Source organism: Enterobacter cloacae complex sp. P17RS, from assembly GCF_014895885.1.
Lineage (GTDB): Bacteria > Pseudomonadota > Gammaproteobacteria > Enterobacterales > Enterobacteriaceae > Enterobacter > Enterobacter bugandensis.
In genome coordinates this window covers 168,631-212,863 of record NZ_JADBQK010000007.1, presented here as the reverse complement: position 1 = coordinate 212,863, position 44,233 = coordinate 168,631, and the positions used below count along the sequence as shown (strand labels likewise).

At 57.8% G+C, this 44,233-nt stretch carries 39 protein-coding genes (1 of these 39 cut by a window edge); 13 read left to right on the top strand and 26 right to left on the bottom strand.

Annotated features, from left to right (window positions below):
• Window positions 1-125 precede the first annotated feature (125 nt).
• Genes paaK through paaA form a run of 11 tightly spaced genes read right to left on the bottom strand, consistent with a single transcriptional unit; the run spans window position 126 to window position 9,636 of the window.
• Entirely contained in the window at window positions 126-1,442 is a 1,317-nt protein-coding gene (gene paaK / locus IM265_RS08595) for a phenylacetate--CoA ligase PaaK (RefSeq protein ID WP_063942526.1), read from the bottom strand.
• Window positions 1,443-1,469: 27 nt separating this feature from the next.
• Window positions 1,470-2,675 (bottom strand): 3-oxoadipyl-CoA thiolase, encoded by a 1,206-nt coding sequence (gene pcaF, locus IM265_RS08590; RefSeq protein WP_047368479.1) that lies wholly within the window; start codon window positions 2,673-2,675, stop codon window positions 1,470-1,472.
• A complete protein-coding gene (gene paaI, locus IM265_RS08585) occupies window positions 2,675-3,097 on the bottom strand; it encodes a hydroxyphenylacetyl-CoA thioesterase PaaI (RefSeq protein ID WP_136343226.1) in 423 nt (140 codons plus the stop codon). The genes pcaF and paaI overlap by 1 nt, the downstream gene beginning before the upstream one ends.
• Window positions 3,087-4,511, bottom strand: a complete 1,425-nt coding sequence (gene paaH, locus IM265_RS08580; RefSeq protein WP_193031310.1) for a 3-hydroxyacyl-CoA dehydrogenase PaaH — start codon at window positions 4,509-4,511, stop codon at window positions 3,087-3,089. Before paaH ends, paaI begins: the two co-directional genes overlap by 11 nt.
• A 1-nt stretch (window position 4,512) precedes the next feature.
• Window positions 4,513-5,301, bottom strand: coding sequence for a 2-(1,2-epoxy-1,2-dihydrophenyl)acetyl-CoA isomerase PaaG (gene paaG, locus IM265_RS08575; protein WP_041910183.1), 789 nt, complete (start codon window positions 5,299-5,301; stop codon window positions 4,513-4,515).
• Window positions 5,301-6,068 (bottom strand): 2,3-dehydroadipyl-CoA hydratase PaaF, encoded by a 768-nt coding sequence (gene paaF / locus IM265_RS08570; RefSeq protein ID WP_182034633.1) that lies wholly within the window; start codon window positions 6,066-6,068, stop codon window positions 5,301-5,303. The genes paaG and paaF overlap by 1 nt, the downstream gene beginning before the upstream one ends.
• Entirely contained in the window at window positions 6,065-7,135 is a 1,071-nt protein-coding gene (gene paaE / locus IM265_RS08565; protein WP_182034631.1) for a 1,2-phenylacetyl-CoA epoxidase subunit PaaE, read from the bottom strand. The genes paaF and paaE overlap by 4 nt, the downstream gene beginning before the upstream one ends.
• Window positions 7,136-7,142: 7 nt before the next feature.
• Window positions 7,143-7,640 carry a 1,2-phenylacetyl-CoA epoxidase subunit PaaD gene (gene paaD / locus IM265_RS08560; protein ID WP_153655945.1) on the bottom strand — a complete coding sequence of 166 codons (498 nt, stop codon included), beginning with the start codon at window positions 7,638-7,640 and terminating at the stop codon, window positions 7,143-7,145.
• Between the two features lie 11 nt (window positions 7,641-7,651).
• Window positions 7,652-8,398 (bottom strand): 1,2-phenylacetyl-CoA epoxidase subunit PaaC, encoded by a 747-nt coding sequence (paaC, locus tag IM265_RS08555; protein WP_063942529.1) that lies wholly within the window; start codon window positions 8,396-8,398, stop codon window positions 7,652-7,654.
• A gap of 8 nt (window positions 8,399-8,406) precedes the next feature.
• On the bottom strand, window positions 8,407-8,694 hold the full coding sequence (gene paaB / locus IM265_RS08550) for a 1,2-phenylacetyl-CoA epoxidase subunit PaaB (RefSeq protein WP_003857353.1): 288 nt from the start codon (window positions 8,692-8,694) through the stop codon (window positions 8,407-8,409).
• Between the two features lie 12 nt (window positions 8,695-8,706).
• The gene (gene paaA, locus IM265_RS08545; RefSeq protein ID WP_028013027.1) at window positions 8,707-9,636 is read right to left on the bottom strand and encodes a 1,2-phenylacetyl-CoA epoxidase subunit PaaA; all 930 of its coding nucleotides are present in this window, start codon (window positions 9,634-9,636) and stop codon (window positions 8,707-8,709) included.
• A 284-nt stretch (window positions 9,637-9,920) separates the two neighbouring features.
• Here paaA and paaZ point away from each other — a divergent pair, with 284 nt between their 5' ends.
• The 3 genes from paaZ (at window position 9,921) to IM265_RS08530 (ending at window position 15,665) form a co-directional block, all read left to right on the top strand.
• A complete protein-coding gene (gene paaZ, locus IM265_RS08540) occupies window positions 9,921-11,963 on the top strand; it encodes a phenylacetic acid degradation bifunctional protein PaaZ (protein ID WP_193031308.1) in 2,043 nt (680 codons plus the stop codon).
• Between the two features lie 203 nt (window positions 11,964-12,166).
• On the top strand, window positions 12,167-14,440 hold the full coding sequence (gene tynA, locus IM265_RS08535) for a primary-amine oxidase (protein ID WP_193031306.1): 2,274 nt from the start codon (window positions 12,167-12,169) through the stop codon (window positions 14,438-14,440).
• Window positions 14,441-14,558: 118 nt separating this feature from the next.
• Window positions 14,559-15,665, top strand: coding sequence for a GGDEF domain-containing protein (locus IM265_RS08530; protein WP_028013023.1), 1,107 nt, complete (start codon window positions 14,559-14,561; stop codon window positions 15,663-15,665).
• 40 nt (window positions 15,666-15,705) lie between these two features.
• On the opposite strand, the gene IM265_RS08525 is transcribed toward IM265_RS08530, so the two are convergent.
• Window positions 15,706-17,205: an aldehyde dehydrogenase family protein gene (locus tag IM265_RS08525; RefSeq protein WP_193031304.1), complete on the bottom strand. Its 1,500-nt coding sequence runs from the start codon at window positions 17,203-17,205 to the stop codon at window positions 15,706-15,708.
• Between the two features lie 241 nt (window positions 17,206-17,446).
• On the opposite strand from IM265_RS08525, the gene feaR reads away from it, so the two are divergent.
• A complete protein-coding gene (feaR, locus tag IM265_RS08520; RefSeq protein WP_193031314.1) occupies window positions 17,447-18,355 on the top strand; it encodes a transcriptional regulator FeaR in 909 nt (302 codons plus the stop codon).
• Here feaR and IM265_RS08515 read toward each other — a convergent pair whose 3' ends face one another.
• From IM265_RS08515 to IM265_RS08505, 3 genes are read right to left on the bottom strand one after another with little or no spacing between them, the layout of a single operon-like run.
• Window positions 18,356-18,673, bottom strand: coding sequence for a YdbL family protein (locus IM265_RS08515; protein ID WP_028013020.1), 318 nt, complete (start codon window positions 18,671-18,673; stop codon window positions 18,356-18,358).
• 7 nt (window positions 18,674-18,680) lie between these two features.
• Window positions 18,681-18,866: a YnbE family lipoprotein gene (locus IM265_RS08510; RefSeq protein ID WP_028013019.1), complete on the bottom strand. Its 186-nt coding sequence runs from the start codon at window positions 18,864-18,866 to the stop codon at window positions 18,681-18,683.
• The gene (locus IM265_RS08505; RefSeq protein WP_193031302.1) at window positions 18,863-21,502 is read right to left on the bottom strand and encodes a YdbH family protein; all 2,640 of its coding nucleotides are present in this window, start codon (window positions 21,500-21,502) and stop codon (window positions 18,863-18,865) included. The genes IM265_RS08510 and IM265_RS08505 overlap by 4 nt, the downstream gene beginning before the upstream one ends.
• A 210-nt stretch (window positions 21,503-21,712) precedes the next feature.
• Here IM265_RS08505 and IM265_RS08500 point away from each other — a divergent pair, with 210 nt between their 5' ends.
• On the top strand, window positions 21,713-22,702 hold the full coding sequence (locus IM265_RS08500) for a 2-hydroxyacid dehydrogenase (RefSeq protein WP_028013015.1): 990 nt from the start codon (window positions 21,713-21,715) through the stop codon (window positions 22,700-22,702).
• 18 nt (window positions 22,703-22,720) lie between these two features.
• Here IM265_RS08500 and IM265_RS08495 read toward each other — a convergent pair whose 3' ends face one another.
• The 3 genes from IM265_RS08495 to dcp form a co-directional block, all read right to left on the bottom strand.
• The gene (locus IM265_RS08495) at window positions 22,721-23,926 is read right to left on the bottom strand and encodes an MFS transporter (protein WP_126346045.1); all 1,206 of its coding nucleotides are present in this window, start codon (window positions 23,924-23,926) and stop codon (window positions 22,721-22,723) included.
• Between the two features lie 426 nt (window positions 23,927-24,352).
• Entirely contained in the window at window positions 24,353-25,900 is a 1,548-nt protein-coding gene (locus IM265_RS08490) for a methyl-accepting chemotaxis protein (protein WP_063942539.1), read from the bottom strand.
• A gap of 409 nt (window positions 25,901-26,309) precedes the next feature.
• Window positions 26,310-28,343 carry a peptidyl-dipeptidase Dcp gene (gene dcp / locus IM265_RS08485; RefSeq protein WP_193031300.1) on the bottom strand — a complete coding sequence of 678 codons (2,034 nt, stop codon included), beginning with the start codon at window positions 28,341-28,343 and terminating at the stop codon, window positions 26,310-26,312.
• 142 nt (window positions 28,344-28,485) lie between these two features.
• Between dcp and ydfG the strand changes: the two genes are divergently transcribed.
• Window positions 28,486-29,232, top strand: coding sequence for a bifunctional NADP-dependent 3-hydroxy acid dehydrogenase/3-hydroxypropionate dehydrogenase YdfG (gene ydfG / locus IM265_RS08480; protein ID WP_028013011.1), 747 nt, complete (start codon window positions 28,486-28,488; stop codon window positions 29,230-29,232).
• A 91-nt stretch (window positions 29,233-29,323) separates the two neighbouring features.
• Window positions 29,324-30,010, top strand: coding sequence for a GntR family transcriptional regulator (locus IM265_RS08475; protein ID WP_028013010.1), 687 nt, complete (start codon window positions 29,324-29,326; stop codon window positions 30,008-30,010).
• Window positions 30,011-30,042: 32 nt separating this feature from the next.
• Here the strand turns inward: IM265_RS08475 and IM265_RS08470 are convergent, their stop codons facing one another.
• Entirely contained in the window at window positions 30,043-30,474 is a 432-nt protein-coding gene (locus tag IM265_RS08470; RefSeq protein WP_041910207.1) for a universal stress protein, read from the bottom strand.
• Between the two features lie 288 nt (window positions 30,475-30,762).
• On the opposite strand from IM265_RS08470, the gene ydfZ reads away from it, so the two are divergent.
• Entirely contained in the window at window positions 30,763-30,966 is a 204-nt protein-coding gene (gene ydfZ, locus IM265_RS08465; RefSeq protein WP_028013008.1) for a putative selenium delivery protein YdfZ, read from the top strand.
• Window positions 30,967-31,009: 43 nt separating this feature from the next.
• Here ydfZ and IM265_RS08460 read toward each other — a convergent pair whose 3' ends face one another.
• The 4 genes from IM265_RS08460 to manD all read right to left on the bottom strand — a co-directional run bounded on the left by IM265_RS08460 (window position 31,010) and on the right by manD (window position 36,383).
• Complete coding sequence (locus tag IM265_RS08460; protein ID WP_193031298.1) at window positions 31,010-32,473, bottom strand: mannitol dehydrogenase family protein; 1,464 nt, start codon at window positions 32,471-32,473, stop codon at window positions 31,010-31,012.
• Between the two features lie 221 nt (window positions 32,474-32,694).
• Window positions 32,695-34,062 (bottom strand): MFS transporter, encoded by a 1,368-nt coding sequence (locus IM265_RS08455; protein ID WP_028013006.1) that lies wholly within the window; start codon window positions 34,060-34,062, stop codon window positions 32,695-32,697.
• A gap of 72 nt (window positions 34,063-34,134) precedes the next feature.
• Window positions 34,135-35,154, bottom strand: a complete 1,020-nt coding sequence (locus IM265_RS08450) for a Zn-dependent oxidoreductase (protein WP_045631620.1) — start codon at window positions 35,152-35,154, stop codon at window positions 34,135-34,137.
• A 14-nt stretch (window positions 35,155-35,168) separates the two neighbouring features.
• Window positions 35,169-36,383: a D-mannonate dehydratase ManD gene (gene manD, locus IM265_RS08445; protein WP_193031296.1), complete on the bottom strand. Its 1,215-nt coding sequence runs from the start codon at window positions 36,381-36,383 to the stop codon at window positions 35,169-35,171.
• A 297-nt stretch (window positions 36,384-36,680) separates the two neighbouring features.
• On the opposite strand from manD, the gene IM265_RS08440 reads away from it, so the two are divergent.
• Window positions 36,681-37,019: a DUF1283 family protein gene (locus tag IM265_RS08440; protein ID WP_008502414.1), complete on the top strand. Its 339-nt coding sequence runs from the start codon at window positions 36,681-36,683 to the stop codon at window positions 37,017-37,019.
• Window positions 37,019-37,579, top strand: a complete 561-nt coding sequence (gene speG, locus IM265_RS08435; RefSeq protein ID WP_041910220.1) for a spermidine N1-acetyltransferase — start codon at window positions 37,019-37,021, stop codon at window positions 37,577-37,579. The genes IM265_RS08440 and speG overlap by 1 nt, the downstream gene beginning before the upstream one ends.
• 17 nt (window positions 37,580-37,596) lie before the next feature.
• On the opposite strand, the gene IM265_RS08430 is transcribed toward speG, so the two are convergent.
• The gene (locus IM265_RS08430) at window positions 37,597-38,343 is read right to left on the bottom strand and encodes a YnfC family lipoprotein (protein WP_226839367.1); all 747 of its coding nucleotides are present in this window, start codon (window positions 38,341-38,343) and stop codon (window positions 37,597-37,599) included.
• Between the two features lie 69 nt (window positions 38,344-38,412).
• Here IM265_RS08430 and IM265_RS08425 point away from each other — a divergent pair, with 69 nt between their 5' ends.
• The 3 genes from IM265_RS08425 to dmsD all read left to right on the top strand — a co-directional run bounded on the left by IM265_RS08425 (window position 38,413) and on the right by dmsD (window position 41,983).
• On the top strand, window positions 38,413-38,706 hold the full coding sequence (locus IM265_RS08425) for a DUF1161 domain-containing protein (protein ID WP_047368462.1): 294 nt from the start codon (window positions 38,413-38,415) through the stop codon (window positions 38,704-38,706).
• Window positions 38,707-38,837: 131 nt separating this feature from the next.
• The gene (gene ynfE, locus IM265_RS08420) at window positions 38,838-41,276 is read left to right on the top strand and encodes a selenate/tellurate reductase subunit YnfE (protein ID WP_063437307.1); all 2,439 of its coding nucleotides are present in this window, start codon (window positions 38,838-38,840) and stop codon (window positions 41,274-41,276) included.
• A gap of 92 nt (window positions 41,277-41,368) precedes the next feature.
• On the top strand, window positions 41,369-41,983 hold the full coding sequence (gene dmsD, locus IM265_RS08415; RefSeq protein ID WP_193031292.1) for a Tat proofreading chaperone DmsD: 615 nt from the start codon (window positions 41,369-41,371) through the stop codon (window positions 41,981-41,983).
• 35 nt (window positions 41,984-42,018) lie between these two features.
• Here dmsD and IM265_RS08410 read toward each other — a convergent pair whose 3' ends face one another.
• Both IM265_RS08410 and IM265_RS08405 read right to left on the bottom strand, forming a co-directional pair.
• Complete coding sequence (locus IM265_RS08410; RefSeq protein ID WP_193031290.1) at window positions 42,019-43,749, bottom strand: SulP family inorganic anion transporter; 1,731 nt, start codon at window positions 43,747-43,749, stop codon at window positions 42,019-42,021.
• A gap of 233 nt (window positions 43,750-43,982) precedes the next feature.
• Window positions 43,983-44,233 carry the final stretch of a MipA/OmpV family protein gene (locus IM265_RS08405; RefSeq protein ID WP_048999441.1) on the bottom strand. It continues 586 nt past the right edge of the window, so only the last 251 of its 837 coding nucleotides appear in the window; the start codon falls outside the window, past its right edge; its stop codon occupies window positions 43,983-43,985.

The following is a 44,233-nucleotide window of genomic DNA, read 5'->3' as shown; positions in this document are numbered from 1 at the left end:
GATCGACCTGAAGAAAAAGTCGATCACCATGGGTAAAGGATGTTAAAAAGTGTTCACCATGTCCCCGAACACCTGTCTACCATGTCCCCGGACTGTACACCCTAAAGGGGAGAGGGCCAGGTGTTTTAACCGTTCGCCGCCGCTTTACGCAGATCAAACACCCGGCAGGCTTTCCCCTCCGAGCGCGGGATGCTGCCGCAGTTCACAATCATCACGTCGGTGGAAATCCCGACCATCGACTTTATGCGGTGGCGCAGCTGGTGGCACACCTGACAACGCTGCTCGTGCGTCAGCGTTAAGCTGCTCTCTTTCAGCTCCACCTTCACGGAAAGTGAATCAAGATGCCCACGACGGTTCACCTCCAGCTGATAGTGCGGAGAAAGGTGTTCGAACTTCACGATCTCCTCTTCCAGCTGCGACGGGAAAACGTTGACGCCGCGGATGATCAGCATATCGTCGCTGCGGCCGCCGATCCGGTCCATGCGCCGCATGCTGCGCGCGGTTGCCGGCAGCAGACGCGTCAGGTCGCGGGTGCGGTAGCGGATCACCGGCAGCGCCTCTTTGGTCAGCGTGGTGAACAGCAGTTCGCCCTGCTGGCCGTCATCCAGCGGCGTGCCGTCGTTCGGGTTGACGATCTCCGGGTAGAAATGATCTTCCCAGATGGTTGGGCCGTCGGCGGTTTCGATACATTCCATCGCCACGCCAGGCCCCATCACCTCGGAGAGGCCATAAATATCCAGCGCCGTAATGCCTAAGCGTTTTTCGATTTCGCGACGCATGGCCTGCGTCCACGGCTCCGCGCCGAAAACGCCAACGCGCAGGGAGCAGGTGCTGGCGTCGCCGCCCATCTGGCGCTCCAGCTCCTCAATCAGGTTGAGACAGTAGGATGGCGTCACCATGATCATGTCCGGCTGGAAATCACGGATCAGCTGCGCCTGTTTCTCTGTCTGGCCGCCGGACATCGGGATCACCGTCGCCCCCAAACGCTCGGCACCGTAGTGCGCGCCCAGCCCGCCGGTAAACAGGCCATAGCCATAGGCCACGTGAATTTTGTCCTTCGCGCTGCCGCCCGCCGCGCGCAGGGAGCGGGCCACCAGGTTGGCCCAGTTGTCGATGTCACCCTGCGTGTAGCCGACAACGGTCGGTTTGCCGGTGGTGCCGGATGAAGCGTGAATACGCACCACCTGCTCCATCGGCACGGCAAAGGTATCAAACGGGTAGTTATCCCGCAGGTCCTGCTTGGTGGTGCACGGGAACTTACGGATATCCGCCAGCTCGTTGAAATCATCAGGGTGAACGCCCGCGGCGTCAAACTTGCGTTTGTACATCGGCACGTTGTTATAGGCGTGGTGCAGCGTCCATTTCAGACGCGCGGTCTGCAGCGCCTGCAGTTCGTCAAGGGAGGCCGTTTCAATCGGATCAAGCTTTGTTGTATTTGTCATTGTAGGGTACTCACATTGTTTTTATGCTCAAACACGCTCAAGGATCATGGCTATGCCCTGACCCACACCGATGCACATCGTACAAAGCGCGTAGCGCCCGCCGCGTCGGTGCAGTTCATTACTCGCGGCCAGCGCCAGTCTGGCGCCGCTCATCCCCAGCGGGTGACCAATCGCAATCGCGCCGCCGTTCGGGTTGACGTGCGCGGCATCATCCGGCAATCCCAACTGACGCAGCACGCCCAGCGCCTGCGCGGCGAAAGCTTCGTTGAGCTCGATCACGTCCATCTCGTTAATGCTGAGTCCGGCGCGCTCCAGCACCTTGCGCGTGGCCGGTACCGGGCCGAGTCCCATCAGACGTGGCTCCACGCCTGCCGTCGCCATCGCCACGATCCGCGTGCGCGGGACCAGCCCCTGCGCCAGCGCCATCTGCTCGCTGGCGACGATCAGCGCCGCTGCGCCGTCGTTGACCCCGGAGGCATTTCCCGCCGTGACCACCCCGTTCCTGCGGAACGGCGTTTTTAGCCCGGCAAGCTGCTCAAGCGTGGTGTCCGCGCGGGGATGTTCATCCTCGCTGAACTCGTTGACCGCCCCTTTTTTCCCCGGCACCTGCACCGACACAATCTCCTGCGCCAGAATGCCATTCTGCTGCGCCTGCGCGGTACGCTGCTGGCTGCGCAGCGCGAACGCGTCCTGATCGGCACGGCTGATATTTAACAATTCAGCTACATTCTCTGCCGTTTCCGGCATGCTGTCAGTTCCGAATTGCTGATGCATGAGCGGATTCACAAATCGCCAGCCGATGGTGGTATCAAAGATCTCCGCCTGTCGCTGGAACGCGGCGGTGGCTTTGCCCATCACAAACGGCGCGCGGGACATGGACTCCACGCCGCCCGCAATCAGCAGGTCGCCGTCGCCCGCCTTAATGGCGCGTGCGGCAAAACCAATCGCGTCCAGCCCCGACCCGCACAGGCGGTTAATGGTGGTTCCGGACACCGTCTGCGGCAGCCCGGCCAGCAGCGACGACATACGCGCCACGTTGCGATTATCTTCACCCGCCTGGTTCGCGCAGCCGAAGATCACGTCGTCAATCCGCTCCAGATCGAGCTGCGGATAGCGTGCCAGTAGCGCGCGCAGCGGCACAGCGCCGAGATCGTCAGTCCGAACGGCGGAAAGCGCCCCGCCGTAGCGCCCCACCGGGGTTCGAACGCCATCACAAATAAATGCGTCACGCATCAGGCCTCTCCTGTCACATTGCCGCCGATGCGGTGAGATTTTCCGCGAAAAAGGGCGACGGTTTTCTGTTGCTGGTTCTGAATTTCAATGTCGTACACGCCGGTCAGCCTGCCCTGATGCTTGACCCGCGCGGTGGCGGTAAGCGTGTCCCCGGCAAAGCCCGGACGCAGAAAGTCAATCGAACAGCCGGAGGCCACCGCCGCCAGCCCCTGACTGTTGCAGGCGTAGGCAAAGGCGGTGTCTGCCAGCGAAAACAGCTGTCCGCCGTGGCAGGTTTGGTGGCCGTTGAGCATCTGCGGGGTGATGGTCATGGACACCACCGCGTAGCCGTCGCCCATATCGACAATGTCCATCCCCATCGCCTGCGCGCAGGCGTCCCGTTCGTACATGGCGCGGGCGTTGTGCCAGGCGTTATGACTCATAGCTACTCTCCAGAAGCGCGCGCTGGCGCAGCAGGGAACAGGGGCGATAGCGTTCTTCGCCGTAATGACGCTGCAGGTTCTCCAGCAGCGTCAGCAGGCGCTGCCAGCCCAGGCGCTCGCCCCAGGCGATCGGCCCGCTCGGGTAATTCACGCCCAGGCGCATGGCGGTATCGATGTCCTTCTCGCTGGCGACCCCTTTTTGCAGAGCATCCAGCGCTTCGTTGGCAATCATCGCCACCGTGCGCCAGACCAGCAGGCCGGGATAATCGGCAATCTGCACCACCCGAAGCCCCTGCTGCTGCAGGAAGCGGATGGCCTTTTGCGTCGCCGTATGCGGGTTGCTGGCGGCTGCGGCGATGACCGCGACGTCGCGCTCGATGCGGTCCACCACCACCACCGGGCCGTTAAGCCGCAGCGCCAGGGCCTGCGCGGTTTCGCCCTGCGTTTCAATCAGGTACACATCATCAATTTCCGTGACACCGTCACGTCTTTTTTCCACGCGCATCGGGCTGTAGCTGTCGTTCACGGTATCAGCCCAGCGCACCCCGGGCCTGTCGCCCTGCCAGTCATAAACGCCCTTCCCGCTTTTTTTGCCCAGCCTGCCAGCCAGCACCAGCTCCTGCTGCACCAGCGAGGGCAGAAAACGACGCTCCTGCCAGAAGGCGTTAAATACCGAGCAGGTCACCGCGAAGTTAACGTCCTGACCAATCATGTCGGTCAGCTCCAGCGGCCCCATCGGGAAGCCGCCGCCTTCGCGCAGGGCGGCGTCAATCACTTCCGGCGCGGCCACCTGCTCTTCCAGCGCGCGCCAGGCCTCGGAATAGAACGGACGCGCGACGCGGTTGACAATGAACCCCGGCGTTGACTGGCAGCGCACGGGCTGCTTGCCCCAGTTCAGCGCCAGCTCGCACAGCGCGTCGGCCACTTCCGGGGAGGTCGCCAGCCCGCTGACCACCTCCACCAGCTTCATGACCGGCGCCGGGTTGAAGAAGTGCAGCCCGGCGACGCGCTCCGGATGGTGGATATCCGCAGCAATCGCCGTGACGGAGATCGAAGAGGTATTGCTTGTCAGCACCGTCTGCGGCGGGCAGATTTCCGCCAGCTGCGAAAACAGCGCCTTTTTAACCTCCAGCCGTTCCGAGGCCGCTTCAATCACCAGTTCGGCCGCGGAGAGCGCGTCGATATCCGTGACGGGAAGCAGCCTGGCGAGGATCTGGCTCCCGGCATCGGCGGAGAGTTTTCCGCGCGTCACCCGGGAGGCCAGACGCTGGCGGATCCCCTCGATAGCGCGGGATATCGCATCGCTGGAGATGTCGTAGAGCAGCACCTGATGCCCGTGGCTGGCTGCCACTTCTGCAATCCCCGCGCCCATCGTGCCGCTGCCAATCACGGCGACAGTCCGTATGTTGAGCATTTTATTTCCCCGTAAAGTTAGGCGCGCGCTTCGCGAGGAAAGCGCTGACGCCCTCGCGGTAGTCGTCGCTGCGACCGGCCAGACGCTGATAGTCGCGCTCCAGGTCAAGCTGCGCGTCGAGGGTGTTGGTTTCCGCAGCATTGATCGCCTGCTTGATCAGGCCCAGGCCGAAGGTCGGCTGCGAGGCAAAGTGCAGCGCCATCTGCTGCGCCGTGGCGGAGAGCTGGTCGTCGTCCACCACCTGCCAGATCATCCCCCACGCCTGCGCCTGCTCGGCGCTGAGTTTGTCCCCGAGCAGCGCCAGCCCCATGGCGCGGGCGCGTCCGGCCACGCGCGGCAGCAGCCACGTGCCGCCGCAGTCCGGCACCAGGCCGAGCTTGCTGAAGGCCATCACGAAGTTGGCCGACCGGGCGGCAATCACCATGTCACAGCCGAGCGCCAGCGTAGCTCCCGCGCCAGCCGCCACCCCGTTAACCGCGCAGATGACCGGCTTCGGCAGCTTTGCCAGGCGGCGCACCAGCGGGTTGTAGAAGGTTTCGACAGACATTCCCAGATCCGGCGCCGGGCCGTTGGGGTCGACGTTACGGTCGTTCAGATCCTGACCGGCGCAGAACCCGCGTCCTGCCCCGGTGATCAGCAGGCAGCGGATGGCGTCATCGCGCTCGGCCTGCTTCAGGCACTCGGCAAGCTGCTGGTGCATCACGTCGTTAAAGCTGTTCAGACGCTCCGGACGGTTCAGCGTAATGGTCATTACGCCCTGTTCTACGTGACTGAGAATAAATTCCACAATTAGCGTCCTTTAAAGTCGGGGGTGCGTTTTTGTAAGAAGGCGTCGATACCTTCCCGGCGGTCTTCGGTGGCGGAAAGCAGCGTAAACAGCTGGCGCTCCTGGGCCAGACCGGCCTGTAGCGGCACCTCCTGCGACTGGCGCAGCGCCTGCTTCGCCGCCTGCAGCGCCAGCGGAGAGTGGCGCGCCATCAGCGCCGCCTGCTTCAGGGCGTACTCCAGTGTCAGAGACGCCGGGAAGAGATCGCTCACCAGCCCGGCGCCCAGCGCCTGCTCTGCGGTAATGCTCTCGCCGGTCAGCACCATTTTGCTGGCCAGGGATTTACCGACGCTGCGGATCAGTCGCTGGGTGCCACCCGCGCCGGGCATGATGCCCAGCGTGATTTCCGGCAGGCCGAAACGGGCGTTATCGCCAGCAATGATCACGTCGCACAGCAGCGCCAGCTCGCAGCCTGCGCCCAGCGCGAAGCCGTTCACGGCGGCAATCAGCGGTTTGTTAAACGCGTTAATGCGCGCCCACAGCTGCGGACGGATATCGTTCAGTGTGGCGGGCAGGTCTTTCTCCGCCATTTCGTTGAGATCGGCCCCGGCGGCAAAGCAGCGCTCGCTGCCGTAAATCACGCAGACGGCGATGTCGGCATCCACGGCGGCAGCCTCAAGCTGTTCCGCAAGCTGCGCCAGCAGCGCATTGTTAAGGGCGTTGCGCGCCGACGGACGGTTCAGCGTCAACTGCAGCACGCGGCCATGACGGGTAACAATCAGCTCGCTCATGCCATCCCCTTCGCGTCAAAGTCGACAATCACGTCGGCGGTTAACGGCAGCGACTGACAGCTCAGTACGTACCCGGCGGCCAGCTCGTCCGGCTCCAGGCTGTAGTTGGTTGCCATGTCCACCTTGCCGCGCAGCACTTTGCATTTGCAGGTGGCGCACACGCCGCCCTTGCAGGCATACGGCAGATCCGCTCCCTGACGCAGGGCAGCATCAAGAATGCTTTCGTCGTCCGCCGTCAGGGTGATTTCACGGTCGCGCCCGTCCTGGCGCACGGTCACTTTTTGACCTTCCGCCTGCACGTGCACCGCGCGCTTAACGGTGATTCCGGAGGTGTTAAAGCGCTCAAGGTGAATGGATTTTTCCGGCATCCCCAGCGCTTTCAGCGTCGCTTCGGCGTCGTCCATCATCGCCGACGGGCCGCAGATAAAGGCCTCGTCATACTGGCGGAAGTTGATCAGGGTTTTCGCCAGCGCCTGCAGCTTTTCCCCGTCGATGCGGCCAAAGAGCAGGTCGCTGTCCAGCCGCTCCTGGCTGAAGATGGAGACCAGCTGCAGCCGCTGCGGGTATTTGTCCTTCAGGTCCGCCAGCGCCTGGCGGAACATCATGCTCTGGCTGCTGCGGTTGCCGTAGATCAGGGTGAAATGGCTGTTGGATTCGGTCGAAAGCGTGGCGGAGATAATCGCCAGCATCGGGGTGATCCCGGAGCCTGCGGCAATTGCCAGGTAGTGGCCTTCACGTTCAGGCTGCGGCTGGTAGCCAAACTGCCCTTGAGGAACCATCACCTCCAGCGCCATGCCCGCTTTGATCTCATCCCGGGCATAGCGGGAAAAGCGCCCACCGTCGATGGCTTTGACCGCCACGCTGATCTCACCCGGCGCGGTGCTGCGGCAGATGGAGTAGCAGCGGCGCAGCTCGTCTTCGCCCAGCGTCGTTTTCAGGGTCAGGTGCTGACCGGGGCGGAAGCGGTAGGCCTCCTGCAGCGCCTGCGGCACCGCGAAGGTGATGGTTACCGCGTCGCGGGTTTCGGGTTCCACTTTTGCCACTGTTAATGAATGAAACGTTGTCATGGCAGCCTCAAATACATTTGAAATAGTCGAAGGGTTCGCGGCAGGTATTGCAGCGGTAGAGCGCTTTGCAGGCCGTCGAGCCAAATTCACTGATAAGGGAGGTGTCGGTGCTGGCGCAGCGCGGGCAGCTCACCTCTGCCGGGGCGTGCGCGTGGCAGCTATGCCCCACCGGTGGGCTGATGCCATACGCCCGCAGGCGCTCGCGCGCGTCGGCGGTCATCCAGTCGGTGGTCCAGGCAGGTTCAAGCTGGAGCACGATGTGCACGGGAGTGAAACCATGCGCGGTCATCGCCTCGCGGATCGCCCCCAGCAGGTGTTCCGTTGCCGGGCAGCCCGAGTAGGTTGGCGTGAAGCCAATCACCCAGCCTTCCCCCTGCGCCTTCACGCTGCGCACCATGCCTAAATCGGTGATGGTTAACACCGGCACTTCCGGATCGGGGATCTGGCTTAACAGCGCCCAGATCTGCGGAATTTGCGCAGGCGCGATGTCGACGAGGCGTTGCATAGCGTTCTCCTTTACCACTGCTGACCGGGATACGCGCGCTGGAGATACTGCATTTCCGCCAGCATCGGACCCAGATGTTCGGTATGAAGCCCCTTCTTGCCCCCGGTGCGGTACGCCACCTCTGCGGGAACCTGCAGACAGGCTTCTTTCAGACCAGCAAACACTTCGCTTTCCCACGGCTGGCGCAGGGTTCGCGGATCCACCGCCACGCCGGCGTCAATCAGATCAAGCTCGACCTCATCGGCGTCAAACAGCTCCGCCGTAAACCGCCACAGGCTGTCGATGGCCTGCTGCATTTTTTGCGCGGAGGTTTCGGTCCCGTCGCCCAGCCGCACCAGCCAGCCGCGGCTGAAGCGCAGGTGGTAGCGCGCCTCTTTAATGGCTTTGGCGGCGATGGCAGCAAGCTGGCCGTCGCTGCTCTGAGTCAGGCGTTCGTACAGCGCCACGTTCCAGGCGTCCATCAGGTACTGGCGGGCAATCGTGTCGGCGAAGCTGCCGTTCGGCTGCTCCACCAGCAGGACGTTGCGGAACTGGCGCTCGTCGCGGCCAAACGCCAGCGTGTCTTCATCGCCCTGGCCTTCTAATTCCGCGGCATAGGTCAGGAAATTGCGCGCCTGCCCCAGCAGATCGAGGCCGATATTGGCGAGCGCGAGGTCGATTTCCAGCTCCGGCGCGTGGCCGCACCAGGCGCCGAGACGCTGGGAGAGCACCAGACCGTTGTCGCCCAGACGCAGGGCATAGGCAGTCACTGAGTTCATTCTTTGCCTCACATATGCTCGATGCCGTCAGGGATGGTGTAGAACGTCGGATGGCGGTAAACCTTGCTTTCCGCCGGGTCGAAGAACTCGCCGCTCTCTTCTGGCTGGGAGGCCACAATTTCACTCGCCTTCACCACCCAGATAGAACAGCCTTCGCTGCGGCGGGTGTAGGCATCACGGGCATTTTCCAGCGCCATGCGATCGTCGGCGGCATGCAGGCTGCCCACGTGACGGTGGGATAACCCTTGTTTGCTGCGTACGAACACTTCGTACAGCGGCCAGTAGACATTGCTCATGGTTATTTCCTCTTATGCGGCCTGACGGGTACGTTGTTTTTCGGCGTGCGCCAGCGCGGCTTCCCGCACCCACGCCCCGTCGTCCCAGGCTTTGCGTTTCGCGGCCAGACGTTCGTGGTTACAGATGCCACGCCCGTTAATGACCTCGTCAAACTCCTGCCAGTCGATCTCGCCGAAGCGGTAGTGTCCGCTCTCTTCATCGAAACGCAGGTCCGGATCCGGCACCGTCATGCCGAGCATCTCCACCTGCGGAACCGTGTTGTCGACAAAGCGCTGGCGCAGCTCGTCGTTGCCAAAGCGTTTGATTTTCCAGGCCAGGCTGCGGGCGCTGTTCGGCGAGTTGTCGTCGTTCGGCCCGAACATCATCAGCGCCGGCCACCAGAAGCGGTTGATGGCGTCCTGCAGCATCTGACGCTGGGCCTCACTGCCCTGCGCCAGCGCCATGCAGGCTTCAAAACCCTGACGCTGGTGGAAGCTCTCTTCTTTACAGATTTTCACCATCGCCCGTGCATACGGGCCGTAGGAGGTTCGGCACAGCGCCACCTGGTTGACGATGGCCGCGCCGTCCACCAGCCAGCCGATCACGCCGATATCGGCCCAGCTCAGGGTCGGATAGTTGAAGATGGAGGAGTATTTCATCTTGCCGTCGAGCATCTTCTGGTAGATGTCTTCCCGCGCGCAGCCCAGCGTTTCCGCCGCGCTGTAGAGGTAAAGCCCGTGTCCAGCTTCGTCCTGCACTTTCGCCAGCAGGATCGCTTTTCGGCGCAGCGTCGGCGCGCGGGCTATCCAGTTCCCTTCCGGGAGCATGCCGACAATTTCGGAGTGCGCGTGCTGACCAATCTGGCGGATCAGCGTTTTACGGTAGGCTTCCGGCATCCAGTCCTGAGGCTCAATCGCCGTCTCCTGCGCTATGCGCTGCTCAAACCGTTGTTCTTGCGTCACGTCATCACCTTTATGATTCGTTAGTTTGCAAATTAAAGAAAAATGTTGAATCACTTTGTTTTTAAAAGTTACACAAAGGTTAAATATAACCCCAAGAATTGTTTCCCGGTTTTGTGATGCTGCTCGCAAGGCTTTTACGCCAGGCCTTTTGCAAAGCGCCCTTACGCGACGCGATTCGTCCAGCCAGATCACAACGTTAACAATTCATTAAAAACACAGCTTGATTTTTATGATTCACGATCAAACTATTAATAGTGAAATCACGAAACATTTGGAGATAAGCGATGCAGCAGTTAGCCAGCTTCTTGTCCGGTACCTGGCAGTCTGGCCGGGGCCGCGAACGCGCGATTCATCACGCCATCAGCGGCGAAGCACTCTGGGAAGTGACCAGCGAAGGGCTGGACATGGCGGCCGCCCGTCGCTATGCCATTGAGCATGGGGGCGAGGCATTGCGCGCCATGACCTTTATTGAACGTGCCGCCATGCTGAAAGCGGTGGCGAAACACCTGCTCGGCGAAAAAGAGGCGTTTTATGCCCTGTCCGCCCAGACGGGCGCGACGAAGGCGGACAGCTGGGTCGATATTGAAGGCGGCATCGGCACCCTCTTCACATACGCCAGCCTGGGCAGCCGCGAGCTGCCGGACGACACGCTGTGGCCGGAAGATGAGCTCATCCCCCTGTCGAAAGAAGGCGGCTTTGCGGCACGCCACGTTCTGACCTCGAAATCCGGCGTGGCGGTACACATCAACGCCTTCAACTTCCCCTGCTGGGGAATGCTGGAAAAACTCGCGCCGACCTGGCTTGCCGGGATGCCCGCCATCATCAAGCCCGCCACCGCTACCGCGCAGGTGACGCAGGCGATGGTCAAATCCATCGTGGACAGCGGACTGGTGCCGGACGGCGCCATCAGCCTGATTTGCGGCGGCGCGGGCGATCTGCTCGACCAGCTCGACAGCCAGGACGTGGTGACCTTTACCGGCTCCTCCAGCACCGGGCAAAGCCTGCGCGTGCACCCGAATATTGTGGCGAATTCGATTCCGTTCACCATGGAAGCCGACTCCCTGAACTGCTGCGTGTTAGGTGAAGACGTCACGCCGGAGCAGCCGGAGTTTGCCCTGTTCATTCGGGAGGTGGTCCGCGAAATGACCGCCAAGGCCGGGCAGAAATGTACCGCCATTCGCCGGATTATCGTCCCGCAAAGCCAGGTTGATGCCGTCAGCCAGGCGCTGATTGCCCGTCTGGAAAAGGTGGTGATGGGCGACCCGGCGCAGGAAGGGGTGAAGATGGGGGCGCTGGTCAACGCTGAACAGCGCGCAGACGTGCAGGAGAAAGTGGATCGGCTGGTCGCCGCAGGCTGCCAGATCCGTCTGGGCGGCAAAGCGGATCTGCAGGCCGCGGGGGCGTTCTTCCCGCCGACCCTGCTGTTCTGCCCGCAGCCGGATGAAACCCCGGCGGTGCACGATACCGAAGCCTTCGGCCCGGTCGCCACGCTGATGCCGTATCGCAGTGCAGAGCACGCCATGCAGCTTGCCCGCGCGGGCGGCGGCAGCCTGGCGGGGACGCTTGTCACCGCAGACCTGAACATTGCCCGCCAGTTTATTGCCGGCGCGGCACGCGCCCACGGGCGAATTCAGATCCTTAACGAAGAATCATCAAAAGAATCTACCGGCCACGGCTCCCCGCTTCCTCAGCTAATGCACGGCGGCCCTGGCCGCGCGGGCGGCGGCGAAGAGCTGGGCGGCCTGCGCGCGGTGAAGCACTACCTGCAGCGCACCGCGATTCAAGGCAGCCCGACGATGCTGGCCGCCATCGGCAAGCAGTGGGTGCGTGGCGCAGCGGTGCAGGAAGATCGCGTCCATCCGTTCCGTAAATACTTTGAGGAACTGCAGCCGGGCGACAGCCTGCTGACGCCGCGCCGCACGCTGACGGAGGCGGACATCGTCAATTTTGCCTGCCTGAGCGGGGATCACTTTTATGCCCATATGGATAAGATCGGAGCGGCAGAGTCGATCTTTGGCGAGCGCGTGGTTCACGGCTACTTCCTGATCTCCGCCGCGGCGGGACTGTTCGTTGATGCAGGCGTCGGGCCGGTGATTGCCAACTACGGCATGGAAAACCTGCGCTTTATCGAGCCGGTCAAGCCGGGCGACACCATCCAGGTGCGTCTGACCTGCAAGCGCAAAACGCTGAAGAAACAGCGTACCGCCGAGGAAAAACCGACCGGCGTGGTGGAATGGGCGGTAGAGATTTTCAACCAGCACCAGCAGGCCGTGGCGCTCTACTCCATTCTGACGCTGGTGGCGCGCCAGCGTGGTGATTTCAGCTAACGTTCTCCCTCATCCTGACCCTCTCCCCAACGGGGAGAGGAGATTGCTCTGCACGACCTGTGATTTATCTCAGCGCCTTTTTTAACCTGGCAAGACCAACAAATAACCTGGCAGATGCAGGCAAACGCTTTTCTCAGGCGCCTGTCAGGATAAGGCTGTCACAACACAATAAACCCTAAAAACACAACAAGATGAGGTCTACGATGGGAAGCAATTCTTCTTTTTCTGCCCGTAGAACGGCGCTTGCTATGGCCGTTGCGCTCTGTTGCGCCTGGCAATCCCCTGCTTTCGCCCACGGCAGCGAGGCGCATATGGTCCCGATGGACAAAACACTGCAGGATTTTGGCGCGGACGTTCAGTGGGATGATTACGCACAGATGTTCACCATTGCGAAAGACGGCGCCTTCGTGAAGGTCAAACCGGGCGCAAAGACGGCCATCGTCAACGGTCACCCCCTCAAGCTTGAAGTGCCGGTAGTGATGAAGGACAAAAAAGCCTTTATCTCAGAGACCTTCATCAACGATGTTTTCCAGTCTGGTCTTGACCAGACCTTCCAGGTTGAAAAACGTCCTCACCCGCTAAACGCGCTGACGGCGGACGAAATTAAGCAGGCTGTCGGGGTTGTGAAAGCCTCTGCGGATTTTAAACCCAATACCCGCTTTACCCAGATCGCCCTTGCGCAACCAGAGAAAGCCAAAGTGTGGGACTTTGTGCTCAACGGTACGGCAGTGGACGCCCCTCGCCAGGCGAAGATCGTCATGCTCGACGGCAAGCACGTTATCGAAAGCGTAGTGGACCTGAAGGATAATAAAATCCTGCGCTGGGAGCCGGTGAAGGACGCGCACGGCATGGTGCTGCTGGATGATTTCACCGCGGTTCAGCAGATCATTAACGAGAGCCCGGAGTTTGCCGAGGTGCTTAAAAAACACGGCATCACCGACCCGAAAAAAGTGATCACCACGCCGCTTACCGTCGGCTACTTCGACGGTAAAGACGGCCTGAAGCAGGAAGACCGCCTGCTTAAGGTGGTGAGCTATCTGGACGTCGGCGACGGCAACTACTGGGCGCACCCGATCGAGAACCTCGTGGCCGTGGTCGATCTTGAGCAGAAAAAAATCCAGAAGATTGAAGAAGGTGCCGTTGTGCCGGTTCCGATGACTCCGCGCCCCTATGACGGCCGCGACCGTGTCGAGACGCCGAAAAAGCCGCTCGACATCATTGAGCCGGAAGGCAAGAACTACACCATTACCGGCGACATGGTGCACTGGCAGAACTGGGATTTCCACCTGAGCCTGGATTCCCGCGTCGGCCCGATGATTTCGACCGTCACTTACAACGACAACGGGAAAAAGCGTCAGGTGATGTATCAGGGATCGCTCGGCGGCATGATTGTCCCGTACGGCGATCCGGACGTGGGCTGGTACTTCAAGGCCTATCTCGACTCCGGCGACTACGGCATGGGCACCCTGACCTCGCCGCTGGTGCGCGGTAAAGACGTGCCGTCCAACGCCGTGATGCTCAACGAAACCATCCCAGACTACACCGGCACGCCGATGGAGATCCCGCGCGCGATCGCCATTTTCGAACGCTACGCGGGGCCAGAATATAAACATCAGGAGATGGGCAAGCCGAACGTCAGCGCCGAACGCCGCGAGCTGGTGGTGCGCTGGGTGAGTACCGTGGGCAACTACGATTACATCTTCGACTGGGTGTTCCACGAAAACGGCACCATCGGCATTGACGCCGGTGCGACGGGTATCGAAGCGGTGAAAGGCGTGCAGGCGAAAACCATGCATGACGCCACCGCCAAAGACGACACAAAGTACGGCACGCTGATCGATCATAATATCGTGGGCACCACGCACCAGCACATCTATAACTTCCGTCTTGATATGGACGTGGACGGCATCAACAACAAGCTGGTGGCGATGGACCCGGAAGTGAAGCCGAATACAGCCGGCGGCCCGCGCACCAGCACCATGCAGGTGAACCAGTATGACATTGATACCGAACAGCAGGCGGCGCAGAAGTTTGACCCGGGCACCATCCGACTGCTGAGCAACACCAGCAAGGAGAACCGCATGGGCAACCCGGTCTCGTACCAGATTATCCCTTACGCGGGCGGTACCCATCCGGTGGCGACCGGCGCGAAATTTGCCCCGGACGAGTGGATCTACCATCGTCTGAGCTTTATGGATAAACAGCTGTGGGTGACGCGTTACCACCCGGACGAGCTGTATCCGGAAGGGAAATTCCCTAACCGCTCCATCCACGACACGGGCCTCGGACAATACAGCAAGGATAACGAATCGCTGAACAACCAGGATGACGTGGTGTGGATGACCACCGGCACCACCCACGTCGCACGCGCGGAAGAGTGGCCGATCATGCCGACGGAATGGGTGCATACCCTGCTTAAACCGTGGAACTTCTTCGACGAGACGCCAACGCTCGGGAAGAAAAAAGACGAAAAATAACCATCCGCCGGGCAATTGCCCGGTTTTTTTTGCCCTGGCGTTTGAGGATCGTCCTGGCTTGCTTATAGTTACTGATATCTCACCTGCATGATTTTTCCCCCGGACGGGAAAGGGCTTTATGGAAAAAAGAAAAAAACCGACGCTGGAACGGGCAACCTGGCCGACGCGCCACGCCATGGTTATGCACGGGCTGGCGATGAACCTGCCCTGGCTGGCTTTCGTCAACATCAGCTTCGCCGTGATGATTCTGCTGCGCCATGTTCTGCTTAACGCCAGCGATCCCCTTTATCCCCACTTGCCGCATATGATGAAAATGGTCGACGCATCGATGCTCGGCATTATTATCCTCTCGGCTGCACTGATCCTTATGGGCTGGCGGCGCATCGCCGGTATCAGCGTAGTGCTGTGTATCTGTAGCGCTATCTGGTCGATATCATGCTTCTGGTTTATCACCGATTTACTGCTGCCCCACGTCTGGCCGCTGTGCGTTATTTTATTACTCGCTGGGTTAACGGCCCTCTACTTTTACCCTGTGGGGTTGCTCGCCTTCGTGCTCCCGCTCTGGATAACCCTGCCGATTGCAAGCTGGGTACTGAATGATGGCCTTAATCTTCACTTCGTTATCATCTGGAGCGTCTTTTCGCTGATCCTGATCTGCGGGCGATTCATCCTCTTAAGCTGGTTTGACGAGGCCTGGCGACGTAACCAGCAAAACCAGCTGCTGATCTCACGACTGGATGCGCTGGCGCATCAGGATCCGTTAACCACAACCGCCAACCGCCGGAAGATGGAAGTGGTGCTGGAGAACGCGGTTGAGCAGAAGAAACCGTTCTCGCTGATTATGCTGGATATTGACTATTTCAAACGCTACAACGACACCTACGGTCACCAGGCGGGTGACGACTGTCTGACGCGCGTGGCGCGGGTATTGAAGCAGTCAGTGCGAACGCCCGACGATGTGGTGTCACGCTACGGCGGCGAGGAGTTTGTGGTGATCCTGTTTAACTGCCCGGAAAATATCGCGGAAAAAGTTGCGGTACGCATTCAGGACGGCCTGCGCGCGGAGTCGATACCGCACAGCGCGTCATCCGTCAGCGATCGTGTCACCGTGAGTATGGGGATTGCGGGCATGGTCGAGGGGCTTGCGGGTACCGAGATTATTGCCCGCGCCGATGCGGCGCTGTACCGGGCGAAAGAGGCCGGGCGGGATCGGTGGTCGCTGTAAATAAAGCCGGGTGGCGGCTACGCCTTACCCGGCTTGTTTTTTAATACCGCACGCAAACCGACTTGGTTTCGCACCAGCCGTCCAGCCAGTCCGGGCCAAAATCACGTCCTGTACCGGACTGCTTCATCCCACCGAACGGCAGGTTGGCGTCAATCAGCGTATGGCTGTTCACCCACACGGTGCCCGCCTGCAGCCGATCGGTGTACTCCAGCGCCTTGCTGATATTCTGCGTCCAGACGCTGGCCGTCAGGCCATATTCGGTGTCGTTTGCCAGCTGGAGCGCCTCTTCTCCGTCGGATACCCGCACCAGGTTGACCACCGGACCAAACACCTCTTCTCGGGTTAATCGCAGCGCGGCATCCGGGTTCACCACCAGCGTAGGCGACACGTAATAGCCTTTGCCCTCCGGACCGCGGTTACCGACGATCAGCTCCGCATTGCGCGACGTCGCCTCGTCGAGGAATGTCTGCACCTTATCGCAGTGGGCGCGCGACACCAGCGGGTTGATAAACGCCTCCGGCGACATGCCCGGCCCGACGCTCAGGGATTTCACCGCCTGTTCGAACCCGCTCACCAGCGTGTCAAACAGCGGCGCTTCAATGTAGATGCGCGAGCTCGCCGCGCACACCTGCCCCTGGTTCAGGAAGCTGCCGGTCATTAATCCTTCTATCACCCATGCGGGCTCCGCATCCTTGAGTACAATTGCCGGGTTTTTCCCGCCCAGCTCCAGGGTCACCCCGGTTAGCGTGTCCGCCGCCGCGCGGGCAATCTGCTTACCCGTCGCCGTTGAGCCGGTGAAGCTCACCTTTGCAATATGCGGGTGTGAGGTCAGCGCCGCGCCACACACCGCGCCGCTGCCGGTTACTACGTTGAACACCCCGTCCGGGATGCCCGCTTCGCTGGCCAGCTCCGCCACGCGCAGCATGGTCAGCGGCGTGGTTTCAGACGGCTTAATGACGATAGAGCAGCCCGCGGCCAGCGCTGGCATCACTTTCCACATCCCGATCATCAGCGGGAAGTTCCAGGGCACAATCCCGGCCACCACACCAACCGGCTCCTTACGCGTCCACGCCTGGTAGCGCGCCCCCTGCGGCAGCGGGATGGAAAGATCGAGGGTTTTGCCCGCAATTTTGGTGGTCAGCCCGGCGGTATAGCGCATCCAGTTGAGGGTGCAGCCCACTTCAAAAGCCCGGGAGATGTTAATTGATTTGCCCTGCTCCAGCGTTTCAAGCTGAGCCAGCTCCTCGCCGTGCTGTTCGACCAGATCGGCGAAATGGAGCAGGATCCGCTCGCGCTCCGCCGGTAATTTTCCGGCCCAGGTGCGGGCCACAAAGGCGTGCCAGCCGGACATAACGGCACGGTCAACGTCATCGACGCTGGCATCGGCAGTTGAGGCAATCACCTCGCCCGTGGCCGGATTGTAGACATTCAGCCGCTTTTCACTGTCCGACGCGGCCTGACGCCCTTCAATCCACAGGCCGTGGTGTCGGTCTAAAAACTGCTGCACGGCAGGCAGAACAGCCACCTGTGATTCAGACATAGGATACTCCTTCGTTATTCTTCGCAGGGTGTTCATCCAGTCTATGTGGGGTTTTGCATTCTCGCTTTTGTCTCTGTGACATTCGCTTTGCCACCTGTGACAGGTGCCGCAAATCGCGATAATCGCCGCTTATATCGCTGTTACCGGTGAGTGTTCTTTCCTATAGTCAGCCTCATAGCTCTGACAAAATGCAACACAAATGCAACAATGCGAAAACGTTGACGGTGCAGCGAGAGAAACGATGGCGTGTGCAAGCGAGCAGGAACAGTATCAGCAGTGGCTGGCGCAGATTAACCAGATTTGCGGGCGTTTTAACGCCCAGCCCACCGAAGGCAAATTCTTCGGCGAACTGGAGACCAGCTACGCGCGCAGCCTGAAGCTCAGTACCGTCACCGCCGGCGGCGTCAACCTGTTCCGCTCCCGACGGGAGATCGCACAGAGTAATGATGCCTGGTTCTACACCGTCTTCCAGCTTGAAGGCAGTGCGGAAATTGAGCAGGACGAGCGTCGCGCGGTGCTCAGAACCGGGGATATCACGCTGATTGACGCCTCTCGTCCCTGCTCGATCAACTGGCAGGAAAAGTCCCGCCAGATTTCGCTGCTGGTTCCCCGTCAGATTATCGAGCAGCAGTGCCGCTTTCAGGAAATAAGCTGCGCGCTCGCCCTTTCCCGCACCTTACCCACGGTACAGCTGAGCCATCGCCTGCTGATGGAGAGTATGAACAACCCCGACCTGAGTGACCGGGAGAGTGAAGCGGCGCTTGAGGCGATGGTCTGCCTGCTGCGCCCCGCGTTCCAGCAGCGCGACGTGATTCAGCCGCGCAAGGAGCGCCAGTTCCAGCACGTTGTGGCGCTGATTGACAACCATATTCAGTCTGAATCGCTGCGTCCGGAATGGATTGCCGCCGAGAGCGGAATGTCCGTGCGCAGCCTCTACCGCATGTTTGCCGAGAAGGGGCTGGTGGTGGCGCAGTACATTAAAAACCGTCGTCTGGATCTCTGCGCGCAGGAATTGCAGTCAACCGGCGACGATGAAAAGCTGGCGGGCATTGGCTACAGCTGGGGATTCACCGACCATAGCCACTTTTCAACGGCCTTTAAGCAGCGTTTTGGCGTCTCGCCGGGTGAATACCGCAAGCGCTACCGCTAGCTATTTTTTGAGCCACTTACCGTTAATGCCCTTCACGTACTCGCCCGGCTGCGCGCGGGCCACCAGCTTTTGCCCCGCCATTTTCGCCACTTCATCAACCGGCAAATTATTGCTGTCGGCCAGCTTCTGATAGCTCTCCGTGCGCGCTGCGTTAATGCGATTCACCAGCTCCAGCGTTTCGGCATCCTGTTGGATCGGAGCAAGATAGCCGCTCAGGGTTTCCCCCACGCGCCCCTGCGCGCGTGCATCGTTTAAGGTCAGCGCAGCCGCCTGCACGTTTATACTCAGGGCCAGTAAAATCAACGCTAATCGTTTCATGGCATCCTCAGAACAGATCGCTGCGCGATTTCAGCAGGGCTTCAACGTCTTTATCGACCTTGATGTGGATCTCGTGTTCGATTTTGACATTCATATTGATGGTAATCGGCTCCTTTGGCGCAGCGACTTCAATGCGCGGCGTACAGCCGGTCAGTAGCGCGGCAACGGTGAGCGCACCAGCCATCTTTTTCATTGTTGTTCCTCACTTTCCTTGCCAGTCGAACTGCGGAGACCGGGAATCGCCGCGTGTTGCTCAAACCAGGTTTGCAGGTTGTCGCCAAAACGCAGGCTGCGCCACAGGGTAAAGACATTCTCGTCATGGGTGTAGTTCAGATTGACGGAGCTGCTTTTGCCGTCCACGCGGCTGGTCCCCTTGATGGTCGCCTGCATGGTTAATTCACCCAGGTTATCTAAATTGATTCTCGTCCACGACTGCGAAATTTCCATGTAGCGGAGCCAGTTAATCGCTGCGCCCGCGACCATATTATCCTTCACGATGGCGTCTGCCGTATCTTTGTCGATGCGCAGCGTCATTGGCCCCGGGTTGGTCAGCCAGCCATCTTTAATGATCCATTTTTCATTGTCCAGCCAGAACGGCAGCGCCCCGCTCACCGGGCCCGACAGGGTAAACTGCTTAGGGTTGACGGCGCTGATCAGCTCGCTTGAGGAGATATTGTCCACGCGCAGCAGGGCCGGATCGTGCTGCGGCATCCGCAGTTGCTGCATGGTGATCTTCCCGCCGAGCGTTTCTACCTTAACGTTGGTGAGCAGCAGCGGGTTGTCCTCCGTCCAGGGGTAATTCCCCTGCAGGTCCGCGGTAATGTTGCGCGCGGTCACCAGGTTTTCCACTTCGCCAATGCGCAACGTGACCGGGCCGCGCGTGCCCAGGGACCAGGTGCCCTCGCTGAAGCGGAACGGCAGCACAAAATCGACGCCGTTGATCTGGTTGTCCGGCATCCAGGCGCTGCCGGATTTCAGCACGCCGTGTCCGCCCGCCTCAAAGCCCTGATCGGGGGCCGCCGAGAAGGCAACCTGCGCATAGAGTTCTCCATCACGCAGCGTCATTTTCCAGTCCGGCGGAACCAGCGGCTGGAAGACGGTGAGCGACTGTTTCGGCCACCAGGCCTGCCCGCGAAGGCGCACGCCATCCCAGCGTCCGTTCACCTGTACCGGGCCGATGTCGTCCGCATGGAGGTCGCCCTTAAACTGAAAAACAGTCGGGTCGGTACCGTCGACGCTGAAGGTCAGGACCGAGGGCGGCAATACGCTGCCGCCGGAGAACCGGGTTTGCCCGGCATTCAGCGACAGCGCGCCGCTGAATGCGGGTTTTTCGGCATCGCGCAGCCAGCGTACAGGCCGATCCAGCACCAGACGCGGCTTGCTGACCTCCATGGTGCCGTACTGAAGCTTGTCAAAACCGGTGGAGAGCGCCGTCAGTTCAATAAGGTTGTCGCGCCACTCGCCTTTCCCGGCGACATCCCAGCGGGCATGCATCGGCGTAAAGCCGCCTTTTCCCCAGTAGCGCCACTGCCACAGGCCGTTATCAGGTAAAAAGTCGTTGGCCTGACCGTCCAGGTGGAGTTCAAAACCGCCCATCTCGTTTTCATGGGCACGCAGAATAGCCTGCAGACGCCCGTCCACGCCCTTCTGGGTGAGCTTCACGCCCGCCAGCGGCCAGCGGATTTCATCGATATCGAGTGAGTCAATAATGCGCCCGCGCGAGCGGAGCAGCGCGCCGGGCTCAAAAGCAAGCTGCGGTTCATACAGGCTGCCGGTCAGTGTGGCGGGCAATTTGGCGTAAAGAATGAGATCGTTTTGCTTCGCCTCGCCGCTCAGATGCAGCGGCATGTTGCTGTTTTCCATGCTGAGCCTGCCGGGCCCAATGTTCAGTACCGCGTTACCTTTACCCGCATCGCCTTGCGTCAACACGTTCAGTCGTCCGGTCAGGGTGGCTTTCTCCAGCCCCTGCTGCCAGTTGTCGGCGCGAAGGGACACGCGCCCGCTCAGCGGCATACCCGAAAGATCCCAGTTCCAGCGCCCGTCGCTGATGTTCAGCTGTTCCGCCGTGATCTGCCACGGCAGGTCGAGAAGCGGATCGGGGTTATCCCGCGCCATCACCACCAGCTGTCCCTGATTGTCTTCCCAGTCGAGATCGGCATCGACCAGAGACGTTAACTGTGGCACGTTAAAGGTCGCGACCGCATGGCCTTTCACCGGCACGCCGTCCGGCACCAGCGGCAAAATGAACTCGCCCACCAGCTTAATCGGCTGCGGCTGGTCAGGGAGCTGAACATCAAACTGGCTGACCGAGAGCGTCTGGCCGCGAAGCGTGCCTTTGATGCTGACCTGTTCGCCTCGGTAAGCGATCTCCTGGCTGGAGGGCGTCAGTGACGCATTGAGCTCGCCCTGCCGCTGCTGCCAGGGCGAGAGCGTCAGACGGTGAATGGTGAGCCAGGTATTGGGCAACACAGCCTGCCATTGTGCCAGCGTTTTGGGGGCGACCGTTGAGGGTGCAGACTGGGGAATTTTGCTCAGGCAGACGGTGTTAAGATCCAGCGCGCCGATATCCAGTTTCCAGCGGCTAGGATGTGACAGCGTCACGTTATCGATGCGGGCAATTTCGCAGTCTTCCACCAGATAGAGAAGATCGGGGATCACCAGCGCGTGGCGAGTCAGTTTTGGGCTTTCTTCGAAAGCAATGCGCGTCCCGACGGGGAGCCAGATCCCGGCGAGCGTCGGCACCCACTGGGCGAGCGTCATCAGCAGCGTCAGCGGCACCAAAATCAACAGCAGTAAAACCGCAATGGCGGCTTTGTATTTACCCTTCATGGGCAGTTAATGTCCTGATTTTTCGAAAGAATTAAGCCGGCAATGCCGAATATTGTCGCATGTTTAGCCAGTCAGTTGTAGAGAATGCCATTTTTAAGGATAGATGCTCTAGAATAATTGATAGAACTTATTGAATTCAATAATATTTTAGAAATTGTAAGATAATTTTAATCATGCTAACGTGAATGCAAAATCACTGGAGAAAGTCTTATGAAACTCGCGGTATATAGCACAAAGCAGTACGACAAAAAGTATCTGCAACATGTTAACGAAGCTTACGGGTTTGAGCTTGAATTTTTCGACTTTCTGCTGTCCGAAAAAACCGCCAAAACGGCGCACGGCTGTGAAGGCGTCTGCATTTTTGTTAACGATGACGGCAGTCGTCCGGTGCTGGAAGAGTTGAAAAAGCAGGGAGTGAAGTATATCGCCCTGCGCTGCGCCGGCTTCAACAACGTGGATCTCGACGCGGCAAAAGAGCTGGGTCTGAAGGTGGTTCGCGTCCCGGCGTACTCCCCGGAAGCGGTAGCAGAACATGCGATTGGCATGATGATGTCGCTCAACCGTCGTATTCACCGCGCTTATCAGCGTACGCGTGACGCCAACTTCTCGCTGGAAGGGCTGACCGGCTTTACCATGTACGGCAAAACCGCGGGCGTGATCGGCACCGGTAAAATTGGCGTGGCTGCCCTGCGCATTCTGAAAGGCTTCGGCATGCGTCTGCTGGCATTCGATCCGTACCCGAGCGCCGCAGCGCTGGATCTGGGCGTGGAGTACGTCGACCTGCCAACGCTGTTCTCGCAGTCCGACGTGATCTCCCTGCACTGCCCGCTGACGCCGGAAAACTACCACCTGCTTAACCAGGCGGCGTTTGACCAGATGAAAGACGGCGTGATGATCATCAACACCAGCCGCGGCGGTCTGGTTGACTCTCAGGCTGCTATCGAAGCGCTGAAAACCCAGAAAATTGGCGCGCTGGGGATGGACGTGTATGAGAACGAGCGCGATCTGTTCTTTGAAGACAAGTCCAACGATGTGATCCAGGACGACGTGTTCCGCCGTCTGTCTGCCTGCCATAACGTCCTGTTTACCGGCCACCAGGCGTTTTTGACTGCCGAAGCGCTGATCAGCATTTCGGAAACCACGCTGGGGAATCTTCAGCAGTTAGAAAAGGGTGAACCGTGTCCTAACGAACTGGCTTAAATGCTACGCCGGGTGAGGCTAAGCTTCATCCGGCGCGTTTGTTTCCCAGCTTCGGTGAGCAACGCGCCACCAGAGCAGGACGGCGGCCAGCGCAATCGCGCTCAGGACACTGAATGCCGTCGCAAACGAGTAATGACCGGCGATCGTCCCGGTTAACGCAGGGCTCATGGCTGCCCCCACTCCCTGCATCAGCATCACCACACTCTGCCCGGCATTAACGTGCCCGCTTCCGCGCAGCAGCACCACAATAAACGACGGTACGACGACACCCAGGATCCCGGCGGCGAGACCGTCGAGAATTTGTACCGGGATCATCATTAACGGCGCGTCGGTCGATGCCGCCAGCGCCGCGCGCACCGGCATAACCAGCAGCGCCAGCATAATCAAGCGCCAGTAGCCGTAGCGTTCTATTCGGCCTGCAACCCAGATGGCAACGGGGATCATCACCGCCTGCGAGATGATGACGGTGCCTGCCGCGTACAGGCCAAGGTTGATCGAGGCGGGTGCCGCGGCCACCCTCATGCTCAGCATCGGCAGCAGTGCGGCATTCGCCAGGTGGAACAGCAGTAGCGTCAGTCCGGTCACAAACAGCGCCCGGTTTTTAATCAGCACCGCGAAGCCGGGGACAGGAACGCTACCTGAGGATGAAAGCCCTCGCGCCGCATCGTTATCAATGTCCCCGTTGCGGATGGCAAGCAGCGCGCAGAGCGTCAGCAGCGTCGTGCAGGTCATCAGCAGGAAAATCCCCCCGACGCCCCAGTACCAGGCAATGCCGCCTGCCATCACTGCGGTGACAAAATTGCCGCCGTGATTGAACGCCTCATTTTTGCCCATCTGCGCGCTGAACCCGCGCTGGCCGGTCAGGCCCAGCGTAATCCCGGCGATGAGCGGTCCGACAAACGCCGCGCAGATGCCGGTGACCATTTGTGAGACGGCAACAACGCTGGTCTGCTGGCTAAACCAGAGCAGCAGCGTGCTGAGAGTGATCAAAGTGCAGAGCAGCGCCAGTACGGCGCGTTTGTTCCGCGAAGTGTCAGTAATTACCCCCGCCGGGAGCGTAGCCAGCAATCCCGCCAGCCCACCGGCAGTCATCAGGATGCCGATATCATCGGGGCTCCAGTGTCGTTCTGTCAGAAAGATACCGAGAAAAGGACCAAGGCCATCACGGACATCCGCAATGAAAAAACTCGTCAGGCATAACGCCCGCAGCGAACGAAGAGACATACTTCCTGCCTGTAAATTATCCGGCTCGCGTTTCGCGATGACCCGCGTCCAGACGATCGTACAATAAAATTAAAAATGTAGCGTAGCGCTGCTTATTGAAAATCAGATGACGGCCCAAAAGACCGGATTAACCGGGGAAGCTACGCGTCACACCAGCCTCCAACGAGCTGTAGCAAAATGTGAATAGCCGCCGGGAACATCAACACGAAGAGTAAAACTGTCACCACAGCAATCGCCATCAGAAACTCCTTTTAAATTTTCGTTTTACGAAATCGTAGTCAGTATTTTTAATTTGTCACTGACGCTCGGCTATTTTCTTCATTATTCACGGGGACGCCCCTTTTTATTAAGACGCCCCCGTGCTGGTTTGATTAAAATTCTCGTTTAAAACGCCGGAGCTTTACCTTTTGATTATGCTTTTGCTGCTCAAATAGCAAAGTTTTCCGTCATCTGCTTCAGTGCCCTGGACTGCTCGGTCAGCGCCTGCGATGCCGCTGCGGACTGCTCAACGAGCGCCGCATTACCCTGCGTCACGCCATCCATCTGGGTGACAGCAGCGCTGATTTGCATGATGCCCTGCATTTGCTCAACCGAGGCCATTGAAAGACTGTCCATAGTTTCTGCCAGCGTAGCCACGTTGCTCGCAGCCCGCAAAATCGTCTCTGCTGTTCTGGATGCCACCGATACACCGTTATCGACATCCTCAACGGCATGCTCAATCAGCGCCCCAATTTCTTTGGACGCCGTTGCGCTGCGCTGAGCAAGATTTCTGACTTCCGTCGCCACCACGGCGAAGCCACGACCATGCTCACCGGCACGTGCAGCCTCGACCGCCGCATTCAGCGCCAGAATATTAGTCTGGAAAGCAATCCCTTCTATAACGCTGGTGATTTCTTTAATCTTCAAAGCGTTAGCCGATATATTCTGCATCGTTTCGCTCATTTCGCCCACGGCAGACTCACCTTCACGTGCCAGTGCTTCCGTCTTTCTTGCTGACGTTGCCGTATGCTCCGCGACCTCGGTATTGTTCCGAACGGTCATCGTCAGCTGTTCCATGCTGGCGGCAGTCTGCTGCAACGCCGCCGCCTGCTCCTCGGTACGAGACGATAACTCCATATTGCCCTGCTCGATCTCACCGGCAGCCAGATCCACCGACGTCGCGGCCTCTTTGATTTCAGTGACAAGGGTTTTCAACTGGGTCTGCATGTTGTCCAGAGCCGCAAGCAGCGTGCCGGTTTCATCCATCCGGGTAATACGTATGGTTGAGGTGAGATCGCCGGCAGCAATGGTGTTCGCCGTATTCACGGCCTGCTTTAGCGGTCGGAGAATACTGCGCGACAGCAAAATGCCCGTCAGCAGCGCGGTGACAACCGCCGCAATCATTCCCAGGATTATCATCATGCGCGTACGGAAGCGTTCTTCAGCCAGTCGGGTTTGACGTTCAGCCATAATGCGGTACTCGTCGTTCAGCGCTTGCTGAATAACGCCCCGCATGGCGTCCATTTGCTCTTTTCCGGTATTACGCTCCAGGCTACTGATGAACGCATCCATCTCTTCGCCCCCGCGGGATACACTCTCTCTTCGCTGGATTAACGGCAGCGCAAATGATCTTTTCCATTCTTCTTCAAGCCTGGAGAGGGTGGTTAATTTTTGCTGCTGCGACGGGTTATCACGCGTAAGCCCTGCAATTTCGTCAACTTTGCTTTTAAACCTCTCATCCCCCTGCGTGAAGGGTTGAAGAACGTCCTGATTGCCGGTGAGCGCAAAACCGCGAATGCCGGTTTCCATGTTGATCAGGTTTTCGGTTACGGAGCGAAGGTTATCGACCACTTTATAGCTATGAACGTTGAGCTTGCTGACGGCCGTCACTCTGTCAAAGCTCAAATAGAGCAGCCCGCAGACGACGGACATTAAAACCACAATTGCGCCAAATGCTATGGTAAGCCGGGTGCCGATGTTGAGATTTTTAAACATGACTCTTCCTTAATAATTAGCATAGGTTCATCTTCTGGAGATGAATTTTAATAACGGCTTATTTTTTGTGGTTAATGGAAATGGGTTTCCACCACGACCACACCCATGCTAATCGGCAGAGAAAATTAATACTTTAGGCTGAGATAAAAATATAATAATCATCTTTTTGCGATGATTCTTATATGCAATAAACGGTCATGCTCCAGTCAGCATAAATAATTAAATAAACTTGCAAGCATTATAAATTTGAGATTGGTAAAAGCGCCTAAATTTAAGCACATTTAATATAAATATATTTCAAATTATTAATAAATGTAAATTTTAGTTCTTTTTTTGACCTTTCCCGAGCTTTCAGACCTATAAAAAAACCGGGCGCGGGGCCCGGTTATCTTTTTAGCTAAAAGTGGCTTTATGCGCTCAACCCGCGATTCTCCAGCATCGGTTCAATCTTCGGATCGTGTCCGCGCCAGCTGCGATACAGTTCAGCCAAGTCCGTACTGTTACCACGGGACAAAATCGCCTCGCGGAATTTCTGCCCGTTTTCACGCGTCAATCCACCCTGTTCGACAAACCACTGATAGCCATCGTCCGCCAGCATTTGCGTCCACAGGTAGGCGTAATATCCCGCAGCGTAGCCGCCGCCGAAGATATGGGCAAAGTAGCTGCTGCGATAGCGCGGCGGTACAGCGGGCAGATCCAGCCCCTCTTTTTTCAACGCCGCGGCTTCGAATTCTTCAACGCTCGACACGGCCTCGCTGATGCCGTGCCAGTTCATGTCCAGCAGCGCCGCACTCAGCAGCTCCGTCATGTCATAACCCTTGTTGAAATGGGTTGCGTTGAGCATGCTTTCCCGCAGCGCGTCCGGCATGGGGTCACCGGTTTCGTAATGACGGGCATAGTGGCTAAACACCTGAGGATGGCTGGCCCAGTGCTCATTAATTTGCGACGGGAATTCAACGAAATCACGCGGCGTATTGGTACCGGACAGCGTGGCGAAGCGCTGGCTGGCAAACAGACCGTGCAGGGTATGGCCAAACTCGTGGAACAGGGTTATCACGTCATCCCAGGAGAGAAGCGCGACGCCGCCGTTACCCGGCTTTTGGTAGTTGCAGACGTTGTAGATCACCGGGCGGGCAGCAAGCTCGTAGGATTGCTCGATGAAATTGCCCATCCAGGCCCCGCCCTGCTTGGAATCGCGGGCGAAGAAGTCGCCGTAAAACAGCGCCATGCCCTCACCGGTGTGGTCAAAAATTTCCCATACGCGGACGTCAGGGTGATAAACCGGAATGTCGAAACGCTCCACAAAACGAATGCCAAACAGCTGGCTGGCCGCCCAGAATACGCCATCCTGCAATACGGTATTGAGCGCAAAATAGGGTCGAATCTGCGATTCATCGAGGGCATATTTCGCCTGACGCACGCGCTCGGCATAAAAGGCCCAGTCCCAGGCCTGCACGGTGAAGCCACCCTGCTCGTCGTCGATGACCTTCTGAATATCGGCCTGCTCGCGTTCCGCGCGGGCGCGGGCTGCAGGCACAATGCCGCGCATAAATTCCAGCGCGGCGGCCGGGGTTTTCGCCATCTGGTCGGCGATGTTCCAGCTGGCGTAATCCTCAAAGCCGAGCAGACGGGCCTGGCGCGCCCGCAGCGCCGTAAGGCGCAGGATCAGCGTGCGGGTGTCGTTTTCATCCCCTTTCTGGGTGCGCGTCCAGCCGGCGTTGAACAGGTTTTCGCGCGTCTGCCGATTGCGCAGCGCGGCTAGCGCAGGCTGCTGTGTCGTATTCAGGAGCGGGATCAGCCAGCGGTCGTTAAGCCCTTTTTCCGCGGCTGCCTGCGCTGCGGCGGCAATCTCTTCGGCGCTAAGGCCTTCAAGCTGGTGCGCGTAATCCACCACCAGCCCGCCCGCGTTGTTAGCGGCCAGCAGGCGCTGGTTAAACTGGCTGGTCAGGGACGCGGCCTCGGTATTCAGCGCCTTCAGCTCGGCTTTTTCCGCTTCATTCAGGCGCGCGCCGGCCAGAATAAAGCGCTGGTACGTCTCCTCGACCAGCCGACGGGATTCGGCATCCAGCGCGGCGCGGTCCTGCCAGACGCTCTCGACGCGGGCGAAAAGGGTGTCGTTCAGCCAGATGTCGTTCGCCAGCGCGGCAAGTTCGGTGGAGAGCTGCTCCTCCAGTTCCTGCAGGTACGCATTGGTGTGCGCGGAGGTCATGGCGAAGAAAACGCTGCTGACGCGCGCAAGCATGACGCCGCTTTTCTCCAGCGCCAGCACGGTGTTAGTGAAGTCTGGCGCAGCGGTGTGAGAGACTATCGCCTCTATGTCCGCCCGCTTCTGGCGAAGCGCTTCATCGAAGGCCGGACGATAATGCTCGTCTTTGATGGTATCAAAATGGGGAGCCTGGTAAGGCAGCAGGCTGATGTCAAAAAAGGGGTTGGTGGCCGTCATCTTTCACTCCTCCGAACGAATATCTTCCCAGAGTAGGCCAGGCCGCCATCGCCTGCAACGCCGTCATACAAATGTTGCCTTAACGCACCCTCTGCGGGCGTGCTATGTTAGTACCACACAAAAAGCGTTGAGGAACAGTGAGATGATTATTTTAGTTACCGGGGCAACGGCAGGTTTTGGTGAAAGCATCACGCGTCGCTTCGTCGCCAACGGGCATAAGGTGATTGCAACGGGTCGTCGTCAGGAGCGCCTTCAGGAGCTGAAGGACGATTTAGGTGACAGTATCCTGACCGCGCAGCTGGACGTGCGTAACCGTGCGGCCATTGAAGAGATGATTGCCAGCCTGCCGGCAGAGTGGCGTGCCATCGACGTGCTGGTCAACAACGCCGGTCTGGCGCTGGGCATGGAGCCTGCCCACAAAGCCAGCGTTGAAGACTGGGAAAACATGATTGACACCAACAACAAAGGGCTGGTGTACATGACCCGCGCGGTGCTGCCGGGCATGGTCGAGCGCAACCGCGGCCACATTATCAACATCGGTTCTACCGCCGGGAGTTGGCCTTACGCGGGCGGTAATGTCTACGGCGCGACCAAAGCGTTTGTGCGCCAGTTCAGCCTGAACCTGCGCACCGACCTGCACGGCACCGCCATTCGCGTCACCGATATCGAGCCGGGGCTGGTAGGCGGCACCGAATTCTCCAACGTGCGCTTCAAGGGCGATGACGCGAAAGCGGATAAAACCTACGAAAACGCCAACGCCCTGACGCCGGAAGACGTCACCGAAACGGTCTGGTGGGTCGCAACGCTGCCAAAACACGTCAACATCAATACCGTGGAAATGATGCCGGTCAGCCAGAGTTTTGCCGGACTTAGCGTCCATCGTGGCTAAATAAGCCCTTCCCGGCCCGCGGGCCGGGTCTGTTTCGGGTCATAAAAGAATGGTAGTATGTTCGGGCTAACTCTCTGAGAAATGACAACTCATGGCCGCTGAATCGCAACTCAACCCCACCCAGCCCGTAAACCAGCAAATCTATCGCATTTTGCGACGTGATATTGTCCATTGCCTGATCCCACCGGGAACGCCGCTTTCTGAAAAAGAGGTCTCCGTGCGATTTGACGTGTCCCGTCAGCCGGTGCGTGAAGCGTTTATTAAGCTTGCGGAGAACGGCCTGATTCAGATCCGCCCGCAGCGCGGCAGCTACGTGAACAAAATTTCACTCTCACAGGTGCGCAACGGCTGTTTCGTACGCCAGGCGATTGAATGCGCTGTAGTGCGCCGTGCCGCGACGCTCATTAATGACAACCAGTGTTACCTGCTGGAGCAAAACCTGCATCAGCAGCGTATTGCGATTGACCGTAAACAGCTCAACGATTTCTTCCAGCTTGATGATGAGTTTCACCAGAAGCTGGCGCAAATTGCAGACTGCCAGCTGGCCTGGGATACCATCGAGAATATCAAGGCCACCATTGACCGGGTGCGCTACATGAGCCTCGATCACGTCTCCCCGCCGGAAATGCTGCTCCGCCAGCATCACGATATTTTCAGCGCGCTGGAAAAACGCGACCCGGACGGCGTGGAAAAAGCGATGACCCTGCATCTGCAGGAGATAGGTGAATCCGTGCAGCTTATTCGTCAGGAAAATAGCGAGTGGTTTAGCGAAGAGTGATATTTGCCGCCCTTTTGTGGGCGGCGCCGTAATTAACGAACGACTAACACCGGAATTGTGGCGTAGCGCAGAATAGATTCCGCATTTGACCCCAACAGATGGGTGGTGATGCCCGGATTTTTTGACCCGATGACAATCACGTCATATTCCCCTTCTTTGCTCAGCTTGATAATTTCATCGCGGACGCTGCCAAAACGAACCAGAGTGTGAATATTCTCCGGGGAGATATCGAACAGTCGTTTTAACTCGTTCATTTTCTTCCCGGATTCTGCGCTCATATACTCTTCAAACTTTTTAATATCGGCGTTGAATCCGCGCAGCAGAGACCGGCTGCTGGCAGGCAGAATATTGACCAGGGTAATCGACGCGCCCTCGGCCTTCGCGAGGTTAGCCGCGTGGCGAACCGCTTTGTCGCTTAAATCCATTTCAAACACGTCAACAGGCATCAAAATCTTCTTATACATAAGCCTGACTCCTTATTCCGATGAAGGGTTATTTCATGCAACCAGAATGCCATCGGGAATATAAACCAATCCTCAACGCTTCACCGTAGAAACTATCAATAAGTGAAAATAACGGTCTGCTTTGTAAATTGCCGTCGTGAAGCGTCAATGCCCCATGTAATAAAGAAAAAAGTGTGAGTTTGATCAAAAACAAAAACATGACTGGCAGACAGGCGTATTTATAGTGCCCCGTGAACGGCAAAACCTGAAATAGCGCCGTAACGGATAGTTTAGAGAGGAGAAAATACCATGATGACATACGACCGTAACCGCAATGCAATCACCACCGGCAGCCGCGTCATGATTAGCGGCACCGGCAAAACCGGCGTGATTAAGGCGATCCACAGCGACGGGCTGGATGCCGCGCAGGTGCGCCGTGGCAAAACGGTGGAAGTGGAAGGATGCGAAGGTAAGTTCGAACCAATTGAACTGATTCGTCTGGGTATGCACTAAATTGTGCGCCAACATGCCGCCGCGAACGGCGGCATGTGTTGAATTACAGGTGCGACACGTACTCCGCCACCGTGGTCTTTGCCCCCTTCTGCAGCAGCGTCTGATACGCGCTCATCACGGCATCTGTGAAGGCTTTTTCTCGCGGCAACTCTTTCCCAAAAATGGTCTCAATGCCGAGCAGCGCGTTAACCCGGTTTTCCCCTTCGGCACTTCCCTTCACCGCCGCCTGAATCACCGCCAGCTGCGGATCGCTCACGTCGATGGCGTTACCCTGCTCGTCCACGCCGCCGACATAGCGCATCCACCCAGCCACGCCCAGCGCCAGCAGTGGGAAAGGCGTCTGGTGCACCAGGTGCCAGCGCGCGGGATCCAGCATCCGCTGCGGAAGCTTCTGGCTGCCGTCCATCGCAATTTGCCAGGTACGGTGGCGCAGGGCCGGGTTACTGTAACGGGCGATCAGCAGGTCAGCGTAGCGTTCTAAATCAACGCCCTTCACTTTCAGGGTCGGCGCCTGCTCGTTGAGCATCAGCGCGTGCGCGGCGACGCGATAGTGTTCGTCTTCCATACACTCATTGATGTGCTGATAACCGGCCAGATAGCCCAGGTAGGCCAGGAAAGAGTGGCTGCCGTTGAGCATGCGCAGCTTCATCTCTTCAAACGGGATCACGTCTGAAACCAGTTCGGCTCCGGCTTTTTCCCATTCCGGACGCCCGGCCACAAAGTTATCCTCGATAACCCACTGGCGGAACGGCTCGCAGGCCACCGCCGCCGGATCGCGTACGCCGGTCAGCTGCGCGATTTTATCCAGCGTATCGGGTGTGACCGCCGGTACGATGCGGTCCACCATGGTTGACGGGAAGGTGACGTTAGCCTCGATCCAGTCCGCCAGCTCGCCGTCTACCGCCCGGGCGTACGCGCAGGTGACATTGCGCATCACGTGACCGTTCTCCGGCATGTTGTCGCAGGACATCACGCTAAACGCGGGCAGCCCCGCCGCTTTACGGCGCGCCAGCGCTTCCACCACCACGCCCGGCGCGGATTTCGGCTGATGCGGGTTTTGCAGGTCGGCAACGATGAAAGGATGATCGAGCATCAGTTGCCCGGTTGCCGGAGAGTGGCAGTAGCCTTTTTCGGTGATGGTCAGCGAGACAATCGCCACCTGCGGTTCACACATTGCCGCCAGCACGCTTTCCAGCCCGTCGACCTGCGCGTGCAGGGCCTTTTTGACTACGCCAACCACGCGGGACGTCCAGCCATCGGCAGACATTTCCGCTACGGTGTACAGGTTATCCTGTGCCTTCAGGTCGGCAATCTGCTGCTCGCCGCCAATCAGGTTAACCTCACAGTAGCCCCAGTCGCTGCCGTGTTCAGCGGCGAGGATGTCCGCATACACCGCCTGATGCGCGCGGTGAAATGCGCCGAAGCCTAAATGTACAATGCGTGCTTTAAGGCTGTCGCGATCGTACTGAGGCAGCGTCGCGTTGGCCTGTAATAAGGTGTTTTCCATGATTAAGACTCGCTAATTAGAAAGCTGTGGATCGCTGCCGCCCCCAGTCCAGAGCGGCAGCGCCTGCTGACTACACCAACTAGAATGGCAGTAGGGGTAAAAAATTACTGCCATCAACCATACTGATACTGCCGTTTGAGTTTTTGATTTATATTAACTTTTGCTCAGGTGGTGTGACATAAACAAAAAGTTGTGTGATAAGTCACGAAAGATGTAAACCGCTAGCGTCGCGTGGAGACCGCGCCGTAACCCACGCGCTCTTTCGGCGCGGCCTCGGCGGCATCTTCAGCCGCGCTGAGATCGCGGTCGCGGACTTCCGGCATCAGGAACGCCGAAACCAGCCCAATCACGGAATAGGCCACCAGCATGGCTACAATCGGCCACCAGGAACCCGTCATATTGCAGAAAATCCCCGCCAGTACCGGGCCAAAGCCCACCGCCACCAGACCGCCCGCCTCCTTGGAGATAGCCATACGGGTAAAGCGATTTCGCGAGCCAAACATCTCCGCCATGGTGATATTTTCCAGCGCAAACAGCCCCAGCACGGCGAAGTTATGGATAACGATGATCGAGAGCATGATTGTCCCCGGCGCATAGCTCTTATCGACGATAATCGACAGCATCGGGTACGCCAGAATAATGGCGGAGATATTGAGGATAATGTACGGCAGCCTGCGCCCCACTTTGTCGGAAAGCCAGCCCAGCAGCGGGATGGAGATAAACCCGAGAATAGAACTTATCATCAGCGCGTCGGTGGGAATCGCTTTATCGAACAGCAGCGTCTGGACCAGATAACCCGCGAGGAAGGTCTGAATCAGCCCCGAGTTGCCCGCCTGACCGAAGCGCAGGCCGGTCGCCAGCCAGAAGGATTTACTTTTCACCATTGAACCCAGCGAGGTGTCCGGCTGCACGGTTTCTGCATCGTTTACTTTCTCAAAGACCGGGCTCTCCTTGAGGTTCATTCGCAGCCAGATGGCAAAGATCATCACCACGACGCTGGCAAGGAACGGCACGCGCCAGCCCCAGGCGAGCAGCTGTTCACGATCGAGGGCGAAGAACATAATGGCCCAGATCGCCGTGGCGCTCAGCGTCCCGCAGTTAGTCCCCATCGCCACCAGCGAGGAGATGATGCCGCGTTTCCCTTTCGGGGCGTACTCCGCCAGCATGGTCCCGGCCCCGGAGATCTCCGCCCCGGCACCCAGCCCCTGAATGATACGCAGCGTCACCAGCAGTACGGGCGCAAAAATGCCGATCTGCGCGTAGGTCGGCAGCACGCCAATCAACGTGGTGCAGATCCCCATCATGGTGATGGTGATAAACAGCACCTTTTTACGACCAATGCTGTCGCCCATTCTGCCGAAGATAAAGGCCCCGACGATACGCGCGATGTAGCCCGCGCCGTAGGTTCCCATCGCCAGAATCAGCGCCATCGCGGCCGACTGTTCCGGGAAGAAGATTTCATGAAATACCAGCGCCGCCCCCAGCGAGTAGAGCTGGAAATCCATAAACTCCAGCGCGGTGCCCAGCCAGCCGGAGACGGCGGCTTTCACCAGATCTGAGGTAGTTCTTTGAGGTTGTGCTTGCGTCATAATGGCTATCTCTAAAGGTAAGATGCGTACCACTGAGAGCCCGTCTTCGCGGGCTCTTAACCGCGTGTAGGGTTATTGCCCGAACGTCAGTAAAACCTTGCAGCACTGCCGCTGGTCTTTTTCAAACAGTTCGATGGCGTCTGTTACATGGTGATAGTCAAAGGTATGGGTGATCAGTTTTTCCGGGTCGATCAGCCCTTTTTCAAGCCAGTCGATGACGACCGGGAATTTGTTGGCGTTGAGGCGCGAGGAGAAGATCGCCAGCTCTTTACCGGTAATCCCCTGCTGGACTATCTGGCTCGGCTCGCTGGAGAAGCCCATCAGCACGATGCGCGCCGCCGGGGAAGCCAGGGTGACCGCCTCCTGCAAAATCGACGGATGACAGGCGGCATCAATAATCAGCGTCGGCTTGATGCCTTTTTCGTCCAGCGCGGCCTGCAGCGACTTTTCGCCGTTATTAAAGACCCAGTCCGCGCCGCTGCGCTGGGCCATGGCCAGACGCTCATTGATTCTGTCGACGACGATAACCTGCTTCACGTTGTAGACGCCCTTCAGCGCCTGTACGGTGACCAGTCCCATCGGCCCTGCGCCGTAGATCAGCGCAACGTCCTGTTCGGTAGGGCTAGCCTGCCCCGTCACGTTGGCGGCAATGGTGAAAGGTTCAACCATCACGGCGTGTTTATCCGGGATCGCATCCGGGATGCGCCAGGCATTTTTAGCGGGCACGGCGGCATATTCGCTGAATCCGCCGTCGCGGTGGACGCCCAGCACCACCAGCGAGGTGCAGACGTTAGGCTTGCCGACGGAGCACGGGTAGCAGTGCCCGCAGCTGATCACCGGATCCACCGAAACGCGCTCCCCTAACCGGGACGGTTCTACGCCCTCGCCCACGGCGTCGATCGTGCCAAAAAACTCGTGGCCAATCACGCGCGGATATTTTGCAAACGGATTATGCCCGCGGTAGATGTGGCTGTCTGACCCGCAGATCCCGGCCAGCTTGATTTTGACGCGGACTTCCCCTGCGCCTGGCTCCGGGCGCGGACGCTCTTCAATTACCAGCTGGTTCGGCTGTTGAATCACTACGCTTTTCATCGTTTGCTCCTCGGTTACCAGTTCCACAGCGTGCCGTCTTCGAGACGGGCCACCGGCAGATAGGCCGGATCGTACGGGTATTTCGCCGCCAGCTTTTCATCAAACTCAATGCCCAGCCCCGGCTTCTCGCCCGGATGCATATAGCCGTTATCAAAGCGCCAGCTGTGCGGGAAGACTTCCAGCATCTGTTCGGAGTATCCCATATATTCCTGCACGCCGAAGTTCGGCACCCACAGGTCGAAATGCAGCGCGGCCGCGTGGCAGATCGGCGACAGATCGGACGGGCCGTGCGAGCCGGTACGCACCTGATAGAGCGACGCGAAGTCCGCGATGCGGCGCATCCCGGTGATCCCCCCCGCATGGGTAATAGTGGTGCGGATATAGTCGATAAGCTGCTCTTCTATAAGCTGCTTGCAGTCCCAGATGCTGTTGAACACCTCGCCCACCGCAATTGGCGTGACGGTATGCTGGCGGATCAGGCGGAAGCACTCCTGGTTTTCCGCAGGCGTTGGGTCTTCCATCCAGAACATGCGGAACGCTTCGATACTCTTGCCGAAGCGCGCCGCTTCGATGGGCGTCAGGCGGTGGTGCATGTCGTGCAGGAGATGCTCATTGAAGCCAAATTTACTGCGCACCGCGTCAAACAGTTTTGGCGTGAAATCGAGGTATTTCTCGGTGGACCAGAGCTGCTCTTCCGGCCAGTCGCCTTTGGTGGCGGGCTCGTAGGCCAACCCCTTCCCTTTAGCCATGCCGTAGGTGGTTTTCATACCCGGCACGCCGCACTGGACGCGGATCGCCTTAAAGCCCATCTCCTTATGGCGGGCGTAATCTTCCAGCACGTCGTCAATGGTGTGCCCGGTGGTGTGGCAGTAGACCATTACGCCCTCACGGGATGCGCCGCCCAGCAGCTGGTAGAGCGGCATATTGGCCGCTTTGGCTTTGATGTCCCAGAGCGCCATATCCACAGCGGAGATAGCCGACATGGTGACCGGCCCGCGGCGCCAGTAGGCGCCCTTATAGAAGAATTGCCAGATATCTTCGATACGGTGCGCGTCGCGGCCAATCAGCTGCGGGCAGAGGTGATCTTTCAGGTAGGAAGCAACTGAGAGCTCACGCCCGTTCAGCGTGGCGTCACCGAGGCCAACGATCCCTTCATCGGTAGTGATTTTAAGGGTGATAAAGTTCCGCCCCGGGCAGGTAACAAACACGTCAGCCGCGACAATCTTCATAATTCCTTTCCTTACATCGTTCGTTGTGATGACGGAAATTTACCCATTCACACAACTACCATACAAGTATGATGATCATAAAATCGGCTAACGATCACAAAAACGGTCGCCTGCTCGTCCCCCTAAAACCCATCATTTTGTGCCTGTTTCACTTCAGGTGACGATTCATTTAGGCAGCGTACCTGAAGATATCTTTTACTTTTCCATACCCGTGCCGCGGGTATGCCGTTATTGCTCTTTGGTGTAGAATCTGAACGGGGAAACTTGCTCATCTGTACCCATTTAAAAGGAAACGCTATGACTACATTAAGCAAACGCCTTTGTCTGACAGCCCTGCTGGCGCTGTCATCGTTCGCCTTTGCCGCCTCTGCTACAGCGGAAACCAGCAAGCTCATTATTGAGTCTGGTGACAGCGCGCAAAGCCGCCAGAACGCCGCGATGGACAAAGAACAATGGAATGACACCCGCAGCCTTCGTCAGAAGGTCAACAAACGTGCTGAAAAAGAATGGGACAAAGAAGATGTCGCCTTTGACGCACGCGATAAGTGTCAGCAAAGTGCGAACGTCAATGCCTACTGGGAGCCGAACACCCTGCGCTGCCTGGATCGCCGCACTGGTCGTACGGTAGCCCCATAATGTCGGCGCCCTGTGACGTAAAACTCCGGCCGCTGGAGCGTGAAGACCTGCGCTTTGTCCACCAGCTCGACAATAACGCCAGCGTGATGCGCTACTGGTTCGAAGAGCCGTACGAGGCCTTTGTCGAGCTGTCGGATCTTTACGACAAGCACATTCACGATCAGAGCGAGCGTCGTTTTGTGGTGGAGTGTGAAGGCGACAAAGCCGGGCTGGTGGAGCTGGTTGAGATCAACCACGTTCACCGCCGGGCGGAGTTCCAGATCATTATTTCGCCGGAGCACCAGGGGAAAGGCCTGGCCTCCCGGGCGGCGAAGCTGGCGATGGATTACGGATTCAACGTCCTGAATCTCTACAAGCTTTATCTGATCGTGGATAAAGAGAACGAAAAAGCGATCCATATCTACCGCAAGCTGGGCTTTATGGTAGAAGGCGAGCTGATTCATGAGTTCTTTATCAACGGTGAATACCGGAATACCATCCGCATGTGCATTTTCCAGCATCAGCATCTGGCCGGTCACAAGCCGTCAGGTGCCAGCCTGCTGAAACCAACCGCGCAGTAGCCTGCGCGGTTTCATTCTCAGTAATACTCAATCGTGTTTTTGATGGTGTACTTGCGCTCAACGGCGGGTTTGACGCTGTCGTCCATGATCGTCAGATCGCAGCTCACCGGGTTATTGTGGCGATCGTAGTCGCAGCTCTGCGTCACGTTGCCCAGCGGCTTATCGTTTAACAGGCTCACGGCCGAGTAATCCATTCTTTTGCGCAGATCCTTAGACGGCGTCGACTGTACCGATAAATGCTGATCCCCGGAGACGGTGGTTTTGCCCAGCGGGTAGCCATCCGCATCGTAGCGGTACTTCACCTCCATCTCTTTACCATGTGCGGCCACCACGAAGCCGTTGTCGTCGGTATCCCACGTCACCCCGGCTGACGGCAGTTCGGCCAGCTGGCATTTGCCCTGCAGCTTCACCTTACGCTGCTGGGTTTCTGCATCGATGTAGTAGTTTGCATCCAGCACCAGCGCTACGCCCGTGTTAGCCTCCAGGTCGTGCAGCTCCAGCGTATCGAAACACCCTTCCGCCGACACGGTGCCGGTGACCCGTTTGGACACTTCACCCTTCTCGTTGAACAGCGTCTGGGTAAAATCCTTGACCGGGCCGCGAAGAGGGTCGAAATCAAATTCGTTCGAAAAACTCGCCATCTCGGGCGTAAACGACAGCGGCGCGGAGTTGTTATCACACCCTGCGAGAGTAGCTGCCAGGAGCGTTATCGCTGCATATTTCTTCACATTCTTTACCAATACAGAGAGATTATTCCCAATCATATTAGCAAATACAGTTGTTTACACGAAGCCTGCTAAAATTAATCTCTACACAGAGAAAAGGAGCTACAGATGAAACGGTTACCCTGGATTACCGCCCTGCTGTTAATGAGTGCCTCAACGGCCGCGCTGGCGGCACCGGACTCCTGCGAGCGCGTGAAAAGCGACATTCAGCAGAAGATCATCAACAACGGCGTGCCGGAGTCAGGTTTTACGCTGAACATTGTGCCGAACGATCAGGCTGACCAGCCGGACGCTCAGGTGGTGGGCCACTGTGCCAACGACACCTTTAAAATTTTGTACACCCGTACGGGCAGCGGGGCGGCGGCCGGCAATCAGGATAATGCACCGGCTGAACCTCAGTAAATCACCGTCAATCCCCTTTGATTTGACAAGGATTAATATTTAATACCTCCAAATAAGTAACACTCACCCCATCATTAGCCCGGTTATCATTTCGGGAAAAATAATACGTAATCACAATGGTGGGGTGAGCCATGTCCGATATCGAACATCACGGCGGGATTAGCCGTCGAACACTCGTGAAATCTACGGCGATAGGTTCTCTGGCGCTTGCCGCTGGCGGAATTTCGTTGCCTTTTGGACTGAAAAGCGCCGCAGCCGCGGTACAAAATGCAATGAAACCGGCAGAAGATAAAGTGGTCTGGGGCGCCTGTTCGGTCAACTGCGGCAGCCGCTGTGCGCTGCGTCTGCACGTCCGCGATGACGAAGTGTACTGGGTCGAAACGGATAACACCGGTGAGGATATCTACGGCAATCACCAGGTCCGGGCCTGCCTGCGCGGGCGCTCCATTCGCCGCCGCATCAACCACCCTGACCGTCTGAACTACCCGATGAAACGCGTGGGTAAGCGGGGTGAAGGCAAGTTCGAGCGCATCAGCTGGGACGAAGCGCTGAACGCCATCACCGCCAGCCTGAAAGACGTGGTCAGCAAGTACGGCAACGAAGCGGTGTATATTAATTACTCCTCCGGGATTGTCGGCGGCAATATCACCCGCTCCTCCCCTTACGCTTCGCTGGTGGCGCGCCTGATGAACTGCTACGGCGGTTTCCTGAGCCACTACGGCACCTACAGCACGGCGCAAATCGCCTGCGCGATGCCTTATACCTACGGCAGCAACGACGGCAACAGCACCTCGGATATCGAAAATACCAAACTGGTGGTGATGTTCGGCAATAACCCGGCGGAAACGCGCATGAGCGGCGGCGGGATTACTTACTATCTGGAGCAGGCCCGCGAGCGTTCTAACGCACGCATGATTGTCATTGATCCGCGCTACACCGATACGGCAGCCGGACGCGAAGACGAGTGGATCCCGATCCGTCCGGGTACCGATGCCGCCCTGGTGGCGGGGATCGCCTGGGTATTGATCGACGAAAACCTGGTTGACCAGCCGTTCCTGGACAAATACTGCGTTGGCTACGACGAAAAAACGCTGCCGGAAGGTGCGCCCGCTAACGGTCACTACAAAGCGTACATTCTCGGCCAGGGTGAGGACAATACGGCGAAAACGCCGGAGTGGGCCTCGCGCATCACCGGCATTCCTGCAGACCGCATCATTAAACTGGCCCGCGAGATTGGATCCGCGAAGCCGGCCTATATCTGCCAGGGCTGGGGACCACAGCGTCAGGCGAACGGTGAACTGACCTCCCGCGCCATCGCGATGCTGCCGATTCTGACCGGCAACGTGGGGATCAACGGCGGCAACAGCGGCGCCCGTGAGTCGACCTACACCATCACTATCGAACGTATGCCGCTGCCGGAAAACCCGGTCAAAACGCAAATTTCCTGCTTCAGCTGGACGGACGCCATCGCCCGTGGCCCGGAAATGACCGCTCTGCGCGACGGGGTGCGCGGTAAAGATAAGCTGGACGTACCGATTAAGTTCATCTGGAACTACGCGGGCAACACTATTATTAACCAGCACTCCGATATCAATAAAACCCACGATATTCTGCAGGACGAAAGCAAGTGCGAAACCATCGTGGTGATCGACAACTTTATGACCTCATCGGCGAAATACGCCGATATCCTGCTGCCAGATTTAATGACCGTCGAGCAGGAAGACATTATCCCTAACGATTACGCCGGGAACATGGGTTACCTGATTTTTCTCCAGCCTGTGACCGCGCCGAAGTTTGAGCGCAAGCCTATCTACTGGATCATGAGCGAAGTGGCGAAACGCCTCGGACCGGATATCCATCAGAAATTTACCGAAGGGCGAACGCAGGAAGAGTGGCTGCAGTATCTGTATGCCAAAATGCTCGCAAAAGATCCCACGCTGCCGTCCTACGACGAGCTGAAAAAAATGGGCATCTATAAGCGCAAAGATCCGAACGGACACTTTGTGGCCTATAAAAAATTCCGCGAGAACCCGGAAGCCAACCCGCTGAAAACGCCCTCAGGCAAGATTGAAATTTATTCCAGCAAGCTGGCGGATATTGCGGCGACCTGGGAGCTGGCAAAAGATGAGACCATCAGCCCGCTGCCCGTCTACGCATCTACCTTTGACGGCTGGGATGCGCCCGAGCGCGCGCAGTTCCCGCTGCAGCTATTTGGCTTCCATTTTAAAGCCCGCACCCACTCGAGCTACGGTAACGTCGACGTGCTGCAAGCGGCCTGCCGCCAGGAGGTCTGGCTGAATCCCGTTGATGCCGCGAAACGTGGCATTAAAAACGGCGATACGGTGCGCGTCTTTAACGATCGCGGTGAGGTGAGAATAGAAGCGAAAGTCACGCCGCGCATCATGCCAGGCGTAAGCGCCATGGGCCAGGGAGCCTGGCACGATGCCAATATGAATGGCGATCGTATCGACCACGGCTCGTGTATCAACACCCTGACCACGCACCGCCCGTCACCGCTGGCAAAAGGCAACCCGCAGCACACCAATCTGGTACAGATTGAGAAGGTGTAAAAGGTGAATTCTATGACCCTGGTTTATGCTTTGGTCTGTATTAATGGTTAATCACGTCGCGCGGACATAACCGCGCGAGCAAGGAAGGTTTAATGAAAGACGTCTCACACCGTAACTCGTTCGCGTTCAGCGCTCGCGTACTGGGCGCGCTGTTTTACTTCGCGCCTGACAGCGAGCAGACAGCCCCGCTGGTGCAGGCACTTACCGCTGGCGAATGGATAGAGGACTGGCCCCTGCCGCCGGAAACGCTGCTGCCCGTTGCCGAAACCTTTGCTTCATCTTCCGATGAGCCGCTGATGGATGCCTGGCAACGGCTGTTTATTGGTCCTTATGCCCTGCCCGCTCCGCCGTGGGGTTCCGTCTGGCTGGACCGTGAATCCGTGCTGTTTGGCGATTCGACCCTCGCGCTGCGCCAGTGGATGCGGGAAAACAATATCGCGTTTCAGATGCAGCAAAATGAACCGGAAGATCATTTCGGCACCCTGCTGCTGCTGGCGGCATGGCTGGCCGAGAATGGCCGCGAATCTGAGTGCGATCGGCTTCTGGCGTGGCATCTGCTGCCGTGGAGCACCCGCTTTCTGTCGGTGTTTGTCGACAATGCAGGGCATCCGTTCTATATCGCGCTCGGCAGGCTTGCGCAGCTGACGCTGGGGGACTGGCGATCGGCGTTGGTTATTCCGGTTGCGGAAAAGACGTTGTACCGCTAAGGGATATGGCTTGCTCGCGGGTGGCGAGCAAGCCTTTAACCAGGGTTTGGTTGTGCATCACCACCTGATTCACTTACACTCTCTTTGCTTTGAATGAACCGGAGTGCCAAATAGAGGTCTGGCGCCAGAATCATGTCATCATCATTCATCGTTGGCCGACTTTCTTTAAACCAACGTGTTAATTCCGTTTTCCTGCCCGCAAGGATTAACACAATCTGTCGGGCTTTAAGGTCACGCTTTAACTCATTAATGGTTGCCAGGACACTGATATCTGAATAGGTGAAGCAGGCCACGGCATCAATAACCACCCATTTAGGTTGTAATGCTGCACCATCAACCAGGTTCAATACCCGACGTTTAAAATAAGCCACATTAAAATAGGTCAACGGTGAGTTAAATCGATACATCAGCACGCCCGGGACCATTTTAATATCAGTTGTATTACCTAATGAGTGGATCATTCCATTTTCGTCAGTCCCCAGTAAGTGCTCAGAGGGACGAAATACCGTACGCAGGAACTGTAACAGGCCAAGCAACACCGCAAGGCCGATCCCCTGAATTACACCGATGATTAAAACACAGCCAAACGTAAAGAAGGCCAGGCGAAATGCCTGTTTATTTCTTCGCCTCAGGTTCCATAACCCGCGCAAATCAATTAATGACCACGACGCATACATTAGAACAATACCTAATGCAGATACCGGAATAAATTGTAATGGCTGCGTGAAAAATACCACCACTAAACCTATCAGTAAGGCTGCGACTATGGAAACCAGCTGACTTTTCCCCCCAACGGAATCATTAACCGCGGTCCGGGAATCGGCTCCACTGATGGCAAATCCCTGAGATAGCCCAGACATAATGTTCGCAATACCCAGTGCCCGGAACTCTGCATCAGCATTAATTTCATAGCCATTTTTCGCGGCGAAACTGCGGGCGGTCAGCATCAGACTGACAAAACTCACTAAAGCCAGGTTCAGCGCCGGGATCACTAATTCTCGCATCGGACCGGGCTGGAACGCACCCCAGTTAACGACGGGTAAACCAGGCTGGAAGCCATCCCCCCCAATCGTGGCAATACCATACTGTTGCGCAGATGTTCCCCATACCAGTATCGTTGTTATCACAATGGCAATCAGAGGTGCTGGCCAGTGGCTGCGATACGTTTTGATAACCATTAAAATAATTAACGTTAAAAGTGATATCCCTATTGTTAATACATGGCTGTCTAAAAGTCGGCCTGGCAAGGCCAGTATTTTCTCAATAACCTGCGCTTCATCGAGCTTGATCCCCAAAACCTTGCCTAATTGCCCGACAATAATCGTCACGGCTACGCCATTAAGCAACCCTGTAAGAATGGGATGAGAAAGGAGATCGGCAAGTGCACCCAGATGAAATTTACTGGCAAGCAGGCACCACCCGCCCATCATCAATGTCATGACGATCGTCAGTTGCCAGTGCAGTTCAGGATTGCCTGCAGAAAGAGGAAACACGACGGCTGCAATCACGGCGCAGGTCGTTGCATCAGGGCCAACAATAAGCTGACGTGAAGAACCAAACAGTGCATAAGCTATCATCGGTAAAACGCAGGAATAGAGCCCCACTATTGCCCCAACACCCGCCAATTCAGCATAAGCGATAGCAACGGGTAGCGCTACAGCCGCAACGGATAATCCAGCTTTAACATCATGTTTTAGCCAGCTTTTATCGTAGGCTAACAAATTTTGTAACCCTGGCATGTACTTTAACAATAATTTTCCGAGCACTTTATTCTCCGGACAGGGATTATAGCCACGTAATATTGGCACACTTCTCAGTGAGGTTCTGGTTTCCAAATGCTCCGGAGTCAGGTCGATGCCTCTCAGTTCTTAATAAAACATCAGTCAACTCATTATTCTGACTGCTGTTAAGCATCATTTAAAAACTACCGCCCCATCATCTTTCCGGGGCGGCTCAAATTCGTCGCTATTGCGCGCTCATATCTATAAGCAACCCGCAATCAGAAACTGTACGTCACCTTCAGGCTTCCCGTTGGCGACGTTTTACGTTGCACGATCGGGCTATCACCCGCATCCCCCGTCAGCTGCGTTACGCCCGCGGAGGTAAGAACGCTCCAGCGCGAGGTGAGCCTGTAGGTCCAGTCAAGGTTCATCGACCAGGCGTAAATTCCCGCTCCGGCGTCATGTCGGGCAAATCCCGATGCGGCGGACTGGGCAGCATTAACCCCGTAGTACGTTTGCATGTACTTGC

Excerpts from the sequence above, each read along its gene's own strand:
- paaK (WP_063942526.1), bottom strand. The coding sequence starts at position 1,442 with ATGACAAATACAACAAAGCTTGATCCGATTGAAACGGCCTCCCTTGAC.
- pcaF (WP_047368479.1), bottom strand. The coding sequence starts at position 2,675 with ATGCGTGACGCATTTATTTGTGATGGCGTTCGAACCCCGGTGGGGCGC.
- paaI (WP_136343226.1), bottom strand. The coding sequence starts at position 3,097 with ATGAGTCATAACGCCTGGCACAACGCCCGCGCCATGTACGAACGGGAC.
- paaH (WP_193031310.1), bottom strand. The coding sequence starts at position 4,511 with ATGCTCAACATACGGACTGTCGCCGTGATTGGCAGCGGCACGATGGGC.
- paaF (WP_182034633.1), bottom strand. The coding sequence starts at position 6,068 with ATGAGCGAGCTGATTGTTACCCGTCATGGCCGCGTGCTGCAGTTGACG.
- paaE (WP_182034631.1), bottom strand. The coding sequence starts at position 7,135 with ATGACAACGTTTCATTCATTAACAGTGGCAAAAGTGGAACCCGAAACC.
- paaD (WP_153655945.1), bottom strand. The coding sequence starts at position 7,640 with ATGCAACGCCTCGTCGACATCGCGCCTGCGCAAATTCCGCAGATCTGG.
- paaC (WP_063942529.1), bottom strand. The coding sequence starts at position 8,398 with ATGAACTCAGTGACTGCCTATGCCCTGCGTCTGGGCGACAACGGTCTG.
- paaB (WP_003857353.1), bottom strand. The coding sequence starts at position 8,694 with ATGAGCAATGTCTACTGGCCGCTGTACGAAGTGTTCGTACGCAGCAAA.
- paaZ (WP_193031308.1), top strand. The coding sequence starts at position 9,921 with ATGCAGCAGTTAGCCAGCTTCTTGTCCGGTACCTGGCAGTCTGGCCGG.
- tynA (WP_193031306.1), top strand. The coding sequence starts at position 12,167 with ATGGGAAGCAATTCTTCTTTTTCTGCCCGTAGAACGGCGCTTGCTATG.
- IM265_RS08530 (WP_028013023.1), top strand. The coding sequence starts at position 14,559 with ATGGAAAAAAGAAAAAAACCGACGCTGGAACGGGCAACCTGGCCGACG.
- IM265_RS08525 (WP_193031304.1), bottom strand. The coding sequence starts at position 17,205 with ATGTCTGAATCACAGGTGGCTGTTCTGCCTGCCGTGCAGCAGTTTTTA.
- feaR (WP_193031314.1), top strand. The coding sequence starts at position 17,447 with ATGGCGTGTGCAAGCGAGCAGGAACAGTATCAGCAGTGGCTGGCGCAG.
- IM265_RS08515 (WP_028013020.1), bottom strand. The coding sequence starts at position 18,673 with ATGAAACGATTAGCGTTGATTTTACTGGCCCTGAGTATAAACGTGCAG.
- IM265_RS08510 (WP_028013019.1), bottom strand. The coding sequence starts at position 18,866 with ATGAAAAAGATGGCTGGTGCGCTCACCGTTGCCGCGCTACTGACCGGC.
- IM265_RS08505 (WP_193031302.1), bottom strand. The coding sequence starts at position 21,502 with ATGAAGGGTAAATACAAAGCCGCCATTGCGGTTTTACTGCTGTTGATT.
- IM265_RS08500 (WP_028013015.1), top strand. The coding sequence starts at position 21,713 with ATGAAACTCGCGGTATATAGCACAAAGCAGTACGACAAAAAGTATCTG.
- IM265_RS08495 (WP_126346045.1), bottom strand. The coding sequence starts at position 23,926 with ATGTCTCTTCGTTCGCTGCGGGCGTTATGCCTGACGAGTTTTTTCATT.
- IM265_RS08490 (WP_063942539.1), bottom strand. The coding sequence starts at position 25,900 with ATGTTTAAAAATCTCAACATCGGCACCCGGCTTACCATAGCATTTGGC.
- dcp (WP_193031300.1), bottom strand. The coding sequence starts at position 28,343 with ATGACGGCCACCAACCCCTTTTTTGACATCAGCCTGCTGCCTTACCAG.
- ydfG (WP_028013011.1), top strand. The coding sequence starts at position 28,486 with ATGATTATTTTAGTTACCGGGGCAACGGCAGGTTTTGGTGAAAGCATC.
- IM265_RS08475 (WP_028013010.1), top strand. The coding sequence starts at position 29,324 with ATGGCCGCTGAATCGCAACTCAACCCCACCCAGCCCGTAAACCAGCAA.
- IM265_RS08470 (WP_041910207.1), bottom strand. The coding sequence starts at position 30,474 with ATGTATAAGAAGATTTTGATGCCTGTTGACGTGTTTGAAATGGATTTA.
- ydfZ (WP_028013008.1), top strand. The coding sequence starts at position 30,763 with ATGATGACATACGACCGTAACCGCAATGCAATCACCACCGGCAGCCGC.
- IM265_RS08460 (WP_193031298.1), bottom strand. The coding sequence starts at position 32,473 with ATGGAAAACACCTTATTACAGGCCAACGCGACGCTGCCTCAGTACGAT.
- IM265_RS08455 (WP_028013006.1), bottom strand. The coding sequence starts at position 34,062 with ATGACGCAAGCACAACCTCAAAGAACTACCTCAGATCTGGTGAAAGCC.
- IM265_RS08450 (WP_045631620.1), bottom strand. The coding sequence starts at position 35,154 with ATGAAAAGCGTAGTGATTCAACAGCCGAACCAGCTGGTAATTGAAGAG.
- manD (WP_193031296.1), bottom strand. The coding sequence starts at position 36,383 with ATGAAGATTGTCGCGGCTGACGTGTTTGTTACCTGCCCGGGGCGGAAC.
- IM265_RS08440 (WP_008502414.1), top strand. The coding sequence starts at position 36,681 with ATGACTACATTAAGCAAACGCCTTTGTCTGACAGCCCTGCTGGCGCTG.
- speG (WP_041910220.1), top strand. The coding sequence starts at position 37,019 with ATGTCGGCGCCCTGTGACGTAAAACTCCGGCCGCTGGAGCGTGAAGAC.
- IM265_RS08430 (WP_226839367.1), bottom strand. The coding sequence starts at position 38,343 with ATGATTGGGAATAATCTCTCTGTATTGGTAAAGAATGTGAAGAAATAT.
- IM265_RS08425 (WP_047368462.1), top strand. The coding sequence starts at position 38,413 with ATGAAACGGTTACCCTGGATTACCGCCCTGCTGTTAATGAGTGCCTCA.
- ynfE (WP_063437307.1), top strand. The coding sequence starts at position 38,838 with ATGTCCGATATCGAACATCACGGCGGGATTAGCCGTCGAACACTCGTG.
- dmsD (WP_193031292.1), top strand. The coding sequence starts at position 41,369 with ATGAAAGACGTCTCACACCGTAACTCGTTCGCGTTCAGCGCTCGCGTA.